Source organism: Bacillus sp. B2-WWTP-C-10-Post-4, assembly GCF_009183805.1.
GTDB lineage: Bacteria > Bacillota > Bacilli > Bacillales > Bacillaceae_G > Bacillus_A > Bacillus_A cereus.
In genome coordinates this window covers 1-43909 of record NZ_WEII01000041.1, presented here as the reverse complement: position 1 = coordinate 43909, position 43909 = coordinate 1, and the positions used below count along the sequence as shown (strand labels likewise).

Sequence of the window (43909 nt, the reverse complement as noted above, 5' to 3'; positions counted from 1 at the left end):
CATAATGACTTTGCGTAGAAATGTTAATAGAATGAAGCGAGGGAGCGAAATGAGACAGAAAAAGGAGCAGAAAAAACTATCGAAAAAGAAAAAGACTCATATTCCATTTCGGTTAAATGTACTATTTTTTATTGTCTTTCTTTTATTTTCAACTATTATAATTCAATTAGGTAAAGTACAAATCATTGATGGAGAAACGTATAGAAATGAAGTAAATAAAAAGGAAGATGTAACGGTAAGCACTCCCGTTCCTAGAGGGAAAATGTTTGATCGGCAAGGTCACGTTATTGTAAATAATAAACCATTGCGAACCGTTACATATACGAAAATGAGAGGAGTAGACTCGAAAGAAGTTTTACAAGTAGCAAGAGATTTAGCTAAGCTAATTGAAATGTCGCAAGAGGACATAGACAAGTTAACAGAAACAGATAAAAAGGATTTTTGGATGCAGTTAAATGAAAAGCGGGCAGCAGCGAAAGTAACGAAAGAAGATGAGAGTAAATTTAGAAAGCAGGAGATAGAAGGGAAAGAATTAGATAAAAAAGTTGAAGAGTTACGTAGGGAAAGAATTACACAAGAAGAATTAAGTGAACTTTCAAAAGAAGACCTAGAAGTACTAGCCATTAAAAGCAAAATGAATGCGGGATATAAAATGACGCCGCAAATCGTTAAAAAAGATGTAAGTCAAAATGAATATGCTGTCGTTAGTGAAAGGTTGGCAAGTTTACCGGGGGTAGATACAACAGTAGATTGGGAACGTGAATACCCAAATGATAAAATACTGCGCTCTATACTAGGTAGCGTTTCTAATGAAAATGAAGGGTTGCCAAGAGAACAATTAGATTATTATTTAGTTCGTGATTATAATCGAAACGACCGTATTGGTAAAAGTTACATCGAAAAACAATACGAAGATGCACTACACGGAACGAAAGAACAGTCTAAAAATATTACGGATAAAGCAGGGAAGATTGTTCGAACAGAAAAAGTGACTGAAGGAAAAAGTGGAAATAACTTGATGTTAACAGTCGATATGGATTTACAGAAAAGAGTAGAGGGAAGCCTTGAAAAGAATTTACGAGCCTTTCATGCTGCAGAGCCGATGATGGATCGTGCGTTCGTAGTAATGATGAATCCGAAAAACGGTCAAATTTTATCAATGGCAGGAAAGAAAATTGTAAATAAAGATGGCGGTATGCAAATAGAAGATTATGCATTAGGAACGATGACAAGTTCTTATGAGTTAGGGTCAACTGTAAAAGGTGCTACTTTATTAACTGGATATCAAACAGAAGCGATTAAGCCGTATACACATTTCTTTGATGCACCAATGTATTTTAAAGGAAGTTCTAAGCCGAAGAAATCGTGGAAAGAATTTGGGGATATTGATGATTTAAGAGCTTTGCAAGTGTCATCGAACGTTTATATGTTTAATACGGCTTTAAAAATGGCAGGCATTAATTATGTCCCAAACAATCCATTAGACATTAAACAAGAAACATTTAATAAAATGCGCTACTATTTTAGACAATTTGGCCTAGGTGTGTCGACTGGTATTGACCTGCCAAATGAATCAATTGGTCAAGTAGGTAGAACTGATAACATACCCGGATTTTTACTTGATTACGCGATTGGACAGTATGATACATATACGCCGCTTCAGCTTGCACAATATATTTCAACCATTGCAAATGGCGGTTACCGAATGAAACCACAAATTGTACAAGAAGTTAGAGAGCAACCGAATAGACCAGAGGATGTAGGAAAAGTCGTTCGGTCGATTGAACCAGTTGTATTAAATCGAGTGGATATGGACACTTCGTACATTAATCATGTAAAAGAAGGATTTAGAAGAGTTTTTCAAGAAGCTGACGGAACAGGTACCGGAACGTTTAAAGGTCTACCATATAAACCAGCGGGAAAAACAGGAACAGCTGAGACAGTATATGGTGGAGAAAGTGATATTGGAAGAGATGAGAACAACAACCGAAAAAAATGTTATAATTTAACTCTTGCCGGTTATGCACCATATGATGCTGATCCGGAAGTAGCTTTTTCAGTTGTTGTACCATGGGTGAATGATGATAAATCAGGAATTAATTCTGCGATTGGTAAAGAAATTTTGGATGCGTATTTTGAGTTAAAAACAAATAGATCAAATGCAAATTCAATTCCAGTAGAACAACCGAACAAGGCACAGTAAAAATAGTATCACTGCATGGAAACATATTGTGCAGTGATATATTTTTTGAGTTAAAAAGCGCTTTATAAGGTGGGAATGGATATGAAAAAGGAGATTAAGAGAGGCTGGGGCAAGTACATACTATTTATATTGGTGATAGTCATAGGCTACCATTCTTTTACTTTATGTAAGGTGGAAGGGGAATCGATGCAGCCGACTTTATATGAAGAAGATTACGTATTTGTAAATAAAGCAGTAGTACGTCTTTCTAATTTACAACACGGAGAAATTGTCATTATAAAGGAAGCGGATGAATCGAAATATTATGTGAAACGTGTAATAGGGCTTCCTGGTGATGTAATTAACATAACGAACGGAAAGGTATATGTGAACGATAAAAAGCAAGAAGAACCATATACAAACAAAGATTTATTTAACAACACACAAGTGTTTTATAACTTTCAAAAGACAAAAATTCCGCCAAATAAGTTATTTGTAATGGGAGATAACCGCGAAGTAAGTAGAGATAGTCGAAATGGCTTAGGATATATTGAAGAAGATAACATAATTGGCAAGGTGGAATTTGTATATTATCCTTTTTCAAAAATGAAAATAATAGAATAAGTGGGAGAGGAGCAAAACCCCACTTATTAAAGTTTCACTTTATTTTCTTTAAAAAACCTTTTGGATTAAATGATATGAAAAATTTATGTTTAGACTCGTCGATTATGAAGTTATTATTTTTAGTTAAAAACTCATCCACAGCCTCCATCGGGCCAGGACCCCAATCGGGAAGAAGCGGATGTCCATTAATGGAGGTATCTTCTACAATCATATAACTGCCAGTAGTGACGATAGATTTATATAGTAATAGTTCTTTGGATACATGCTCTTTACTATGATCAGAATCTAAAATAACTAAAACCACATCATCAGGTTTGCGCATGCTTACTATTGTTTGGATGGCCTGCACAGAAACAGAAGATGCTGTTAAATACGTAATCCGATTATGTGATGGTCGATTTGGCTGCGGAGTTATATCGATAGTAAGTACGTGACCTTTTCCAATTAAATCTAACATAGAAGCTAAATACAGTGCACTACCACCGTGAAAAGTCCCGCATTCAATAATTAAATCGGGCTTTAATTCATAAATGATTTCTTGATACAAAAAGAGATCAGAGGGAAGTTTACAGATTGGAACCCCGAACCAGTGTGTATCGTTTAACCATACGAGGCTGTTGTAATATTGGTTTAGAAATTCATTGTTTATATTATCGATTTTAAATTCTCCTTTCTAAAAAGGATTCTCTCGTTTGACGTAAAGTGCTTACGCATGAAAGTTGTACTATATATTATGTAGTAAGGAATTGTAAGGCGAGTGTTTTTACTTGAAAATAAGCCAAATAACTCATGTGGAAAATGAAAGGAAATGATCGTATGTACAAATACACAATTTGCTTTATTAGAAAAAGCGATAAAATACTGCTATTAAATAGAAATAAAAAGCCGAATATGGGGATGTGGAATGGTGTTGGAGGAAAAATAGAAGATAATGAAACGCCATACGAAGGAATAATTAGAGAAACATTTGAGGAAACGGGCATAGAACTTTCAAGTGTAACGTATAAAGGGACTGTTGATTTTAAAGGTAAAGATGAGCCCAAGGCTAGTGAAGGAATGTATGTGTTCGTTGCTGATTTGCCAGATGGAATGCAAATGAATACACCATTACGTACGGCTGAAGGTCTATTAGAATGGAAAGAAATTGATTGGATATTAGATGGTGATAATAGAGGAGTAGTTAGCAATTTACCAAAATACTTACCGACAGTATTAACAGAAGAAAATAAGTTAGAACATATGTTTACGTATGATAACCGGAATATTATTCATTACACAACTGCATGTTTGACAGAAGATGATGCGAACAAGCGATATGAAAAACAACTCATTTCTCAATAGAAGAGGAAAGTGAAAAATCACGTTTTTGCTCTTATCATATATGCGAGGTGATTATATGTTTCAGAAATACAATTCATTGGTCATAATTGTAATATGCATGATATAACTTTTCTTATTATGAAAGAGTAGAGAACATATGTAAACGGAGCAAAAAGGAGGTGGCTTTGCCACCTCTTTTTGTTAGCTACAAATCGCCTTAATCATAAAACGATGTTGCTTCACATCAAAATAACCTTTTTGTAAGATGATTTCATGTATACGATATAATTCCTCACAATACCTTTCAACAGTAAAATCAGGAATTTGCCACGGAATTGCTTTTAAATAATAGACGATAGCGCCAATGTCATAAAAGCGTTGGAAAGGGAATTCCTCTTTTGCATCTAAGATAGTAAATCCATTTTGCTTTAACTCACTGCATGCGGTTTCGAGAGACCAACTTGCAAATTCGCTATTTAGTGGTGAGCCAAACTGCTCATTAAGTTCCGCGCAATCAAGACCGCCAACTTGTTGTGTAAGAAAAACGCCACTTGGAGAAAGAATTCTGTTTACCTCAGAAGCAGCATACGATTCATGTTGATTTATAATTAAATTAAATTGACCATCTTGAAATGGCAAAGCAGTATCATCGGTCACTTCTACAACGGTAACCCCTAAAGGCTCTAATTTCTTTCGAGCAATTGGCACATTTGGAGCGTAGCCCTCAGTAGCGAATATAGTTGACGGGAACGGTTGTAACATAGATAAAAACTCTCCGCCGCCAGTACCCATATCGAGCATTGATTCTGCACGTTGCATAAGCTGAAAAGCAGTACTGCCGTATGACCACGATAAAGGCTCGCTCTTCATTCGACCTGTTTCTGAAATGAAAGAAAAATCCCAGCCGCTAAAATGTGTATTTGCACTTTCTAATAAAGTTAAAAATAATGGATCCCGTTTCATAATTATGTCCTCCTATTTTTTTAATGGATGATATGATGAGAAAAGAAAAAGGGAGGACCTCTTATTAAAGTGGAACGGTTTTATGTTTCGTGTTCGAATAGATTCATATAAAGTTACTCCTTGTGAGAATTGTTATTTATATATTCGGGTTAATTGAGTGAAAATCCTTTGAGGGTATAAAAGAAGGCAGTTGTTTAATGAAAAAATAAATTGAGTTATCTAATTTTATAGTGTAATTGTTCATCCATACGCATAAAAAAATTATTCTCTCCATAAAATAGTAAAATTATATTGGAGGTTGAATTATGGAGAAATTTAGTGTATTTTCAATAACCTTGATGACTTTTGGAATGTTATTATTTGGATTAAATAGGATAATAGATAGCTATTCTGAGCCTATTATCCTATTAGGATATATTTCTTTTTTAATTGGAGTGGTTCTGAGTATTATAGCGATTGCTAGACGTGAAGATGGAAGATTAAAATTCATATCACTTATCTCTTTCTTTGTTTTTCTGTTTTTCATTACTTGGTTTGAGTCGTTTCAGGTACTACGAATTATTACTTGGCTAAAAAATATCTATTAAAATTTAAATTGTTGGTAAAAATGGGAAACCTTAAATTTAGGTTTCTTTTTATTATATTCGATTATCAATATTAAAACTTATTAGAGCCATTAATAAAAGAAATAGATATATAAACCGAGTGTAAAAATATTTTAATTCTTTGAAAACATTCAGCGATTTAGTATTCTTTATATATGGAATATTTTGTTTATGCGAAAAGAGGGCAAGGTGCTATATGAAAAGAATGAAAAATGTAATGTTAGTATTGTTATGTTTCTTATGTTTAAGTGGGTGTAATTATAAAGATGACGATCAGGTGAAAAAATATGTGAAAAAAAAGCACGGAATTGATGTGATTGTAACACATTGGGGTGCTATAAACGAAGGGAATATGGGGCATACATATCATACTGTTCAAGCAAAAAATAACAAAAATATTCAATTTAGAGTAGAGGTAGATGGCTTCTTATATTCAAGAATAAAAGGTGATGAATATCAATACGGAAAAAAAACATATGAGGAATATAAGAAATTTAAACCAATGCTAGAAGAAATTAAAAAATTAGGTTACGTGGAACCTGAAAATAAAAATGTTTTTCAATATATAGTGGATGATGATATAGAGGAGAAACCAACGGATAAGTTATTATTAACTTTAAAAATGAGTGACAAGATTGATTACAGTCAATTTGAATCAAAAGAATTAGATCGTTTATATGCTCTAATCCAATTCATTCAGAAGAGTAATAGAAAGATAACAACACTTGAAATTGAGGATTATAATGGTGAATCTATAGGCTTGCCTTTTCAAAATGTGCAAAAAGCTATAACGAAAGAAGAACTGCTTTTAACAATGAAAAACACAGTAAGCGGTTATTGGACATATTTGGTTCAAACTGAAACAAAAGTAGGCGTAAGGTTAAATGAAATTCAAAATGATCGTTTTGAAATTGAGGATATTACTTGTCCACACCCGAAAGACGGCAATTGTCTAGAGTATGAATTGACATTAGTTTTCAATGACAGTGAGATAAAATATAGAAATGATCCATATGTAATAGATGATTTGAGAAAGGTAGTCACTATTCTTAAAGAAGAACTATATAATAAGGAATTTAACATATATTTAAGGAACAAGGATGGAACAAGTTATTCACTCTGGCTATCATCCGAAAAAATTAAGGAAAGTAATAACATAGAAGAGTTAGTAAAATAATGATATAAAGAAGAAATTTAAAGTACTTTTTATGTTTGTTATTTCTGTATTCAAAAGGAAAACCGCTTATGCTTCATTTTTGAAGCATAAGCAGTTTTGTTTAAAATACTTAAAAAGAAAAATTTTTTGGTAAAGTACCACTTTTTATTACTGTTCTTAGTCCATGTTTTATAATCCAAGGTTTAATAGGATGCTGTTTATCACGTAATTGCTGTAACCACTGAAAAACGAGTTCTTTATCTTCTTTCGTAATATCGTTAATATGATTGGCTACAGATTTTTGAACATATTTAGAAGGGTCATTCATTAATGGTTCAAGAAGCTGTAAATTGTACTTAAAATCATCTTTTAGAGCTCCTATTTTTTTAGCCCAAGGAAGCCTTGGTCTTGTACCTTCAGAAACTAATCTTCTAATGTGGCTGTTTTCGTCATGAATCCACTGTTGCAATATGTCTAGTGTGTCTTCATGGTATGTTTGAAGAAAAGGCCGAATGGCATATTCAGCAGTATTTCTTTTCGTTATTTCATACATGGCGTTGAATGAGGTTTCAAAGTCGTTAAGTCCATATTTTTCAACGTATTTTGCAAGAGGCATGTACATATATCCGTTTGTAAATGTGCCTACTTCTGTTGTATTTTCTGGGCCTAATGTTTTTAGTAATATATGTATTGCTTCATTAAAATCTTTTTGTAATGCATTATGTAATTCATCTGCTATTACTTCAATACGCTGCTTTAACTCTAAATTTTCAACTTTACATGTTACGGAAGATACAAAGTTTCTTTTAGAGAAAGTAGGATCGTGTTTACAAATAGAATCAGCCATTTTTTCTGCTAATTCTTCGTTAAATAAAAATTTTAACGGAACATATTTACCCATTTTTTCACCTCGGTGGTCAAATGAAAACAATTTTTATTTTTTAATCGACAATCCATAAACTAACGTCTCACTCGGAGTCGTAATACTAAACCCTGTCGTCTTATAATCAAGTTTCACCGTATCACCAGTGTAGTCTTTCGTGAATGAATCCATTTGTACGATAAGATCTGCATCTTCATATACAACATCATCTGCGTTATATGTATCCCAAATTAAATCGACATCAACGAAAATACTACAAGAGTTTGTCATTGTCCCTCTAATGCGAATGATCTTTTTGTCTTCACGTTCTAATCTATGTATAGCTGCTTTTGCTTCATCAGTAATGCGAATGTTCATTGTATCCCAACCTTTATTTATATTTCCTTTATTATTGCAAAAACAGGAGCAATAGGGAAGCAAAGAGGTTTGCAACAAAAAACGAGCAAACAAATTTGTTTGCTCGTTTCACTTTATTTTAGTTCACATTTATCGAGTGGAATCACTTTTGTTTTTTTCGTAAATTTATATCCTAACCATAGTACTAAGAAGAGTGGTAAACCGATGTAAGAAACAAGTACGCCGTTCCAATCGATTGATTCACCCATAAATGCGCCATAGTTTTGTCCTAAAATTACGATAATACAAAGAGTAAATGCGAAGAGTGGACCGAATGGGAACCATTTTGCTCTATATGGTAAGTCATTTAAATCTTTTCCTTGTGCGATATATGCTTTACGGAAACGGTAATGACTAATTGCAATGCCAACCCATGCGATAAAACCAGACATTCCGGATGCGTTTAATAACCAAATGTATACAACTCCGTCACCGAATAAAGAAGCAATGAAAGCAATACTACCAACAATTGACGTTACGATTAACGCGTTAACAGGTACACCGCGGCTATCTAATTTACCAAGAAATTTTGGTGCTTTTCCTTGGCGAGCTAAATCCCAAAGCATACGAGTTGATGCATACATACCAGAGTTACCAGCAGATAGTACAGCAGTTAAAATAACAGCGTTCATAACAGAAGCAGCAAAGGCAACGCCCGCTTTTTCGAAAATAAGTGTAAATGGACTTACTGTTACATCACTTGCGGCAAGACTTTCAGTTGTATAAGGAATTAATAAACCGATAACGAGAATCGCAAGAATATAGAATAAAAGAATACGCCAAAAGATCGAACGAATTGCTTTCGGGATATTACGTTCTGGATCAGAAGTTTCACCAGCAGCTACCCCAAGTAATTCAGTTCCTTGGAAGGAGAAACCAGCTGCCATAAATACACCGATAATTGCCATGATACCACCGTTAAATGGTGCATCAGCAACAGTGAAGTTTTTGAAGCCAACAGTTTCGCCCCCCATAATTCCGAAAATCATCATAAAGCCGACAATTAAAAAGATAATAATTGTAACTACTTTAATAAGTGCGAACCAATATTCAGATTCACCAAACCCTTTAACAGATAAATAGTTTAAAAGGAAAATAATAGCTAAACATAATCCGCTCCAAATAAGAGAAGGGGTATCTGGGAACCAAAATTTCATAATTAATGTTACGGCCGCTAGTTCTGCCGCAATTGTAATCGCCCAGTTATACCAGTAGTTCCATCCAAGTGCAAAACCAAGTGATGGATCAACAAATTTTGTTGCATACGTACTAAAAGATCCAGTAACAGGCATGTAAGCTGCAAGTTCAGCTAAGCTTGTCATTAAGAAATATACCATAATTCCAATTGCGGCGTATGCGATTAATGCGCCGCCAGGACCAGCTGAATGAATGACACCACCGCTGGCAAGAAATAGTCCGGTACCAATTGTACCGCCGAGAGAAATCATCGTAAGGTGACGCGATTTTAATCCGCGTTTTAATTCACCTTGTCCTTGTGTAGTTTGCGTTTTAGAGGTAGATTGATTTGTTGCGCTATTCATGTTCAACACTCCTTTTCTTGTAGGTTAGGAAGGAGCGGGGGAGAAAAATACAAAAAACCGCCAAAGGAATTTGGCGGAACGTTTCACAAATAACCACCCCATCATACCCTTCCGTTAAGATAGCACCCCACGTTTACACGGTAATTTTGTAAACGTGACAGTTCTGTTCCTTTCGGAGACAGCCCCAGCTCATATTTCCAGAGAAGAAATATAAACTTCGGCAACTTTTCCTTTCAAACGGAGTCAGCTGACATTCTCTGTGTCTCGTCCGTCGTACTCTTAAAAGTCGCAACCTCTACCTCATCGGATTGATGAGGATTTATATATTGCTAAGATTTTTAATATATGGCAATTGTAATGACTTTCTGAATATATTGCAAGATATTTTGTTAGGAAAAGTCAAAAAATATCGGTTATTGTATAGGAAACGCTTGCAAAACTCCACCCGAACCTACTATTATGTAGCAATAAGCAAAGAAAAAATTGTTATACAAATGTTTCGCAAAAAATATTGAAAAACCCTCTAAATAAAAAGAAAATTCAGAAAAATATAATTCGACATTCATGATAAAGTCATATTATTTGTTATAATTAGAGTAACGTTTAAGCAAAAAGGGGAAATCAAAATGAAATTAGAAACAGAAAGGCTCTATATAGTGCCGTGTACAGAAGAGAGTATTCAAGTTGCTAACGAGCAAGGATATAATAGCGGTCTGCATATTGTAGGGCATGTAGAGAATGTAAAACAAGATTCGGCTTTATTACCATGGGGGGCGTGGTATGTTCTTCGGAAAGAAGATGATAGCGTTTTAGGAGATATTGGATTTAAAGGGAAACCAAACGAGGATCAAACAGTAGAAATTGGCTATGGATTTATTGAGAAATATTGGAATCAGGGCTATGCAACAGAAGCTGTAAAAGAACTAATCGATTGGGCTTTCAAAACAGGAGAGGTAGAAACAATAATTGCAGAGACACTCATAGATAACTATAGTTCGATGCGTGTTTTAGAAAAGTTACATATGAAGAGAGTAAATGCTACAGAAACGATGATTAATTGGAAAATAGAAAAATAAAAAATACCGCTCTAAATTGAGCGGTATTTTTTTATAGTTATGGTAGCATTTGCTTCTGATCATTTGGATACTCAGCCGTTGATGCGTGAGGGCGATTGGAATGATTTCGAACAGCAATGAAAATAGAAATAATAACGACAAGACCAACTGCAACGTAAGAAAGTGAAATAACAGTTGGATCCACTTTAAATGTAGTAAGCAGTGTACGAATATTTGTAAAGATAATAAGACCACCAACTAATACGCCAAGTAAATGGGGTGGAACGATGCGGACTAACCATGCAGCAATTGGAGCTGCGACAATACCGCCAAGCATTAACGCAAATACCCAAACCCAGCTTACTTGTTCCCAGCCAAGTGAGATGAAGAAGCCGATTGTTGCAGCGAGTGAAACAGGAAATTCACTCGTATCTACAGATCCAATAACTTTTCTAGCTTCATTTCCTCTTGCTAGAAGAACAGGTGTCGTAATGGGCCCCCAACCACCGCCACCAGTTGAATCAACGAATCCAGCGAATAAACCAAGTGGCACAAGTTGTTTTGCAGACATACGCTTATTTGAAGTGACAATTTGTTTTTGGATGATGAATCGTAATAAAATATAAACCCCTAAAGTAAATAAAAATATGGAAATGTATGGTTTGATTACATCTCCGGGCAAATTACTTAAAAAACATGCCCCAACAAATGCGCCAATTGCCCCAGGTAATGTAAGCCTGGAAACTGTATATTTATCAACGTTTCCAAATTTGATATGAGATGCGCCGGAAGCTGCAGTTGTAACGACTTCAGCTAAATGAACTGATGCAGATGCAACAGCTGGTGCAATACCAAACATTAATAATAAAGAGGAAGACGTTACTCCATACGCCATTCCAAGTGCTCCATCGATCAATTGAGCGAAAAATCCAATAATAGCAAAGACAATTAATTTCTGCATAAATAATCCCCCTGTAATAATAAATGAAAAAGACACTTTTCCCGTATGAGAAAAGTGCCTTTGGTTTTTCCAATCAGCAATAATTAAATTTGTTTCATTATAATACATATTAATCGTATAAATCAACTGGGTTTTAAAGTTTTTGAATTGAATGAAAGAAAAATAAAATATACAATAAAAGGATGGAGAGAAAGGGGAGAAAGACATGTTACGATTTGATCATCTCGTTCACGCAGTTCATGGTACACCGGAGGAAGCGGCAAAACAAATGCAGGAACTTGGATTTCATACTGTATTAGGCGGAGAGCATACGAATTGGGGTACTTGGAATAGTTTAAGTTATTTTGATTTATCATATATTGAATTTTTAGCAGTTCAACATGAAGAAAAAGCGAAAGAAGTAGAAAATCCATTAGTACAAGAAACAGTGGTGAAACTACAAAATGGAGAAGGAATGCTACAAATCGCGATCCGAACAGATGCAATTGAGGAGCTAGCAGTTAACTTTAATAAGTACGGCTTACATACGATAGGGCCATTTGAAGGGAAACGTATGAGAAAAGATGGCCGATTTTTAGAATGGAAAATGTTATTCGTTAAGCAAGAAGAGAACGGACCGAAATTACCTTTCTTTATACAGTGGAATGAAACGGACGAAGAAAGAAGAAACGATTTACGTAACAGTGGGACGATTACTGAACATAAAAACAAAGTGCAACAAATTGAAACGATTCATTACGCAGTAAAAAATGTTCGAGAAACAGTACGGAAATGGAAAGAAGTAATGGAGCTATCTACAAGCTTAGTTGTGAAAAATGAAAAATGGAATGCTGAGTGTCAAAGTGTAGTATTTGGAGATATTCATGTGCAGTTTTGTGAACCGATTGGAGAAGGGCTAGTACTAGAACATTTGAATAAGAATGGCGAAAATCCATTTGCAGTAGAGTTTAAAGATGGAAATAAACGAGAACATGAAGTGCTAGGTAGTTTGTACATATATTAATAGAGGTGAACGTTGTGGAAGAAATACTTAGAGAGATAGAGAGAATACTAGAATGGCCTCGTATTGCAACGTGTACAGCTATTTCAAAAGGTTTTTCACATGAAGAGAAGTATAAAATTGAATTAAAGAATCAAGAAACCTATTTTGTAAAAGTATGTGATGCTGTTCATTTTGAACGTAAACAAGAAGAATATACGTATATGAAACAATTAGAGTCATTACATATTCCAACACCCAAGTTAATTCATTTCATAATAATTGAGAAATTAAATAAATGTGTTCAAGTATTTGAATGGACCCGAGGTATAAATGGTGAAGAAGGTTTAACGAAGTTATCGGTGGAAGAACAGTATATGGCAGGAAGAAAAGCAGGGGAAGTATTAAAGAGGATTCACTCAATTGAAAGAGAAAGTGCAAGTAATAAATGGGAAACATCTAGATGGAATAAATACGAAAGATACATAGAGGCACTAACAGATTACGAGGTGAATTTTCTGGATTTGAAGCCAGTATTAACCTTTGTAGAAAATCATAAAGATTTATTGGAAAATCGTCCAATAAGATTTTTACATGATGACTTCCATCCAGCAAATAGCATGATTCATAATAAGGAATTTATCGTTATCGATTTTGGTGGATATGATTTTGGTGATCCAATACACGATTTTTATAACGTAGCGATTTTTACTATAAGAATAAGTAAACCATTTGCGGTTGGACAAGTTCACGGTTATTTCGGAGGCGAACCATCGCTTCATTTTTGGAAACTGTATACATTGTACGTCGCGATGACATTCCCAGCGGATATCGTTTGGACGAATCGAAGTACACCGCATTTAGTAGATGATATGAAGGAAAGATTAAATGGAATTTTAGAAGATCATAATCATTTTTCATCTTATATTCCAAAATGGTATCAATCAAGCGAATTTAATAAATAAAGGAGTAATTTATATGGATAAAATAGCAGTAATTTCAGATATTCACGGTAATATTCAAGCATTAGAATCCGTGTTGAATGATATTAAATTAAGAGGGATCGAGCGCATTATTTGCCTTGGAGATTTAGTAGGAAAAGGACCTCATTCCAGTGAAGCAATTGAAATCATTCGTAAACAATGTGAAGTAGTCGTAATGGGAAACTGGGATGATTTTATTACAAAGCCGACTGAATTTGAAGCATTGAAATGGCATCAAAAACAATTATCGGAAGAACAAAATGACTATTTAAGAAACTTACCATTTTCAATCGAGTTTTATATGAGTGGGAAATTCATTCGTATGTTTCACGCTTCACCGAGAAGTTTATATGAAAGAATTCAACCACACGCTTCAAGAGAAGAACGTATTAGTATGTTCGAAAATAGTGATCTGACGGAAAATATAGAAGGGGAAAGAAAACCAGATGTCGTTTGTTACGGTGACGTTCACCAAGCGTTCGTTCAAAATTTCAGAGGGAAAACGTTATGTAATGCCGGTAGCGTAGGAAACCCGCTTGAAATAACGCAAGCTTCCTATTTAATATTTGAAGGGACTTACAATGAAAAAGAAGCAGCGAGCTTTTCTATTCAACTTGTACGAGTACCGTATGATATTGAATTAGCTATCAGACTAGCAGAAGAACTCGAAATGCCAGAAATTGAAGAATACAAACAAGAATTACGGACTGCTTTATATCGAGGGTTTAAGGGAAAGTAAGCTAATAATATATCAACGATTTTTCAAATATATCTATCATAACTTAAAATATATCAATGATTTTTTCGAGATATCAGCGATTCGAGAAAGGATATCAATTTACTGACAAATAGTGACATGAATTATTATCTATAATTATATTATGTCAACTAATTATAAAGGGAGATATCATGAACCGAAAACAACGAATCAAAGAAATTGCAGATCATATTGTAAAGCTAAACTTAACCCATCCAATAAGAGTTGGAGTAAGCGGTATTACAGCCTCAGGAAAAACAACATTTGCAAACGAACTAGCGGAAGAAATAAAAAAACGAGGATTACCAGTAACACGCGCCAGCATTGATGATTTTCATAATCCAAGAGTGATTCGCTATGCAAAAGGAAAAGAATCTGCAAGAGGGTATTATGAAGATGCACACGATTATACAACTTTCAAAGAAAGATTATTAATGCCTTTAGGACCTAACGGGAATTTACAATATGAAACGATTTCTCATAACTTAATAACGGATATGCCTGTACATAATGAGCCGCTATTGGCCACGAAAAATATGATATTAATAGTAGATGGAACGTTTCTATTGAAAAAAGACGCTGCGCATTTATTTGATTACAAAATCTTTGTAGATACAAATTTTGAGATTGCGAGAAAACGTGGTGCTAAGCGGGAAACTGAAGCTTTTGGAAGTTATGAAGAAGCAGAGAAGATGTTTTTAAACAGGTATCACGCGGCTTGTAAAATGTATATAGATGAGCATAATCCGAAAGAACTTGCAGATGTTTTATTTGAAAATAGTAAATTTGATGATCCAGTAGTTCTATTTAAAAGACATTAATACAGTTTATATAGGGGGAATGAACATTTGTTTAGATGGTTTCAAAAAAATAATAAAGTGAATGAAGAGAAGGATGAACAATATTTAGAAATCAAAAATGAACAGATAAATGAACAGTTAAAACAAAAAATAATGGAACTAGAGAGTATAAGTGAAGACATTTGCAGTAAGTATCAAAAAATATATGAAGAACGTTTTGCACAAAAGGGTAAATTAAATTTGAAGCTGTCAATTAAAAGAGATATAGACGGTGATGAATTAGAAGAACTAACATCTAAGAATTGTTTAGAGTATGAATATAGATCAGAAATTAATTTTGAATATGATGCTTCAAAATCATGGGAAGTCTGTACTATTTCGCTTTGGTATTATTACCAAGGATATCGAAAAAGTAGTAGCATAGGAACACTTTATAGCGGAACGATTAATGAATTAGAAGAAGAAGTTAAAGCAACATTGGAAGAACTGTTACATAGTGAAGATAATTAATGATTCCATTTTATATTGCGTTAAGAATGGGTTTAATTTTATGATACTAATAGGGAATAATTTAGGAAGAGAAATTTAAAGGGGATAAAAAAATGACAGAAGTACTAGAACTAAAAGAAGAACTATTACAAATTAAAAATAATAATTATGCTGTACCAGAAGACGTAGATGCATATCCATATGCGCAGTGGATGCTAGATTATATCGGATCACCTGATGCTGAATTACGTGATGATTTAATTTATAGTACGCTTCACACATGGATTACAAATGATGTATTTAGACAAAAAGAGTTAAGAGGATTAATGTTACAAGCAATTAGTCCTGATTATTTATTTTATAAAATTGGTGAAAAGGGAACAGACTCTGTATTTAAACGTGCATTCTCCGTATTAATTCCACCACTTATTTTATCTGTTCATGAAAGAGAACCGTTGTTATCCGAAGAACAACTGTACAGTGTAGCAGAACAAGTGCTGGAATATGTATATTTAGAAGAAGATGTAAGGGGCTATGTAGAAGGGAAAGGCTGGGCGCACTCTACTGCACATGCAGCAGATGCACTCGATGCTTTAGCACGTACAATCCAAAATCGTGAGTTCTCATATGCAATACTAGCTGCCGTTCGTCAGAAGGTCCGCTTACATGACTACGTATACATTCACTTTGAGGATGAGAGATTAGTAGCACCAATTATGTCGTTACGTAACCAAAATCTTTTAACTGAAGAAGAGTGGAGCAATTGGTTACATAGTATAGCAATTGTTGAAGACATCCCGCATCCTCAATATGATATTTTAGTACAAAATATTAGAGCTTTCTTAAGAAGTTTATATTTCAGAGCTTTAGAGACAGAGGGTAGTACAGCCTTTACAGATGATATATTGGAGACTTTAAAGGGATTGCGTAGGTATTAAAAAATAGTCCAGCCTTAGAAACCAAGAATAGATATTAATTTAGAAAAATTTATTAGAAATTTATTTTTATATTGTACCCTTTCAGTATAGAGTGAAAGGGGTGTCAAATGAAAAAACTATGAAGTTAGTGAAAATAATTTTTTTAATGTGTATTAGTATTAGTTTCTTTGGAACAGGCGCTGTATTTATATATCATAACTATCAATTAAAAATGGAATCGAAATTAATGAACAATAAAGGTGAACTTGTTAATTTCGATAATAAAAAAGTGAATGTTTATAATGAGGGGAGCGGTGAGGATACGTTTGTATTTATGGCCGGATCTGGAATTGCCGCTCCTGTTTATGAATTGAAAGGTTTATATAGTAAATTTTCGAAAGAAAACAAGATTTCTGTAATTGAGAGAGCTGGTTATGGATACAGTGATGTTTTTCAAGATGATAGAGATATTGATACGATATTAGAACAAACGAGAGAAGTGCTTATTCGAAGTGGAAATAAACCACCTTACATTTTAGTACCACACTCTCTATCGGGTATTGAGGCTATTTATTGGGCACAAAAATATCCAAGTGAAGTAAAAGGGATTATTGCATTAGATATTGGTTTACCCAAACAGTACGTAACTCATAAAATAGGCATGGTGGATTCATTAAAAATAAAGGGGATGAATATTTTAACGAAAATTGGTTTTCAGAGATTAGCTCCTTCTATTACTTATAATCCTGAGGTCATTAGGCAATCCTTTTTAAACGAACAGGAAAAAAAAGTTTATAAAGCGCTTACGTATAAAAGGGCTTTTAATGATGATATGAAGCAAGAACTTTTACAAAGCTATAATAACAGTAAAAAATCAAATTCCTTATCAATCCCAAAAGAAACACCTATATTATTTATAGATGCAATTGCTAGGCAAAATAAAGATTCGAAGTATACAAAGCAAAAAAACAAAGACTATAAGGAGTTTGCTAGCGAGTTATTAATAGCTGATGTGAAAATAATTGAAGGTACACATAGTATTTATTTATACGCTCCTGATGAAATATACAAATTTGCTATGGATTTTATTAATAATAAAGTAGTTAAGAACTAAGCTATTGCTATTATAGCGATGAAAGGTCTACATAATGAAAGTATATAACATATTAATTGTTGAAGACGATTTAATTATAGGGGATTTATTACAAAAAATTTTGCAGCGCGAGAAGTATAATGTGTATTGGGAGAAAGAGGGAAGGAAAGTTCTTGATGTAATTTATGAAATTGATTTAGTCATAATGGATGTTATGTTATCGGGAGAAGATGGTTATCAAATTACAAAGAAAATAAAAAATCTAGGATTAAATATTCCGATTATATTTCTATCAGCTCGGAGTGATATGGATAGTAAACTAAAAGGTTTGACTATTGGGGAAGAATACATGATAAAACCTTTTGACCCTAGAGAGCTGTTGTTAAGGATTCAGAAAATGTTAGATAATCAATATGGTACCTTCACGCAAATTAACCATTTATTTATAGATGCAGAATATAAAAGAGTTTTTATAAATGGTTTGCGTAATGAAGTTGCTTTTACAGCAATTGAACGTAAAATATTCTTCTATTTATATGAAAATAGAGATAGAATTTTATCGAAAGAACATTTCTATGATTACCTATGGCAACTCGAAGATAGAAATCAAAATATCATGAACGTACATATAAAGAAAATTAGGACAAAAATTGATGATAAAACAGGTGATATTATACAGAACATATATGGAGAAGGGTATAGACTAAATACCTACATGAAGAAATGAACTTAAAGAAAAAATATCAGTTACTACTATTCTCCGCTATTATTAGCGTACCACTGTTATTGTTGTCGATTAGTATCTTTGTATCAGTTATTTATAATGTTGTCTTTAAAACTAAAAATAAGAACATTCCTTTTCACGAATCCTATGCATATCCTACTATGTTAATCATATTTTTATTATCACTATTAGTATTAGCTTTTGTATTTTCAAAGTCGATTAACACCGTATTAAACAAAATTAATATATTAAATCAAACAATTCGAGATTTAGCTAGTGATAAAAAAATCCCTAATATAATAGATGTTAAAAGCGATGATGAAATGGGAGAACTGATTAAATCAGTAAACTTGCTTATAGAAAGAACAACTTATCGAGAATTGGAACTACAGCAACAGGAACAAATAAAAAAGGAACTATTAAATAAATTACGGCATGATATTAATACACCCTTAACAGCGGTCAGATTACAATTATATTATTTAGAATGTGAGTACAAGGAACAAGTACCAGTACTTGAATCACTGTATGATCAGATACAATATATAAGTGAATTAACTAACGAATTTAATATTCAATCTACAGAAACTTTAGAGAATACTTATATTGTGCATGATGAAGTGAATATACATAATTTAATAGAAAATATGATTAAAAAATGGAGCTATTTGTATAGCATTCATAAAATTGAATTAGTATATAATCCACAAGATAAAGAGTTGATATGGAATAGTAATGAGTTATGGATTCAAAGGCTATTTGATAATATTTTTCAAAATGTCCTTAAACATTCAGAAGCTAAAAAACTCAAAATCATTATAGATGAAGATGTTGTTTCTTTTAGAGATAATGGGATTGGGTTTGATATAAATAGTAAAGGAACGGGACTTGGTTTGAAAAACATTGAAGATATATCAAAGATGTTCGATATAAAATACACTTTACAATCAAATAGTGAGGGGACTATGTTTTCATTTGAAAATACTAAAGTTTAGAGCAAATTACATAAAACCAACACCTCCCAACCATACTAATAAAATGTTTTGGAGGTGAGTTTAATGGACAAAAAAGACTTTGAAAAAGTATATAATGATTATTTACATCAAGGGGAAGAGCAAGCTCAATTTGAAATAGCTCAGGAAGTTACTTCAGGAGCAGAACAAATTGTTGCTGTTCGTAAAAATGATGGAGGTGATTTGATTGCTTTTAAAACAAGTAGCGGGAGAGAGTTAGATTATACGACTGCTCTTAGTGAAGCAAAATCAGGGAAGTTAGCTCATGTGGACGTATTTCATAAGTATGGTAGAGATATTATACGTAGTGAACCGGATGGAATAAAAGAAAATAATTTAGATAATTTACCTTCATTTTAAACGGGTAAACCTCAAGAAGAGAATGTTCATTCCGATATTCTCTTCTTTTTTTGCGAAGTTTTCCTTGCAAATAGACGATTCATTTTTAAAGTGCGATCATACGTTTAAAGAGCTCTCTAAATTTCTCTTTATCTTCTGCTGTAAATGGTTTCGGTCCCTTTGTACGTTTACCACTTTTTCGAACCATTGCACTTAAATATCGTGTTTGTAACAATTGTTCAATGTTATCATTCGTATACTTATAGCCTTTATGGTGTAGTACGATACAGCCTTTTGCTAAAGCGAGCGAAGCAAGACCGTAATCTTGTGTTACGATTAAATCTTCTTTTTTTGCTAACTGCATAATTCGGTAATCTGCAGCATCTGCTCCGGAATCAACATATATTGTTTCCACACCTTTAGGTTGCTGAGCATTAGAATAATGAGAAAAGCTAGTAACGAGGGTTACAGGGATTTCTGCATTCGTAGCTTCAAAAATAATTACATCTTTTACAGGACAAGCATCTGCATCAACGTAAATTTTCATTTTTATCACTCCTATAAAGTGAAACTTTAATCAGTGGGGGGTTCATCCTCCACTGATTATTAGTTGAACCAATCGGGCATTTACGGGCAGTTAATCTCCCACCTAACTTCTTTGTTACAGCTGAATTTTGAGCTGGGAGTTTTATTGCCCGTTAATGCGGGGTAACTAGGTTCGTGTTGATAATAATGGTAGATTTTTCTTTTGTCAAACGATAGGGCTTTATGTAAAGTTATTTTTCACAAACTAAAATAGCCTCCCGCAAACGAGAAATGCCTTCCTCAATTTGATCAATATCCACTTTTCCATAAGATAAACGAATATAACCATCTTTCGCGCCGAAAATACTACCTGGCATAAAAGCAATTTCTTGTTTTAAGCTTTGCATAATAAGTTGTTTTTCGTTTATCGGTTCTTTTAATTTTCCCCATATGTATATTCCACCGGTCGGATTTGAAAAAGAGATTTTATCATGAAGTTGCTCGTTTAGAGCTCGAACAATAACGTCTCTTTTTTCTGCTAGTTGTTTTCGTAACGGTACGATATGCGACTGAAATGGTACAGTTTCGAAAAACTGCTGCATAAGCCACTGCGGGAATATGCTCATACCTAATTCCATTTGGTGCCGTGCGTCGGATAATCTTTCTACTACAGATTGCGGAGCAACGAGCCAGCCGACTCGTAATCCTGGCGCAATCATTTTTGATAAAGAATGTACATAAATAACTGTTCCGTTTTCATCTATTGATTTCAAAGTAGGACAAGGCTGTTTCTTTTCTAGCGTCAGCAAGCTGGATGGATCATCCTCAACGATTGCAATTCGTAAATCTGCGCAAAGTGATAACAGTGTTTTTCTACGGTTTGGATGAAGCATCGTTCCCGTAGGGTTTTGGAAATTTGGATTTAAAAAGATCATTTTAATACGGTGTTTTCTATATAACTCCTGTACATCGTCTGGATTAATCCCATGTTCATCGACAGGTAATGGGAAAATACGAATACCTGCTGATTGGAATAACGGTAAGGAATAACAGTGCGATGGACTTTCGAAAGCGACGGCATCACCTGGATTTAATAAACATTGCACGATAAGGTGAAGTGCTTGCTGTGCGCCAGATGTAATCATAATGGATTGTTCAGTTGCCTCAACTTTTAAATATTCTTTCATATATTTTACGATCGCTTGTCTTAGCGGGAGATAGCCTTGCGGATGATCATAACTTAATGAATGCGTTAACGGTTGTTCTCGTAAAATTGTTTGTAGTTGATCGTGTGGGTAGAGATTACAACCGAGTTCTCCGTTTGCGAAATCAATAATGTTTTCATTTTGTTGTACTTCTGCCCGAATATGGCGAAGTAACGGTAAGTTTGGTAAAAACGTACCACCTTCTACGAAATTTCTCCAGTTCGGCGTTAATGTTGGAGAAACGCCCCACATATGTGTACTTACACGTGTACCTTTACCAGTCGTACTTTCTACAATTCCCATAGCACGTAACTCATTATAAGCAGTCGTTACTGTACTACGGTTTACATTTAACTGCGTAGCTAATTTCCGTTCGGAAGGTAGGAAGCTTCCTGGAGGAAGTTCTCCGTATGTAATACGTTTCTCAATAAAGTCAACAACTTGCTGATAAATAGGGATTTTACTGTCATTATCTAGCTTCCATTCCATAAAAAACGCCTCCGTATCTCTTATATAAATCCAGTATAGCAAATTGGCTGGGTAAAAAAACAGCCAATTGGACGGTGTTATATCCAGCCAATTTTACTATGCTAAATATGGAAGGGGAGATTCGGATGAAACGATGGCAAATGGAATGGCTCCTAGTATCAGTTGCGTTAGTATGGGGAGCAAATTATACAATAGGAAAGTATGGCGTGGCATTTATGTCATCCATTCAATTTAATAGTTTACGATTTTTAGTAGCATCACCGGTATTATTACTTATTACTTTTATGATGGAACGCTCATTACGTATTGAAAGAAAAGATTGGTTACGATTAGTAGCAGTCGGCATCGTTGGTACGACAATGTATCAAACGATGTTTATGCTATCCGTGAAATATACTTCAGCAACGAACGCCTCATTATTAATTGCGATGTCCCCTATTTTTACAGGGATATTAGCAGTATTGCACAAACAAGAACGTTTTTCGATGAAAGTACAAATTGGTTCCATCGTAGCGTTTATTGGTGCAGCATTCGTTTTATTAACAGGACACACAGGAGGAGCTACTTACGAGTATGCGTGGCTCGGAAATATAATTGGATTAGTCGCAGCAATTGCGTGGGGATGGTACCCAATTTTAGCACAACCTCTTATTACAAAGTACTCCGCAATGAGAGTTACATCATGGTCTACTTTAATTGGAATTGGACCTCTCGTTATATACTGTTTACTCAATGTAAGCACACTAACGTGGCCAGTAGATATGCCAAGCTGGGGATCACTAGCATATTCAATCGTCTTTGCGACCATATTCGGACTTGCAATGTGGTATGTCGGTATTAGTAAAATAGGCTCAACGAAAGTAATGGTTTATATGTATCTTGTGCCATTGTTTGCAGTGATCTTTGCGGCAGTAACCATTGGAGAGCAAATTAATTTGATGCAACTAGTTGGCGGGCTTATTATCTTCATCGGTTTATATGTTGTAAAAAAAGGTGGAATCAAAAAGCCTGCTCTCAATTTGAAAAAAGTAAGTTAACAGTAAAAATGATCTCTTTCATATAGAAGGAGATCATTTTTGTTTTCGTATTAAAAGCGCTTGTTCAACAGCCCATTTTTGATGATCGTGAATGAGAAGTTCTACAGCAAGTAAAGGAGACATCCACCTTAGAACATGATCATCCTCACAGTTTGCAGTTTGTTTCTGTACCATATTTGCAATGTAAAAGAACCCAACATTCAAATAATATGTATCTTCCTTTTCTGCATAAAAATATCGAGCTGCATTACCGATATATTGATCAATTTCAATCGCCCATCCTAATTCCTCTAGTAGTTCACGGTGCAAACAATCTTCTTTTGTTTCATTACCTTCCATACCGCCACCTGGTAAAAAATAACGGTCTCCTTTTTGGATAACAGCAATCATTGAAGAAGATAAATGGAAAATAATCGCATAACAACTAGGTCTTAATACATAATGAACAGTAGATTTTTTCGAACCAAATGTGAGTTTTGAAATCATAAAACACAACATTTCTCTATAAAATACATAAAAGGGATAATAAGGTAAAAATAATTGTATAAGTATAATCTTACGAGATTGGAGTGATAACAAAATGATAAATCGAAAGTGTACGCGCTGTAAAGAAATTACAGGTACATTGCACGGTGGTAAAAAAATTAAGGAAGAATTTCTATGTGAGGACTGTTTGCAAAAAGGAATTGCAAGCGGAGAAATCGAATTATCACAAGTGGAAGAAAAACAAACTACGTATCTTTCTATAAAAATATTAAAAATAATGAGTGCTATTTATTTAATAGGCTCTATTTTAATGGCTTTTTCTACTGGTCCATTTATACATAATCTTGGGTTTGATGAAATATCCATTTCAGGATCAGAATTAGGTTTAATAAGTATTGTTATGCTAGGTTCTATATTCCAGTCCGTTCTCGTATTTTGCGGGATATGGGTATTTATCCTTTTAGTAGAAACAGTCATTAAAATTTATGAAAAAATGAAGTGAGTGAGAGGGAGAAACATATGCGAGTAAGAAACATCCAAGGGGAAGATTATGTAAAGATTCATTCTGTTTTAAATGATTGGTGGGGCGGGAGAGACATGGCTGCCATGTTGCCAAAATTGTTTTTCGTTCACTTTCAAGAAACGAGTTTTATCATTGAAGAAGAGGGCGAAACGTTAGGTTTCTTATGTGGATTTTTTTCACAAACATATAAAGATGAAGCATACGTTCATTTTATCGGTGTAAATCCGAAGTATAGAAGAAGAGGAATCGCATCGACATTGTATTCTTATTTCTTTGATGTCGCTCGTGCAAATAATCGTAAAGTTGTAAAAGCAATTACGTCACCAACTAATAAAAAGTCGATACAGTTTCATCAAGAAATCGGTTTTCGAATTGAGGCTGGGGATGATGAGGTAGAGGGTGTATCGGTACATACAAATTATGATGGGAATGGCGGGAGTAGAGTTTTATTTTTGAAACATGTGTAGTGAAATAAGCTTTACCTAAACGTACTGAGTTAAATGTATATCAAAACGTTATCCGTTGCATAAAGAATGACTGATTTTGTTAGCTTGATAGAGGGTAGTATGATAGTCGAAATGAATTTCCGTAACAAAATTTCATCTAAAAAAGAGGGATCTATATGAAATTTGAAAGAGATAGATATTTTTTACAGATGGCATTGGAAGAAGCTGAAATGGCATTAAAAGAAAATACATATCCAGTAGGAGCAGTTATTGTTGATGGAAATAATAATGTCATTGCAAGAGGAAGAAATAGAGTGCATCCACAAAAAGACATAACAGCTCACGCAGAGATAGACGCTATTCGCAATGCAGGGGAAGCAATGTTTGATGCAAAAATAAAAAATGAGAAGTTTACTATTTATAGCACGTTGGAACCGTGTCCAATGTGTACAGGGGGTATTTTATTCGCAAAAATACAGAGAGTAGTCTGGTTACTAAATGATGACTTAGGTTTTGGTGGATATAAAAAGATAAAAAATGCTTTAGTTTTCGAAGGGAAATTTAATAAAATCGACATAGTGGAAGAACCATTTGAAGACTTAAAAACAAGACAAAAAGAACTTATGAGACAATGGGAGCTAAATCCCAATAATATTATTAATTTGCGTAGGGCTATAAAAAAATAGTTGTTTCTTTCAATTAAATCGGGATACTGCCACATTACCATCAATTTAAAAAATATAGTGAAATTATATCGATTTAACAATAGAATATGGAAGAATCTATTACGAATAGAAAGCCGTCCTAAAAGTATTCTAGGATGGTTCTTTTTGTTGTGAGGAGATAAAGAGTATGGAGAATAAACAGAGTAGAAATGAGTATGTAAGACGCATACATAAGGTTCAAGATTATATAGAATCAAACATAGACAGTTCATTATCCATTGAAGAGCTAGCTGATATAGCAGGATTTTCGAAGTATCATTTTCATCGGATTTTTAAAGGAATAGTTGATGAGCCATTATCTCGGTATGTGAATCGCTTGAAACTCGAAAGGGCAACACATCTACTTACATATCGCGCAGATATGACGATTACAGATATTGCGTATCACTTCGGATTCACAGATTCAGCAGTTTTCTCCCGCGCATTTAAAAGTCATTACGGAATAAGTCCATCTCAATATCGAAACGACAATAGCAAGAATTGCAAAGACGTAAGGGGAATTCCTCAATACAATGAATGTAAGAAGGTTCGAGGGAATGTTGAAATTGTAACAGCGGACGATATACACGTCGCATACATAAGGCATATCGGTACATATGAAGAGTTAACGATAGCTTTTCCAAAAATGATAGAGAAATTATTTCATTACGCAGCGGGGGAAAACTATCATGTATTTGAGGATACGAAAGTATTAACCATTTACCACGATCATCATGAATTTACTGAGGACTATCATTTAAGAACAAGTCTATGTGTAACAATTTCAGATGAATCCACAGTAGAAACGAACGACGTTGGAATAATGGTAATACCTTCTGGAAAATATGCAGTAGGACATTTTGAAATATTTCAAGATGAATATAAAGGAGCATGGGATTTCTTATACGGTGAATGGCTGCCAAATAGCGGATATAAACCGAGAGACTCGTATCCTTTTGAAGTATATAGAAATAATCCAAAGCAGCATCCAAAGCATAAACATATAGTTGATATATATGTACCTATCGAACCTTTTTAATCATAGGTTAAAGGGGAAAGAATAATGAAAACTGCTGAAAAGTTAGATCAGATTATAAAAGAAGAATATGAAAATATGAGTGGTATGTTAGTAGTACAGAGAGGTAATATTGTTTTTGAAAAATATTATAACGGCCAAGGTCCAGATAATGCATTTCATGTAGCATCTGTCACAAAAACGATTATTTCTGCGTTAATTGGGATATGTGTAGATAAAGGCTATATAAAAAGTGTAGATCAAAAAGTAATAGAGTTTTTCCCTGAATATAAACGTACGGCATCTGAAGTAACAGTGAGACACTTACTTACAATGACAGCGCCATATCCTTTTGTAGACTGGCAGGAACCGTTAGAAGAATTATGTACACAACAGGATTGGGTATAGTATACACTTAATAGGATGGGGAATGGCGGAGAAATTGGATCTTTTAAATATTCATCTGCAGGAGCTCATTTATTATCAGCAATTATTACGAGCGTAACAGGAAAAAGTGCGCGTGAATTTGCGAATGAACAGCTATTTCAGTCACTCGGTATGAGAGAAATTCCAAACTATAATATGAAAGCATTTGGATTCGATGACTTATTCGGAAAAGATGTGAAAGGGTGGGTTCACGATCCAAATGGTATTTCGACAGGCGGATGGGGACTAACGTTAACTGTTAGGGATATGGCTAAGTTTGGACAGATGTATTTGAATGAAGGTATTCATAATGGAAAACAAATACTATCAAAATCATGGATAAAAGAATCAACAGAAATGAACCAAAATCAATATGGTTACTTATGGTGGTTTCGAGAAGAAGATGGAATCTTTTCATACTGTGCTATGGGTGATGGTGGGAATATGATTTGTTGTATTCCAGAGAAGGAATTGGTAGTGGTGATTGCGTCTGAAATTATACCGAATGCAGGGGATAGATGGGAATTGATTGTGAAATATATTCTTCCTGGCATACAGTCAAATCAATAATGGTAGTAAAAAGATGGGGTGAATTTTGGTTTTATACCATCTTTTTGTTTTGTGACGTAAAGTTCATGGGAATGTAAGGGTTTTGTTAAAAGTGTAAATATTAGGGTTTTTTAATATAAAAAGTCTTTCTTTATGTATAATGGGGACAAGGCCTAAAAATACTTAAATATTTAAGTGAATATTTTAAAAAGGGAGATTAAGGATATATGAAAAGCTTACTTCCAAAAACTTTAGCTGTTACAGGATTAACTGCTTCTTTATTAGGTATGGTTTCTTCCGTTTCATTTGCTTCGATTAGTTGGGATAATAATGCAACGTGGACAGGAAGCGGAGCAAAAGCTAAGGCAACTGCCTATACTGCAAAAAAGGACGAACCTCATTTTTACAAGATGACTGTAAGAGCTAGCTTTGATGATGGGACTTCTAAAGAGTTAGCATTGTATGATGCTAAAATTTCAGATCGTATAAACGTTAGCGTTGCATCCAAAGGACCGGTGACCAGAGGTTATTCGGGTCATGAATGGATAATGGTAGGGGATAGTGCGTACACTTCTAAGGAAATGGTAATTAAATAAAAATCAACAAAAACCGTGAAAAAGGATACATACCTTTTTCACGGTTTTTAAAATGAGGAGGATATATGAATCTAGTATTAAAAGAAATAGTGGTGAACAAAACAATATTCATTATGCTATTTATTGGATTTGTATTGACAATATGGCCAATCCTGATCGCAATGTCGACGCGAGATTATTATGATGAGAAATTTTATGATAGTAAAAATGGTTATTTTAATTATTACTATTTAGTTCAACTTACTAATATGGGGGAAATCAATTTCGAACAATTTCAGACGTTAATAGAATCTGATTTTAAAAACGCTAGTGTTATTACAAATGATATTCGTATTACTATTCCGGATATCGGCCACGTAATAATGAATGGTCTCCTTAATAAAAATTGGTCTCCACCTTTGCTAAAAGGTTCTCAGATGGGACAAGATGAAAAAAATAGTGTAATAGTGGGGAAGAAAATTTATAAGGATATGGCAACAATAAAATTATTTAATAAGGAATATACAGTTAAAGGCGTAGCTGGAGAAAATACTGGATATGAGTATAATATTAAAATTTTCGTCTCTCTAAATGACATGCCAGATGAGGTGAAACAGATGATACAAAAAGATAATACATTCCAAATGATTGTTCGTTCTAATGAAAACCCTATCAAGGAAATAGAAACTTTCATACAGCATATGAAACAGAACAATAAAGATATAAATGCCAAAGTGATTAGTGAAAAAGAGAACTATGAAAAGGAAAAAAACTCAAGTGAAGCCGTAGAAGAGTTACTCAGTTTTCCATATAGGCTTTTATGTATAGCTTTCATTACCAATATAATAGTAAGTTATTATTGGATTTATACGAAGAAAAAAAGTTTGTCGTTAAGGAAAGCTTTGGGAGCAAGTAATATAAATCTTTTTATTTTTATATTTAGTCAATTATTTTTATGTGCAATCACTGCATCAGCCTGTGCAATATGCATACAATGGATTTTTAGCATTTTGAGTGAAAATATTATAGAGTTTACAAGTTATAGTATTAGTTTACAGTCTACTCATATTGTAATGTGTGTATTTCTTTCACTTACTATAGCTTTCATCCTCTCTGTAATACCATTTGTATATGTGCTTAAAAGTGAACCTGCTAAAGCATTAAAGGAGTAAAAATGATGAGAATAAAAAGTGCGTTCATAGCATTAAAAAAGAGATTTCTATTTTCCGTACTTCTTCTAATACAGATTACATTTGGATTAGCAACTCTAACGAGTTCAATTAATGTATTTTATAATTTACACCATCTAAACGATAAATCCAGCTCGGTATTAAATGTGGATAAAACATATTTAGTTACTTTTGAAATGACGACAGATAGATTACAAAGCAATTAATATAATAAAGAGAAAATTCAAGCGGTTTATAATACAATTCATCAAAATAAAGATGTGATTTCGTATGGTACATACGAGGAGCGAGTTATTGAAATAGAGTCAAGTAATAGACCATTTCAAAACAGTATGATTACTGATTTGAAACATAAAACGTTTCACGATGAAAGACCTACTATTAAAACAATTTTTGTAGATGAAAATTACTATAAAATGTTACGTTTACCTTTAAAACCTGAAGAAGGTTTCTCGCATGATGACTTTCAAAAAAATAGTGAAGAAAAAACAAAAGTTTTAATGGGTTCTTACTTTAAGAAATATTTTCAAGTTGGAGATACAATTAATGATCGATATACAATTATAGGGTTTTTGCCAGAAAATAAATTTATCGTAAATAATAATACGACGAACACATATTTGAAGTTGGATTACGCAATGATAATGCCTATGTCATTTGATAGATTTGAAAAATATGAAGCAATGTTTTTAAGACTACATCAAAGTACAGTTTTATATTTACAAAAAGGTGCAGATGTAAAGAAACTAGAAGAATCAATTCAACTTAAAGGAAACGGCGGTACGTTTCATTTAAAAAGTTTAGGTGATGAAATAAATGAAGATGTTACTCTTAACGGCTATTCGGAAATACCTCAACTTATAGTAGGAATCTTATTCGTTGTATTCTCGATCGTCGGAATTGTAGTAACGACCATTGTTTCTATCTTGATGAGAAAGCGGGAATTTGGTATAAAAATAGTTTTTGGCGAAAGTAAATTTGGTATGTTTATTCAAATTGTTTTAGAGAACATTATTGTAGCAATAACTGGCTTAGGAATGTCGATAACTTACTTTTCATGGAGGTATGGGGTTCTATTACAAATGTCGAAGGATTTAAAGGAAGCAACGGTATTAGACTTTAAATTGGATATGCCTATATTGTTTTTAGTATTTCTATTCTTATTATTAATCATCGTTGTCTCGAATGTAATTGTCTTCTTATTTATTAGAAAGCTTGAACCGAAAACATTAATAGGTGGGATGGAATAATGGGGTTAATTGAACTAAAAGATATTAAGAAGGTGTATAGTAATAAGAATCATAATACGTTCGCGTTAAACGGTATAAATTTAACGATAAATAAGGGCGAAATTATAGCGGTAATGGGGCGATCAGGCTCAGGGAAGAGTACATTACTAAATGTTATAGGGTTAATTGATATGCCAAATGAGGGTGAATATATGTTAAATGGAAAATCATTAACTGAAATTAGAGCAAATAAAGTTCATAAAACAAGAAATGAAATGATTGGATTTATTTTTCAATATTTTGCATTGTTAAAAGAACATACTGTACTGGATAATGTAGTGCTACCACTCACATATAGAAAGTTAAAGCAACGGGAAAGAGAAAATAAGGCGAAGTTCTATTTAGAAAAAGTAGGTTTAAAAGAACATATGTATAAAACACCGGACGAGCTATCGGGTGGACAGCAGCAGCGCGTCGCAATTGCAAGAGCGTTAGTAGGCGAACCAGAATTAATATTGGCAGATGAACCGACTGGGAATTTAGATAGGAAAACGGGAGAAGAAATTATGAGTTTGCTATTACAACTGAATGAAGAAGGGCGAACAATTATTATTGTAACGCATGATATGGAAGTAGCGAATAAGTGTAATAGAATTATTGAGTTAGTTGATGGGGAAGTTGTGCGGAGTTAGTAATTCAACAATTATATCTAATTTAAGAATCCGTATTGATTAATTTTTCAAGATGGATTCTTTTTATTTGTAGGATTAAAGTAAAACAACAAATCCCCCGTAACTTTTTATGATAGAAATTCGTTTAACAAAAGAAACGATTTTTAATAATGAATGGGGGAGAACCATGAAAATGTTAATACTAGGTGGTACACGATTTTTGGGAAGAGCTGTTGGAGAAGAGGCTTTGAACAGAGGGCATGAAGTTACATTATTTAACCGCGGAACAAACAAAGAAATTTTTCCTGAAGTGGAGCAGCTGATCGGTGACAGAAATGGTGATGTATCAAGTTTAGAAAATCGAAAATGGGATGTTGTTGTGGATACATGTGGGTTTTCTCCGCATCACATTAGAAATGTTGGAGAAGTACTTAAAGATAATATTGAACACTATATATTCATCTCAAGCCTTTCCGTATATAAAGATTGGATTCCGCATGACATAAAAGAAGACTATATATTACAACCTGAACCGACGGAAGAGCAAATAAAGGCTGTAGAGAATGGTGAAATATCTCCTTATGAGCATTATGGTGCGCTGAAAGTATTATGCGAAAAAGAAGCAGAGAAGTATTGGCCGGGGCGTGTTTTACACGTAAGAGCAGGACTTCTTTCAGGAATGTTCGATTATACAGATCGACTTCCATACTGGATCGGGCGTGTAGCAAAAGGAGGTAACGTGTTAGTTCCAGGAAGAAAAAATCGTCCAGTGCAGATAGTTGATATAAAAGATGTCGCGAGATTTGGACTCAACATGGCAGAAAATAATAAAGCAGGTACATTCAATATAACAGGTCCGAATGATGAATTGACGATGGAAGAGCTATTAAATACGTGTAAAAAAGTTACGAATAGCGATGCTGAATTTGTTTGGGTAGACGAATCGTTTATGAGTGAACACAATGTGCAGCCTTGGACAGAAATGCCTTTGTGGATTCCAGAAACTTTCCCGTTAGATGGTGAGACGAAGCCGTGGAGAGGCGGGTTTTCTATTTGTATCGAAAGTGCGGTTAATGAAGGGCTTACTTTTAGAAGAATAGACGAGACAGTTACAGATGTGTATGAGTGGATGGAGAGTACGGAAGAATGGGAATTAAAAGCAGGTATTTCAGGCGAGAGGGAGAAGGAATTGTTAGAAAGATGGTATCAATAAATTTAGCGGAGTTCTTTGAATATGCTTGATTGCACATAAGGAGGAAAAGGTGATGTGGAAAGACACCATTCACAGTATCTCATCAAATTTAAGCTTGAAAAACCCAGCTGCGAAGGATGAACTTACTGATATACAAAAATGTTTACATGTGGAGTTACCGAATGATTTATATCAATTATTACAGGAAACAAACGGTATAGAAGGTGAATACGGTGACTTTATATGGTCTGCTTCAAAAATTAAAACTGAAAATATGAGTATGAGAAATATAGTTGATTTTAAAGATTTATACATGCCTTTTGACTGTTTATTATTTTTTGCTGATGGGGGAAATGGTGATTTGTTTGGCTATTCCATTTTGAATGGAAAAGTACAAAGAGATGATATATATATGTATGGAACCATGAAAATGATAGTAGAACGTGGGTTGCTCCTTCTTTAAAGACTTTTATGGAGTGGTGGGAGAGTGGAAAGATGATAATTTAAATATAGTATCAAAAAAAGTGCCTTGTTACTAAAGAAACAAGGCACTTTTTCACGAATAATTAATCTACCACTCAATCGGTTCTTCTCCGTACATCTCCCATAGCTTAGGAAACATCTTTTTTAAACCTTCTTCATCGTCTTCATTCCAGTCAAATTCAAAATCTACATCGTCGAATTCTTCATTAGATAAGACATGGTAAAGTGTAAAGTAAGTATCATCTTCGTCACCAGTTTTTTCTGCATATACAGTGAAACCGAAATATAAAGAAAGTTCTTCTATTTCTGGGACGTCATACTCACTCAAATTTTCTAATACAGGAATTAATCGTTCTGGATCTTCAATACAAGCTTCGTATGTCTCTTTTCCTTGATATAATAACCATCCGCGGAAGTAATCGAAAGTATCATCTGAACAACCACCCATAATAATATAGGCTGCTGCCCATAAACGGGAGGTATAGGAATCTTTCAAAAGACGATGCATATGCGTATCAAAAGCTACAATTTCATGTACTGTACGTTTAGCAAGGTGGGAAGTAAGCCATTCTATTTGTTCTTCTTGGTCTTCACCTTTCGTTTTTGCACGATTAAGTAGTTCCCAAAATTCTTCTTCTGTTATCGTTTTTTCTTTTATGTAATCTTCCCCAGGCAACGGGTCTGTATATCCCTTTTTACGTTTGGAAGCAATTAGTTTGTTAGCTTCTTTCATACATTCTTCTTCTGTTTCAAACTCTTTCGCTTTCACACTGCCAGCTGTGCCGATTTTTCCGTAAAACACAACATAGTCTTTTTCTTTCACAACGATTTTCCAAAACTTATTTGATTTCTCAGTTTGCTGGATTAATAACGTTTCCATCCGTACCCCCATAATGTTTTCTAGTGTGCAATATGATTGTAACATATGTATATACACTTGTAATGATGAAAAGTAATGGTTCGGAAAATTAGGAAATGATTGAATGAAGTGAATAAATTTAGTAACCTTATTTGTACAGCAATTACATAATTGTTTTGTAATAATTCAATATTTGTATAAGGGGGGCGTTAAGATTGGATCTTACGTTTAAAGTAGAGGAAACATGTTTTAATTACCGCGTTGGAGCAATTTGTAAACATGATAATAAAATACTCATTCTGCAAGGTGACGGTGAAGATTTTTGGTATGTACCCGGCGGTAGAGTAAAAATGCTAGAGAATAGTGAAGATGCATTAAAACGAGAACTTGCGGAAGAGATAGGTGTTCCTATTAAAAGGAAAAGGTTAATATGGTCAGTAGAAAATTTCTTTACACTTTCTGAGCGAAAGTTTCATGAAATTAGTTTTTATTATGAAGTAGAGCTACATGAGTTACCTGCGAGTGGAACGGATCAATATATTTTGGAAGAAGAGGGTAGAACGTATTTGTATAGATGGGTGCCAGTAGAAGAACTGCATACATATGACTTACAGCCTGCATTTATAAAAGAGAAAGTAAAGGATGTATCAGTTCACACAGAACATATCGTATTACAAAAGTAAACGTATTCGGAGGAGAAAACGGTGAAGGGGACTAAAAAAGAGGTACATATAAATGACAAAGTAATTCGTTACACACATATCGAAAAAGGTTCTAGTACGGTTTGCTTTATGTTTTCAGGTTCAGGATACAATTATGATAAGCCGTTATTTTATTACGCAACGATGTTAATGCTTGAACATAAAATAGATGTTGTACATATTCATTATTCTTATGTTGGACAATTAATGAATAAACCAATGGAAGAAGTAACGAAAGTAATGATGGATGATATTAATCCTGTAATAAATGAAGTATTAAAAGATGAGCAATACAACGAGACTATGTTTTTAGGGAAGTCACTCGGAACAATTCCGATTGCAAATGATTTAATGAAGAGAGAAGAATTCGCGCAGTCAAAAATGATACTACTTACACCTTTACTGACGTTTGATACAATTTTTGATTCTATCTTACATAGTCGACACGAAGGGTTTTTAGTTATTGGGGATAAAGATCACCAATACAATGCAGATCAAATTGATCAGTTATATAAAACGAATTTACAGATTGAAGTTGTCAAAAATGCAAATCATTCTGTAAATGTTGGGGGATATGAAACGGAAAATTCAATTGAGGCTATAGCGAAAATAATAGGAAAACTTAAAGAAGTTGTTAGGACAAACTAACCTATTAATACATGCAAAAGAGGTGCGAATTGCACCTCTTTTACTTTAATAAGCCTTCAAAACATGAAGTAAATAATCCTTACGATTCAGCGGATTATAATCAACACGTTTTCGAGTAGGGAAGGGAGCCATAAGTTTTGTGAAACCAGCTGGCTTCGTTGTAAATATGCCTTCTCCTTCTGTAAATGAATGTAGTATTCGTTTGAAACTCTCTGTTTTCGCAACAGGTAATGATCCTGTTAACTGATAAGAATTGTTATTGAATATAGGCTCTGCAAAAGTTGCTGGAACGGCAGCAAGCTTATACATTGCAGTACTAATTGCGTGCTCCGGTACAGTTAATTCAAATTCATTTACTGGTTCATATACATATGTTTCAGCTTGCTTTAAAGCATCCATTAATACGATCGGTGTTAAATTTCTAAAGTCACTCGCTGTTGTAACAGGACTAGCATAACCAGTATGTGTTAACGTGACGATAATATCTGTAACTTCCCATCCATATAATCCTTGTTTTAACGTTTGAAATACCGTATCTTCAATCGCTTTATGAAATGCTAAAGGTAGTGAGCCGAGCTCAACATCTAATTTATATGTTATGCCGCAATTAAGTTCACCACGTTCAACTTTGAATCCGATTGTTGCGTAAAATGGATTCTCTTTTTCACCCATTACTTCAACAGAATTGCCTACGCCAATTGGTTTCTCGATACATACAACTCGCGTATTTGAAAAATTAACCTGCAAATTATATTTCTCATAAAGTGTTGTTGCAATTACTTCTTTTTGTACCTCACCGAAAAAGCGAATATATAGTTCATTATGAACATCGTCTTTCCAAACTTTAATGAGCGGATCTTCTTCACATAGTTCCATAAGAACAGCGTATAAATTATGAATTTGCTCTTTAGGTACCGCATCAATGGCAGCTTCCATTTGTGGTTCGGCAAAGTGAATATCTTTTATATAATCCGTACGTTCACCGATAATATCACCAATTTTAATATCATTCAGCCCCCACACTTTACAAAACTCACCGCTAGGAACGGTAGAAGTTTGAACGGTATCTCCATTATGAAATAGGCACATTTTTTTTATCTTTTCTTTATGGAATAGAGACTTACTGCGCTGTATATTAACATATTTTCTAACATGTAAGCTACCTGAAAAAACTCTTATATAAGCAACCTTTTCTCCAGAAGGTTCACGTTCAATTTTAAAAACAACACCGGATAATGGTTCCTCTTGTGCCGATGTAAGAGCTGGAATGAGAGCCGGAAGTTTTTCAAGAAGTTCTGTTACGCCCATACCAGTCATTGCTGAACCGAAAAAGATTGGATACACATTCGCTTGCTGTATTTGCTGTTCTAGTTTTTCTCTTAATAGTGCGTCCGGTATTATTTCGTTATTTACATATGATTCAAGTAACGATTCATTAAATGGTGCTAACAGTTCCATACAATCGTCATATGATTTGTATTCAATGATCCGGGCTTCTTTCGTTCCTTCGTTTAGAACAGAGTAGAAGGGGAATGCTTCATTTGAAAGAACCTCTTTTATTTGTTTCATAACTTTTTTAGTTTTTGCGCCACTACGATCAATTTTATTAACGAATAAAATAGTCGGTATGTTTAGTTTCTGTAATGTTCGCATTAAAATTTTTGTTTGTGCTTGCACACCTTCAACGGCAGAGATAACTAAAATCGCACCGTCTAGAACGCGGAATGATCGCTCCACTTCAGCGATAAAATCAGCGTGTCCAGGTGTATCAATGACATTTACTTTTACAGCATCAATAAAGAAAGAAACGACAGATGCTTTAATCGTAATTCCGCGTTGTCTTTCTAATTCCATTGAGTCAGTTTGTGTATTACCACTATCTACTCGGCCAATTTCTTTAATCACATTCGTTTCATAAAGAATACGCTCAGTCAAACTCGTCTTGCCAGCGTCTACGTGCGCGACAATCCCTATATTTATTGTTGTCATTTGTGAATATCCTCATTTCATTTTCCATTTTCAAGTCCTCATTTCTATTTGTATATTGCCGCATTATCAATCACTCTCCAGTTCTTTAAATTAGTATTATTATAGTGCAATTAACATTATTTGTAACGCTACAAAGCGCCTTAATTTGGAAAAAATAAAATAAAAACAAAATGCTTGCATTCTAAATCGATATAGATTATATTAATTGACATATCAACTATTGATACATCAAACATTTTTATTTTGATTGTAAAGGAGGGTTAATTTGACAAGTTCATGCTCAAAAGAAGCGATTATTTTATATAAATTACACTTTCTAAATAAAGAAGTAAGTTCGAAATTTGAAGGGTGTACGGGTATGAGCCAGTCTCGATTAGAGCTTATACTTCAGTTATATGAAGTAGGTGAAATTAGTCAAAAAGCACTTCAACAAGAAGTGAATATTGATAATGCTGCGATAACAAGGCATTTAAAGCAGCTTGAGGCCAATGAAATGATTGTAAGACGTAAAAATCCAGATGATAACAGAATTACGTTAGTTTCTCTTACTGAAGAGGGACGAAATAAAATTCAAGCGTTTCAAGAGGAAAAAGAACGTTTTGCAGCATCTGCATTTAAAGGATTAAGTGAGGAAGAACGCGATAATCTTTTAAATATGTTAAATCACATTCAAGAAAATATAAAAGAATTATAAAAAAGGGAGAATACAACTATGACTAACTCAGTAAAAACAAATGATTTTAACGAAATTTTAACAGGACGTCGTTCAATTCGTAAGTACGACCCTTCAGTGAAAATTAGCAAAGAAGAAATGACAGAAATTCTTACACAAGCAACACTTGCACCATCTTCAGTAAACATGCAACCATGGAGATTCGTAGTGATTGAAAGTGACGAAGCGAAAGCAACACTTGCGCCACTTGCGAAATTCAATCAATCTCAAGTAGAAACATCTTCAGCAATGATCGCTTTATTTGGTGACTTAAACAACTTTGATAACGCAGAAGAAATTTATGGTACAGCAGTAGAGCGTGGACTTATGCCAGCAGAAGTAAAAGAAGATCAAATGAAAAAACTTTCAGCTTACTTCTCTATGGTTACACCAGAAGTAATGAAAGATACAGTATTAATTGACGGTGGTCTTGTAGCGATGCAATTTATGCTAGCAGCTCGTGCGCACGGTTATGACACTTGTCCAATTGGTGGATTTGAAAAAGACCAAATCGCAGAAGCGTTTGGACTAGATAAAGAACGCTACGTACCAGTAATGCTAATTTCAATCGGGAAAGCTGCTGACAGTGGTTACCAATCAGTACGTCTTCCAATTGACAAAGTTGCTGAGTGGAAGTAATCTAATTAGATCATAGAAATATATGGAATATGAAAGGGGAAACACCATGATTATTATTCACGCAATATTTCAAGTAGACCCAGCAAAACAACAAGCATTTTTAGAAGAAATTCAGCCACTCATTCATGGTTCAAGAGAAGAAAGTGGAAATGTATCTTATGACTTATATAAAGATACAGAAAAAGAAAGTGTTTATACGATGGTAGAAGTATGGAAAGATGAAGCAGCAGTTGCGAGCCATAATACGAGTGAACACTTCACATCTTTCGTTAGTAAAGCAGCACAATTTTTAACTGCTCCGCTTAATATAAAAGCTTATAATGGAGAATTAGTAAAATAATAAGGTAGAAAAAGATGACTTTAGCATATGGCTGAAGTCATCTTTTTTGTATAAGTAGAATCCATTTTGGACTCAGTTATGTTGATAGATAAGCGTTGCTCGCATCCTCAGTAACAGTGCTGAATTGTATGTTAAATTCGAACATTCGGTTTATTGGGATATTTTTCCGTGGTATAATTTTCTTGTAAATAAAAGGTAGAGGGGAGTAAGTAATGGGAGAATTTCAAAGTAATTTGCATACGGCAACGCAACTTGCAACGAAAATGAGAAATGCTTCAGATAGAATGCAAAGTGCTACTAGTCGCTCTATAAATAAGGCAACGCGTACGACACTATCTGTGAACTTCCAAGCACAAGAGGCAAATCAACAAAATTTACAGATCACGAAACAATTTTGTACTGCTTTTCAACAAACAATTGATAATATCCATTCCGTAGCAAATGAATTTGAGAAAATGGATACAGGACTTCAAAAGACTTTTCAATAATATAACAACCTACGTAAAGGGGAAAAGGTAGGGAGAAAAGATGAGTCAAGAAATTGAAACGAGAATCAGTCAATGTAATCAAAAATTACGAATTATATTTGAAGAACAAAATGAAAACCGAATTGCGCTGCAAAATCAAGAACGAGCTGAGGTTAGTTTTCATGAATGGAAAAATAGAAGTAATCGTTTATTTAACCGAATACTAGAAACTTGGCACGGCGACAAAGAAGTGTTTCACCTTTTTACGAATATGCGGCAAGAAATCGGACAGTATGAAAGAAAACTTACATTCGAATTAGAAAATGAAAAAGAGACGTTGCTTAAAGAAAAACGGCATCTCAGTGAGAAAGAAAACGACCTTTCCTATGAACAGCAGCAACTACAAAGGGAGGCCAATACATGAGTTTAAACATGTATTTGGGAGAAGTACAAAGTCAAACTCAAAGTATGAACGCTATATGTAATGCTACGATTCAAAGTATGGAACAAGCCATTCAATCTATTGATGCATTTGCGATAGACACAGTATTACAAGGACAAACATACAGTAGTGCAAAAGCCTACCTTGTCCAAACATTTCGGCCATTAGCGCAAGGAATCATATGCTTATGTGAAGAATTAATTCGCCAAAATGAAGCATTTCCAAATGAGTTCCAAGCGAAAGTTGCTTCGACAGATGTGATTGAACAAGAAATAAGAGAACAAATAAGGGGAATTAATCAATCGATTACAAGTATAGAAGCAATAGAAGTACTTACACCAATGCCCGGAGTAGGTGCAATTGTAACGGTATTAGGTGCAATGAGAAAAAAACTGGAAGAAAAACTAGAGCATTTATATGAATTCAATCATTCATCCAGCAACAACTACAGCACCGCTCTCCAATTAGCAGCTAGCATCACAGCCGGGCTCGCTGAAGTGCAAAGCGGGAAAGGATTTAGTCCTGTGAGTGGGACGTTTAGTACACAAAGGTTGAATATGGATTGGGTGAGTTCGATTCAGGGGATTATAGAAGAAACAGCTCGAAAAAACGATCAGTCAATTAAAGATATAGAAACAAATAACATAATTGAGGAGAAATCTCCGGTTAGAAATGCTTGGGACGATGCGGCAGACGGTATAGTTAGCACGTTTGAAACAGCGAAAAAGATGTGGGAAGCTATTCAAAGAGGATCGGGGAAAGCTATTGGTGATGAAATCGAGTCCGCAATAGCTTTAAGTAATATGGACATAGGAACTTTTATTAATGTAACCTATGCACTTTTCCATTTGGATGAAACTGCAAAAAATATGTGGCATGCATTTTCAAATAAAATAAAACGAGATATGATAGAGGGAGATGCAGAGAGTCGTACAGAATTGACTACCTATGGATTAACACAAATAGCTACCACAATATTAGGCGATAGGGCACTAAATAAAGTAGGCCATATCACAAAAGGAGCAAAAGCATCAAGTGGAGTAAGTACATTTGCTAACGCAGTAAAACTAGCAAAAGAATTGCAGCCTACGCTTGAAATGTTACAATCATTTAAGAGAGAGGCTTCCTATGCATTCTCTAGTGTTGGTGGAACTATTGTAACCAAAATACCTCAAGGCGAATTATTAGAAGCTTTTTATAAGTTTGCGAAGTCTAAAGATGGTGGTAAGGGTACGGGTAAAACTGTAAGCAATTATCTTGATGATATAGTCGAGGCTGGTGGTACCAGAAGAGAAATAAATTCTAAACTTCGAAATCCATTAGATAATCCTAAGATAGCAAAGGAGATTGAGGGAAATACTGAAGCTGTATATGGATATTCACCTAAGAAGGAATCTGCCTTAAATAAGTTTGGGGTAGACTGGACAAATGGTGATGAAGTTGCTTATGCAAGAAGCGAAAGAATAAAGTATCATGAAAAAATACAACAAAAAAGAATACAACTAGAACAAGATATTAAAAATCTTCAAAATGATGGGCTATCTATGGAGGAAATTGCTAGATTGAAAGTCGAAGAGCGAAATCAAGGAAGAATGGAAACGTATATAAAATCTAATAATTTAGATGGATTGAATGCAATGAAAGAAAGAAATATTCTTGAATATGGCAGGGCAGAAGGACCTACACCTGAACAACTTTATAAAAAGTATGGTTCATGGGAAGATGTGATATATGGCAGTTTAAAAACAAATCCAGCAATGGATGTCTTGACAGGATTATTTCATAGTATGGGAGGAAAATAATTATGAAAGAAGAAAAAATACAAGGTAATATAAAGTGGATTGCATACAATAATTTAAGATTTAGAATAGAGAAGGTTAATGATGATTCATCCGTAATTTGGGTTTCTGATAATTTTGTAAATTTATGTTTTACCTTAGTAATGAATGACTTTTTAAGTAAATGTGAGGATGAGTTGAATATAAATATCGAAATTGATTTGACTTGGAATAATCATAGAGGTTTGATTATAAAAAATCATGATATAAATCTAATTTTAGGAGAAATAATTAATTTTATTAGCGAATGGGAGTTAGAAGGAAATTCAAATGCTGATAATTTTTCTACGGAAGAGTGGTATTCAGCATAAGCTTGCAGGGTATGCTAGCTTTCCATCATTTTTAGGAATTTAAAAATATGGAGGGAAATTTAAATTTAATGTATGTTTAGGGGACATTGAATGTGAATTGAAACTAAAGAGTTAGATAAATATTTTAAGCAACTAGTGAGGAATGAATTCTGTATAGTAAAGAATTCATTCCTTTTAAGTTTGTTTTAATTTACTTGTAATTATAGTAGTTAATATTTGAAGAGGCAATCACCCTAAGTCGTAAAGACACGAAAGCCTATACTCAAAGTAAGATTTCAAAGCTTTAGGAAGAAATTGGTTGAGTTAAAGGGGCTAAGGATGATACTTAGGATACGGCTAACGGTAAACCTAGCAGTAACAAAAATACAACTGTAGACAATTTTGATGCAAAAACAGCTACAAATAAGCAAAAAGGTAATTATGGTGAAATAAAATCTAGTGACAATTTATTGAATAATCAAACTTTAAAAGAAGCTGGATTTGATTTAAAGCCAGTCGGAAAAAGTGCACCATCAGGCATAAATGATAAAATAGTAAAAGGAATTGATGGATTATACGAAAATGCAAATGCAGAATCAAAGATCAAATACGTTATAGATGAGGCTAAGTTTGGTAGTTCACAATTGGGGAAAACTAAAGATGGACGACAAATGTCAAATGATTGGTTGAATGGTGCGAAGACCAAAAAAAGTAGAATATTTAAAGCTGTTGATGGAGATAAGAAATTGGCAGATAAGATTAAAAGAGCGCTGGAAAGAAATCAAGTAGAAAGAGTACTATCACAAGTCGATAGTACCGGAAAAGTAAAAACATATAGATTAGATGCAAAGGGAAATATTATTGGAGAATGGCCATAATTTAGAAGCTAGGAGGAATCAAATAGAATGAGAGATTATTTAATTATAGAAGAAAAATGTAGAGAAGGAATTGAATATAATAAAGAGTTTATTCAAGAAAATAAAGAGGATATTAAAAGTTTAGAAGAAGATGAGAAAAAGGGAATTCAAAGATATTCTAAGGATAATAATAGTATTATAGAAGGAACCTACTTATCAAGCTTTAATTATGAGTTAGAGGATATTAACGCAAAATATTCCCTAGGAGAAGCTATCCATATAATAGAAGGAGATTTTGACAACGCTCTTATTGATTTGAGGCATATAGGGGAAAATGAAGTTGGATATTTAAATCTAATTTGGATGATATCTCTAGGGATTTTATTAGAGACGGAGAAAAAGAATCTTGTAAGTTTAGCCAAGCTAGTTGAGAAGGAAAATATGAACGACGCAGTAATCGATTTCCTCTTATGCGCTAGTGATATCGGATACACAAAAATGACGAATGTTTATTTTAAAGAAAATCCATATGCAAAAACGAGAAAGATTATAGAACTTGCACAAACAGATAAAAAAGAAGCATCTAAAAGATTACAAACGTACATGGAGAAAGAATGGTTTAAAGACCATTATGATTATGAATGGAAAAATGCGCATAAAGAACCTGGATATGTGGGGTACTGGAGCTTTGAGACAGCTGCACTAGTAAAGATACTCGGACTTGATGATACAAGTTTAAAAGATAATAATCATTATCCATATGATTTGGCACATTATAAAAATGAAATGAAATTCAAACATATAGACATAAGTGAATATCACTATGAAGATGAGACAGAAGAAATAGAGGATATAGTAGAAGGAATTGAACATAATCCTGCATTGGAAAACATTATTCCGCCAAAATGGCATTCATTGGTCAATGAATTAATACATGATTATGAGAATATGAATGATAGTAGTTTTTATGAAAAATACAAAAAAACGATAGGAATAGGTCAAGTGTGGTTCTTACCACAAGAGTATGGAGAAGAAAATGAGCAAAAAAATCTATTAGGAAGTTTAATTGTGTTTGCCCTGACGGTAAGAGATTATATATTACAACTGGACTATAAAGAAGATTTAGAAGACTACATTGATAATCTTAAAAATTTCTGGAATGGATCAGAAACAAAGTTAATTCAATTTATGTTAGAGAATGATCAAAATTATTATGCATGGGTACCAAAAGAAGTAAATATCCCAAATATGTATGAAGTGAAGATAGAGAGTGTCGATGTAGAGGAAGTTCTATAACGAACAAATCGAAATGGTTTTTATTATATGTAATATTAGAATGCATTTTACTAGTTAATTCAAAACAATGCATGCGTGGCAGAAAAAAGGATGTATTGTTACTAAAAATTAGAGGGAAAGAAGGATGTTTGATTGAGTTAAGCACCTCATTGTCAATATACGACAATAGGTGCTTTTTTGCGTGCAATGAAGAAAAAATAAAAGATTTATTTTCACTCTATTTCATCTTCGAATTACATGTTATAATTTGGAAAAAATATATTCTTAATTTTTAGATAATTAAAAGGTGGTAGATTACTATATGAG

48 protein-coding genes, 3 pseudogenes and 1 riboswitch are annotated in these 43909 nt (G+C 33.9%); of the genes and pseudogenes, 40 read left to right on the top strand and 11 right to left on the bottom strand.

Translation table 11 applies throughout. The features are described from left to right. The first annotated feature begins 49 nt into the window (after window positions 1–49). Entirely contained in the window at window positions 50–2203 is a 2154-nt protein-coding gene (locus tag GBN78_RS16995) for a peptidoglycan D,D-transpeptidase FtsI family protein (RefSeq protein ID WP_152127554.1), read from the top strand. Window positions 2204–2284: 81 nt separating this feature from the next. Further along, complete coding sequence (gene lepB / locus GBN78_RS16990) at window positions 2285–2806, top strand: signal peptidase I (protein WP_001986493.1); 522 nt, start codon at window positions 2285–2287, stop codon at window positions 2804–2806. A 34-nt stretch (window positions 2807–2840) separates the two neighbouring features. On the opposite strand, the gene GBN78_RS16985 is transcribed toward lepB, so the two are convergent. Next, window positions 2841–3464 (bottom strand): cephalosporin hydroxylase family protein, encoded by a 624-nt coding sequence (locus tag GBN78_RS16985; RefSeq protein ID WP_074595418.1) that lies wholly within the window; start codon window positions 3462–3464, stop codon window positions 2841–2843. A gap of 158 nt (window positions 3465–3622) precedes the next feature. On the opposite strand from GBN78_RS16985, the gene GBN78_RS16975 reads away from it, so the two are divergent. Then, entirely contained in the window at window positions 3623–4147 is a 525-nt protein-coding gene (locus GBN78_RS16975; protein ID WP_002098253.1) for an NUDIX hydrolase, read from the top strand. A 180-nt stretch (window positions 4148–4327) separates the two neighbouring features. Here the strand turns inward: GBN78_RS16975 and GBN78_RS16970 are convergent, their stop codons facing one another. Next, window positions 4328–5089 (bottom strand): class I SAM-dependent methyltransferase, encoded by a 762-nt coding sequence (locus GBN78_RS16970; RefSeq protein ID WP_074625304.1) that lies wholly within the window; start codon window positions 5087–5089, stop codon window positions 4328–4330. A gap of 305 nt (window positions 5090–5394) precedes the next feature. Between GBN78_RS16970 and GBN78_RS16965 the strand changes: the two genes are divergently transcribed. Together GBN78_RS16965 and GBN78_RS16960 are read left to right on the top strand one after the other, a co-directional pair. Next, window positions 5395–5676 (top strand): hypothetical protein, encoded by a 282-nt coding sequence (locus GBN78_RS16965; protein ID WP_098280355.1) that lies wholly within the window; start codon window positions 5395–5397, stop codon window positions 5674–5676. 214 nt (window positions 5677–5890) lie between these two features. Further along, window positions 5891–6871, top strand: a complete 981-nt coding sequence (locus GBN78_RS16960) for a hypothetical protein (protein ID WP_000827153.1) — start codon at window positions 5891–5893, stop codon at window positions 6869–6871. A gap of 109 nt (window positions 6872–6980) precedes the next feature. Here the strand turns inward: GBN78_RS16960 and GBN78_RS16955 are convergent, their stop codons facing one another. The 3 genes from GBN78_RS16955 to GBN78_RS16940 all read right to left on the bottom strand — a co-directional run bounded on the left by GBN78_RS16955 (window position 6981) and on the right by GBN78_RS16940 (window position 9670). Beyond that, window positions 6981–7751, bottom strand: a complete 771-nt coding sequence (locus GBN78_RS16955) for a DNA alkylation repair protein (RefSeq protein WP_030026274.1) — start codon at window positions 7749–7751, stop codon at window positions 6981–6983. 33 nt (window positions 7752–7784) lie between these two features. Further along, complete coding sequence (locus GBN78_RS16950; protein WP_030026273.1) at window positions 7785–8090, bottom strand: iron-sulfur cluster biosynthesis family protein; 306 nt, start codon at window positions 8088–8090, stop codon at window positions 7785–7787. Between the two features lie 113 nt (window positions 8091–8203). Further along, on the bottom strand, window positions 8204–9670 hold the full coding sequence (locus GBN78_RS16940) for an amino acid permease (protein ID WP_001083387.1): 1467 nt from the start codon (window positions 9668–9670) through the stop codon (window positions 8204–8206). A 112-nt stretch (window positions 9671–9782) separates the two neighbouring features. Next, window positions 9783–9976: riboswitch (Lysine riboswitch) on the bottom strand. A 320-nt stretch (window positions 9977–10296) separates the two neighbouring features. On the opposite strand from GBN78_RS16940, the gene GBN78_RS16935 reads away from it, so the two are divergent. Further along, window positions 10297–10746, top strand: coding sequence for a GNAT family N-acetyltransferase (locus tag GBN78_RS16935; protein ID WP_098293433.1), 450 nt, complete (start codon window positions 10297–10299; stop codon window positions 10744–10746). A 37-nt stretch (window positions 10747–10783) separates the two neighbouring features. Here the strand turns inward: GBN78_RS16935 and GBN78_RS16930 are convergent, their stop codons facing one another. Next, on the bottom strand, window positions 10784–11686 hold the full coding sequence (locus GBN78_RS16930) for a sulfite exporter TauE/SafE family protein (protein ID WP_001170718.1): 903 nt from the start codon (window positions 11684–11686) through the stop codon (window positions 10784–10786). 205 nt (window positions 11687–11891) lie between these two features. Between GBN78_RS16930 and GBN78_RS16925 the strand changes: the two genes are divergently transcribed. From GBN78_RS16925 to GBN78_RS16880, 10 genes are all read left to right on the top strand, one after another. Continuing rightward, window positions 11892–12689, top strand: coding sequence for a VOC family protein (locus GBN78_RS16925; RefSeq protein ID WP_152127553.1), 798 nt, complete (start codon window positions 11892–11894; stop codon window positions 12687–12689). 14 nt (window positions 12690–12703) lie between these two features. After that, window positions 12704–13630, top strand: coding sequence for an aminoglycoside phosphotransferase family protein (locus tag GBN78_RS16920; protein ID WP_000391244.1), 927 nt, complete (start codon window positions 12704–12706; stop codon window positions 13628–13630). A gap of 13 nt (window positions 13631–13643) precedes the next feature. Continuing rightward, on the top strand, window positions 13644–14387 hold the full coding sequence (locus GBN78_RS16915; RefSeq protein WP_000357660.1) for a metallophosphoesterase family protein: 744 nt from the start codon (window positions 13644–13646) through the stop codon (window positions 14385–14387). Window positions 14388–14557: 170 nt separating this feature from the next. Then, window positions 14558–15226, top strand: a complete 669-nt coding sequence (locus tag GBN78_RS16910) for a nucleoside/nucleotide kinase family protein (protein ID WP_001080553.1) — start codon at window positions 14558–14560, stop codon at window positions 15224–15226. Between the two features lie 27 nt (window positions 15227–15253). Continuing rightward, window positions 15254–15715 (top strand): hypothetical protein, encoded by a 462-nt coding sequence (locus tag GBN78_RS16905; RefSeq protein WP_000490268.1) that lies wholly within the window; start codon window positions 15254–15256, stop codon window positions 15713–15715. A gap of 92 nt (window positions 15716–15807) precedes the next feature. After that, window positions 15808–16632 carry a DUF2785 domain-containing protein gene (locus GBN78_RS16900; RefSeq protein WP_000141230.1) on the top strand — a complete coding sequence of 275 codons (825 nt, stop codon included), beginning with the start codon at window positions 15808–15810 and terminating at the stop codon, window positions 16630–16632. 118 nt (window positions 16633–16750) lie between these two features. Next, window positions 16751–17725 carry an alpha/beta fold hydrolase gene (locus GBN78_RS16895; protein ID WP_152127555.1) on the top strand — a complete coding sequence of 325 codons (975 nt, stop codon included), beginning with the start codon at window positions 16751–16753 and terminating at the stop codon, window positions 17723–17725. Window positions 17726–17759: 34 nt separating this feature from the next. Continuing rightward, on the top strand, window positions 17760–18431 hold the full coding sequence (locus tag GBN78_RS16890) for a response regulator transcription factor (RefSeq protein ID WP_000870367.1): 672 nt from the start codon (window positions 17760–17762) through the stop codon (window positions 18429–18431). Beyond that, on the top strand, window positions 18428–19423 hold the full coding sequence (locus GBN78_RS16885; RefSeq protein ID WP_001049588.1) for a sensor histidine kinase: 996 nt from the start codon (window positions 18428–18430) through the stop codon (window positions 19421–19423). The genes GBN78_RS16890 and GBN78_RS16885 overlap by 4 nt, the downstream gene beginning before the upstream one ends. A 63-nt stretch (window positions 19424–19486) precedes the next feature. Next, window positions 19487–19801, top strand: coding sequence for a DUF3892 domain-containing protein (locus GBN78_RS16880; RefSeq protein ID WP_152127552.1), 315 nt, complete (start codon window positions 19487–19489; stop codon window positions 19799–19801). Between the two features lie 85 nt (window positions 19802–19886). Here GBN78_RS16880 and GBN78_RS16875 read toward each other — a convergent pair whose 3' ends face one another. Both GBN78_RS16875 and pdxR read right to left on the bottom strand, forming a co-directional pair. Next, window positions 19887–20327 (bottom strand): YaiI/YqxD family protein, encoded by a 441-nt coding sequence (locus GBN78_RS16875; RefSeq protein WP_130068636.1) that lies wholly within the window; start codon window positions 20325–20327, stop codon window positions 19887–19889. A 229-nt stretch (window positions 20328–20556) separates the two neighbouring features. After that, the gene (pdxR, locus tag GBN78_RS16870) at window positions 20557–21999 is read right to left on the bottom strand and encodes a MocR-like pyridoxine biosynthesis transcription factor PdxR (protein ID WP_152127551.1); all 1443 of its coding nucleotides are present in this window, start codon (window positions 21997–21999) and stop codon (window positions 20557–20559) included. A gap of 125 nt (window positions 22000–22124) precedes the next feature. Between pdxR and GBN78_RS16865 the strand changes: the two genes are divergently transcribed. Next, window positions 22125–23036, top strand: coding sequence for a DMT family transporter (locus GBN78_RS16865; protein WP_152127550.1), 912 nt, complete (start codon window positions 22125–22127; stop codon window positions 23034–23036). A 33-nt stretch (window positions 23037–23069) separates the two neighbouring features. On the opposite strand, the gene GBN78_RS16860 is transcribed toward GBN78_RS16865, so the two are convergent. Further along, window positions 23070–23522, bottom strand: a complete 453-nt coding sequence (locus GBN78_RS16860; protein ID WP_074625866.1) for an NUDIX hydrolase — start codon at window positions 23520–23522, stop codon at window positions 23070–23072. A 94-nt stretch (window positions 23523–23616) separates the two neighbouring features. Here GBN78_RS16860 and GBN78_RS16855 point away from each other — a divergent pair, with 94 nt between their 5' ends. The 12 genes and pseudogenes from GBN78_RS16855 to GBN78_RS16805 all read left to right on the top strand — a co-directional run bounded on the left by GBN78_RS16855 (window position 23617) and on the right by GBN78_RS16805 (window position 32549). Continuing rightward, complete coding sequence (locus GBN78_RS16855; RefSeq protein WP_000610503.1) at window positions 23617–24024, top strand: DUF3980 domain-containing protein; 408 nt, start codon at window positions 23617–23619, stop codon at window positions 24022–24024. A 17-nt stretch (window positions 24025–24041) separates the two neighbouring features. Next, a complete protein-coding gene (locus GBN78_RS16850) occupies window positions 24042–24512 on the top strand; it encodes a GNAT family N-acetyltransferase (protein WP_044584591.1) in 471 nt (156 codons plus the stop codon). Between the two features lie 155 nt (window positions 24513–24667). Next, window positions 24668–25177 (top strand): nucleoside deaminase, encoded by a 510-nt coding sequence (locus tag GBN78_RS16845; protein ID WP_000667405.1) that lies wholly within the window; start codon window positions 24668–24670, stop codon window positions 25175–25177. 166 nt (window positions 25178–25343) lie between these two features. Continuing rightward, window positions 25344–26234 (top strand): AraC family transcriptional regulator, encoded by an 891-nt coding sequence (locus GBN78_RS16840; protein ID WP_152127549.1) that lies wholly within the window; start codon window positions 25344–25346, stop codon window positions 26232–26234. 24 nt (window positions 26235–26258) lie between these two features. Beyond that, a pseudogene (locus tag GBN78_RS16835) lies at window positions 26259–27206 on the top strand (serine hydrolase domain-containing protein). 206 nt (window positions 27207–27412) lie between these two features. Beyond that, on the top strand, window positions 27413–27781 hold the full coding sequence (locus GBN78_RS16830; protein WP_000838682.1) for a hypothetical protein: 369 nt from the start codon (window positions 27413–27415) through the stop codon (window positions 27779–27781). A gap of 65 nt (window positions 27782–27846) precedes the next feature. Beyond that, window positions 27847–28932: an FtsX-like permease family protein gene (locus GBN78_RS16825; protein ID WP_001055052.1), complete on the top strand. Its 1086-nt coding sequence runs from the start codon at window positions 27847–27849 to the stop codon at window positions 28930–28932. A 5-nt stretch (window positions 28933–28937) separates the two neighbouring features. After that, a complete protein-coding gene (locus tag GBN78_RS30640; RefSeq protein WP_226798483.1) occupies window positions 28938–29156 on the top strand; it encodes a hypothetical protein in 219 nt (72 codons plus the stop codon). A gap of 15 nt (window positions 29157–29171) precedes the next feature. Continuing rightward, a complete protein-coding gene (locus GBN78_RS16820; RefSeq protein WP_226798484.1) occupies window positions 29172–30200 on the top strand; it encodes an ABC transporter permease in 1029 nt (342 codons plus the stop codon). Beyond that, window positions 30200–30871: an ABC transporter ATP-binding protein gene (locus tag GBN78_RS16815; RefSeq protein ID WP_000522860.1), complete on the top strand. Its 672-nt coding sequence runs from the start codon at window positions 30200–30202 to the stop codon at window positions 30869–30871. The genes GBN78_RS16820 and GBN78_RS16815 overlap by 1 nt, the downstream gene beginning before the upstream one ends. Window positions 30872–31037: 166 nt before the next feature. Next, a complete protein-coding gene (locus tag GBN78_RS16810; protein WP_152127548.1) occupies window positions 31038–32063 on the top strand; it encodes an SDR family oxidoreductase in 1026 nt (341 codons plus the stop codon). Window positions 32064–32115: 52 nt separating this feature from the next. Beyond that, a pseudogene (locus GBN78_RS16805) lies at window positions 32116–32549 on the top strand (SMI1/KNR4 family protein). 64 nt (window positions 32550–32613) lie between these two features. Here the strand turns inward: GBN78_RS16805 and GBN78_RS16800 are convergent. Next, entirely contained in the window at window positions 32614–33405 is a 792-nt protein-coding gene (locus tag GBN78_RS16800; RefSeq protein ID WP_000449110.1) for a DUF4240 domain-containing protein, read from the bottom strand. Window positions 33406–33599: 194 nt separating this feature from the next. Here GBN78_RS16800 and GBN78_RS16795 point away from each other — a divergent pair, with 194 nt between their 5' ends. Next, on the top strand, window positions 33600–34067 hold the full coding sequence (locus tag GBN78_RS16795; RefSeq protein WP_152127547.1) for an NUDIX hydrolase: 468 nt from the start codon (window positions 33600–33602) through the stop codon (window positions 34065–34067). A gap of 21 nt (window positions 34068–34088) precedes the next feature. After that, entirely contained in the window at window positions 34089–34733 is a 645-nt protein-coding gene (locus GBN78_RS16790) for an alpha/beta family hydrolase (RefSeq protein WP_152127546.1), read from the top strand. A 45-nt stretch (window positions 34734–34778) separates the two neighbouring features. Here the strand turns inward: GBN78_RS16790 and GBN78_RS16785 are convergent, their stop codons facing one another. After that, window positions 34779–36722, bottom strand: coding sequence for an elongation factor G (locus GBN78_RS16785; RefSeq protein ID WP_152127545.1), 1944 nt, complete (start codon window positions 36720–36722; stop codon window positions 34779–34781). A gap of 265 nt (window positions 36723–36987) precedes the next feature. Here GBN78_RS16785 and GBN78_RS16775 point away from each other — a divergent pair, with 265 nt between their 5' ends. The 9 genes and pseudogenes from GBN78_RS16775 (at window position 36988) to GBN78_RS16735 (ending at window position 43603) form a co-directional block, all read left to right on the top strand. After that, the gene (locus tag GBN78_RS16775; protein WP_000204172.1) at window positions 36988–37416 is read left to right on the top strand and encodes a MarR family winged helix-turn-helix transcriptional regulator; all 429 of its coding nucleotides are present in this window, start codon (window positions 36988–36990) and stop codon (window positions 37414–37416) included. 18 nt (window positions 37417–37434) lie between these two features. Beyond that, on the top strand, window positions 37435–38073 hold the full coding sequence (locus GBN78_RS16770) for a nitroreductase family protein (RefSeq protein WP_030026226.1): 639 nt from the start codon (window positions 37435–37437) through the stop codon (window positions 38071–38073). A gap of 46 nt (window positions 38074–38119) precedes the next feature. Next, window positions 38120–38413, top strand: a complete 294-nt coding sequence (locus GBN78_RS16765; protein ID WP_000583805.1) for a putative quinol monooxygenase — start codon at window positions 38120–38122, stop codon at window positions 38411–38413. A gap of 212 nt (window positions 38414–38625) precedes the next feature. Further along, entirely contained in the window at window positions 38626–38901 is a 276-nt protein-coding gene (locus tag GBN78_RS16760; RefSeq protein ID WP_000503641.1) for a TIGR04197 family type VII secretion effector, read from the top strand. Window positions 38902–38941: 40 nt separating this feature from the next. Continuing rightward, window positions 38942–39304: a DUF3958 family protein gene (locus GBN78_RS16755; RefSeq protein ID WP_000076595.1), complete on the top strand. Its 363-nt coding sequence runs from the start codon at window positions 38942–38944 to the stop codon at window positions 39302–39304. After that, window positions 39301–41124: an LXG domain-containing protein gene (locus tag GBN78_RS16750; RefSeq protein WP_152127543.1), complete on the top strand. Its 1824-nt coding sequence runs from the start codon at window positions 39301–39303 to the stop codon at window positions 41122–41124. The genes GBN78_RS16755 and GBN78_RS16750 overlap by 4 nt, the downstream gene beginning before the upstream one ends. 2 nt (window positions 41125–41126) lie before the next feature. Next, window positions 41127–41471 carry a hypothetical protein gene (locus GBN78_RS16745; protein ID WP_000656836.1) on the top strand — a complete coding sequence of 115 codons (345 nt, stop codon included), beginning with the start codon at window positions 41127–41129 and terminating at the stop codon, window positions 41469–41471. Window positions 41472–41800: 329 nt separating this feature from the next. Beyond that, window positions 41801–42328, top strand: a pseudogene (locus GBN78_RS16740) (hypothetical protein); the annotation flags it as partial. Window positions 42329–42355: 27 nt separating this feature from the next. Next, window positions 42356–43603 (top strand): PoNi-like cognate immunity protein, encoded by a 1248-nt coding sequence (locus GBN78_RS16735; RefSeq protein WP_152127542.1) that lies wholly within the window; start codon window positions 42356–42358, stop codon window positions 43601–43603. The last annotated feature ends 306 nt before the right edge of the window (window positions 43604–43909 follow it).

Coding starts and splice junctions, on each gene's coding strand:
- GBN78_RS16995 (WP_152127554.1), top strand. CDS start 50: ATGAGACAGAAAAAGGAGCAGAAAAAACTATCGAAAAAGAAAAAGACT.
- lepB (WP_001986493.1), top strand. CDS start 2,285: ATGAAAAAGGAGATTAAGAGAGGCTGGGGCAAGTACATACTATTTATA.
- GBN78_RS16975 (WP_002098253.1), top strand. CDS start 3,623: ATGTACAAATACACAATTTGCTTTATTAGAAAAAGCGATAAAATACTG.
- GBN78_RS16970 (WP_074625304.1), bottom strand. CDS start 5,089: ATGAAACGGGATCCATTATTTTTAACTTTATTAGAAAGTGCAAATACA.
- GBN78_RS16965 (WP_098280355.1), top strand. CDS start 5,395: ATGGAGAAATTTAGTGTATTTTCAATAACCTTGATGACTTTTGGAATG.
- GBN78_RS16960 (WP_000827153.1), top strand. CDS start 5,891: ATGAAAAGAATGAAAAATGTAATGTTAGTATTGTTATGTTTCTTATGT.
- GBN78_RS16955 (WP_030026274.1), bottom strand. CDS start 7,751: ATGGGTAAATATGTTCCGTTAAAATTTTTATTTAACGAAGAATTAGCA.
- GBN78_RS16950 (WP_030026273.1), bottom strand. CDS start 8,090: ATGAACATTCGCATTACTGATGAAGCAAAAGCAGCTATACATAGATTA.
- GBN78_RS16940 (WP_001083387.1), bottom strand. CDS start 9,670: ATGAATAGCGCAACAAATCAATCTACCTCTAAAACGCAAACTACACAA.
- GBN78_RS16935 (WP_098293433.1), top strand. CDS start 10,297: ATGAAATTAGAAACAGAAAGGCTCTATATAGTGCCGTGTACAGAAGAG.
- GBN78_RS16930 (WP_001170718.1), bottom strand. CDS start 11,686: ATGCAGAAATTAATTGTCTTTGCTATTATTGGATTTTTCGCTCAATTG.
- GBN78_RS16925 (WP_152127553.1), top strand. CDS start 11,892: ATGTTACGATTTGATCATCTCGTTCACGCAGTTCATGGTACACCGGAG.
- GBN78_RS16915 (WP_000357660.1), top strand. CDS start 13,644: ATGGATAAAATAGCAGTAATTTCAGATATTCACGGTAATATTCAAGCA.
- GBN78_RS16910 (WP_001080553.1), top strand. CDS start 14,558: ATGAACCGAAAACAACGAATCAAAGAAATTGCAGATCATATTGTAAAG.
- GBN78_RS16900 (WP_000141230.1), top strand. CDS start 15,808: ATGACAGAAGTACTAGAACTAAAAGAAGAACTATTACAAATTAAAAAT.
- GBN78_RS16895 (WP_152127555.1), top strand. CDS start 16,751: ATGAAGTTAGTGAAAATAATTTTTTTAATGTGTATTAGTATTAGTTTC.
- GBN78_RS16890 (WP_000870367.1), top strand. CDS start 17,760: ATGAAAGTATATAACATATTAATTGTTGAAGACGATTTAATTATAGGG.
- GBN78_RS16885 (WP_001049588.1), top strand. CDS start 18,428: ATGAACTTAAAGAAAAAATATCAGTTACTACTATTCTCCGCTATTATT.
- GBN78_RS16880 (WP_152127552.1), top strand. CDS start 19,487: ATGGACAAAAAAGACTTTGAAAAAGTATATAATGATTATTTACATCAA.
- GBN78_RS16875 (WP_130068636.1), bottom strand. CDS start 20,327: ATGAAAATTTACGTTGATGCAGATGCTTGTCCTGTAAAAGATGTAATT.
- pdxR (WP_152127551.1), bottom strand. CDS start 21,999: ATGGAATGGAAGCTAGATAATGACAGTAAAATCCCTATTTATCAGCAA.
- GBN78_RS16865 (WP_152127550.1), top strand. CDS start 22,125: ATGAAACGATGGCAAATGGAATGGCTCCTAGTATCAGTTGCGTTAGTA.
- GBN78_RS16860 (WP_074625866.1), bottom strand. CDS start 23,522: ATGATTTCAAAACTCACATTTGGTTCGAAAAAATCTACTGTTCATTAT.
- GBN78_RS16855 (WP_000610503.1), top strand. CDS start 23,617: ATGATAAATCGAAAGTGTACGCGCTGTAAAGAAATTACAGGTACATTG.
- GBN78_RS16850 (WP_044584591.1), top strand. CDS start 24,042: ATGCGAGTAAGAAACATCCAAGGGGAAGATTATGTAAAGATTCATTCT.
- GBN78_RS16845 (WP_000667405.1), top strand. CDS start 24,668: ATGAAATTTGAAAGAGATAGATATTTTTTACAGATGGCATTGGAAGAA.
- GBN78_RS16840 (WP_152127549.1), top strand. CDS start 25,344: ATGGAGAATAAACAGAGTAGAAATGAGTATGTAAGACGCATACATAAG.
- GBN78_RS16830 (WP_000838682.1), top strand. CDS start 27,413: ATGAAAAGCTTACTTCCAAAAACTTTAGCTGTTACAGGATTAACTGCT.
- GBN78_RS16825 (WP_001055052.1), top strand. CDS start 27,847: ATGAATCTAGTATTAAAAGAAATAGTGGTGAACAAAACAATATTCATT.
- GBN78_RS30640 (WP_226798483.1), top strand. CDS start 28,938: ATGAGAATAAAAAGTGCGTTCATAGCATTAAAAAAGAGATTTCTATTT.
- GBN78_RS16815 (WP_000522860.1), top strand. CDS start 30,200: ATGGGGTTAATTGAACTAAAAGATATTAAGAAGGTGTATAGTAATAAG.
- GBN78_RS16810 (WP_152127548.1), top strand. CDS start 31,038: ATGAAAATGTTAATACTAGGTGGTACACGATTTTTGGGAAGAGCTGTT.
- GBN78_RS16800 (WP_000449110.1), bottom strand. CDS start 33,405: ATGGAAACGTTATTAATCCAGCAAACTGAGAAATCAAATAAGTTTTGG.
- GBN78_RS16785 (WP_152127545.1), bottom strand. CDS start 36,722: ATGACAACAATAAATATAGGGATTGTCGCGCACGTAGACGCTGGCAAG.
- GBN78_RS16770 (WP_030026226.1), top strand. CDS start 37,435: ATGACTAACTCAGTAAAAACAAATGATTTTAACGAAATTTTAACAGGA.
- GBN78_RS16765 (WP_000583805.1), top strand. CDS start 38,120: ATGATTATTATTCACGCAATATTTCAAGTAGACCCAGCAAAACAACAA.
- GBN78_RS16760 (WP_000503641.1), top strand. CDS start 38,626: ATGGGAGAATTTCAAAGTAATTTGCATACGGCAACGCAACTTGCAACG.
- GBN78_RS16755 (WP_000076595.1), top strand. CDS start 38,942: ATGAGTCAAGAAATTGAAACGAGAATCAGTCAATGTAATCAAAAATTA.
- GBN78_RS16750 (WP_152127543.1), top strand. CDS start 39,301: ATGAGTTTAAACATGTATTTGGGAGAAGTACAAAGTCAAACTCAAAGT.
- GBN78_RS16745 (WP_000656836.1), top strand. CDS start 41,127: ATGAAAGAAGAAAAAATACAAGGTAATATAAAGTGGATTGCATACAAT.
- GBN78_RS16735 (WP_152127542.1), top strand. CDS start 42,356: ATGAGAGATTATTTAATTATAGAAGAAAAATGTAGAGAAGGAATTGAA.